The 47146-nt window shown below is 62.5% G+C and carries 53 protein-coding genes; 47 read left to right on the top strand and 6 right to left on the bottom strand.

Annotated features, from left to right (window positions below; genetic code table 11):
- Nucleotides 1-173: 173 nt before the first annotated feature.
- The 23 genes from HX786_RS13080 (at nt 174) to HX786_RS12970 (ending at nt 21790) form a co-directional block, all read left to right on the top strand.
- On the top strand, nt 174-1544 hold the full coding sequence (locus HX786_RS13080; RefSeq protein WP_178912180.1) for a flagellar hook-length control protein FliK: 1371 nt from the start codon (nt 174-176) through the stop codon (nt 1542-1544).
- A gap of 223 nt (nt 1545-1767) precedes the next feature.
- Nucleotides 1768-2268 carry a flagellar basal body-associated protein FliL gene (gene fliL / locus HX786_RS13075; protein ID WP_177019591.1) on the top strand — a complete coding sequence of 167 codons (501 nt, stop codon included), beginning with the start codon at nt 1768-1770 and terminating at the stop codon, nt 2266-2268.
- 9 nt (nt 2269-2277) lie between these two features.
- On the top strand, nt 2278-3246 hold the full coding sequence (gene fliM, locus HX786_RS13070) for a flagellar motor switch protein FliM (protein ID WP_003214559.1): 969 nt from the start codon (nt 2278-2280) through the stop codon (nt 3244-3246).
- Nucleotides 3247-3280: 34 nt separating this feature from the next.
- Entirely contained in the window at nt 3281-3748 is a 468-nt protein-coding gene (gene fliN, locus HX786_RS13065) for a flagellar motor switch protein FliN (protein ID WP_003214557.1), read from the top strand.
- 1 nt (nt 3749) lies between these two features.
- Nucleotides 3750-4184 carry a flagellar biosynthetic protein FliO gene (gene fliO / locus HX786_RS13060; RefSeq protein WP_023659254.1) on the top strand — a complete coding sequence of 145 codons (435 nt, stop codon included), beginning with the start codon at nt 3750-3752 and terminating at the stop codon, nt 4182-4184.
- Nucleotides 4184-4927, top strand: coding sequence for a flagellar type III secretion system pore protein FliP (gene fliP, locus HX786_RS13055; RefSeq protein WP_003214554.1), 744 nt, complete (start codon nt 4184-4186; stop codon nt 4925-4927). The genes fliO and fliP overlap by 1 nt, the downstream gene beginning before the upstream one ends.
- A 3-nt stretch (nt 4928-4930) precedes the next feature.
- Nucleotides 4931-5200 (top strand): flagellar biosynthesis protein FliQ, encoded by a 270-nt coding sequence (gene fliQ / locus HX786_RS13050; protein WP_003214552.1) that lies wholly within the window; start codon nt 4931-4933, stop codon nt 5198-5200.
- A 13-nt stretch (nt 5201-5213) separates the two neighbouring features.
- Nucleotides 5214-5990 carry a flagellar biosynthetic protein FliR gene (gene fliR / locus HX786_RS13045; protein ID WP_003214551.1) on the top strand — a complete coding sequence of 259 codons (777 nt, stop codon included), beginning with the start codon at nt 5214-5216 and terminating at the stop codon, nt 5988-5990.
- A 3-nt stretch (nt 5991-5993) separates the two neighbouring features.
- Nucleotides 5994-7130: a flagellar biosynthesis protein FlhB gene (gene flhB / locus HX786_RS13040; RefSeq protein ID WP_178912179.1), complete on the top strand. Its 1137-nt coding sequence runs from the start codon at nt 5994-5996 to the stop codon at nt 7128-7130.
- Nucleotides 7131-7518: 388 nt separating this feature from the next.
- Nucleotides 7519-9633, top strand: a complete 2115-nt coding sequence (gene flhA / locus HX786_RS13035) for a flagellar biosynthesis protein FlhA (protein ID WP_023659255.1) — start codon at nt 7519-7521, stop codon at nt 9631-9633.
- Nucleotides 9634-9644: 11 nt separating this feature from the next.
- A complete protein-coding gene (gene flhF, locus HX786_RS13030) occupies nt 9645-10961 on the top strand; it encodes a flagellar biosynthesis protein FlhF (RefSeq protein WP_003214543.1) in 1317 nt (438 codons plus the stop codon).
- 120 nt (nt 10962-11081) lie between these two features.
- A complete protein-coding gene (fleN, locus tag HX786_RS13025) occupies nt 11082-11915 on the top strand; it encodes a flagellar synthesis regulator FleN (protein WP_003192912.1) in 834 nt (277 codons plus the stop codon).
- Nucleotides 11912-12652, top strand: coding sequence for an RNA polymerase sigma factor FliA (gene fliA / locus HX786_RS13020; protein ID WP_008434817.1), 741 nt, complete (start codon nt 11912-11914; stop codon nt 12650-12652). The genes fleN and fliA overlap by 4 nt, the downstream gene beginning before the upstream one ends.
- Nucleotides 12653-12822: 170 nt before the next feature.
- Nucleotides 12823-13197 carry a chemotaxis response regulator CheY gene (locus HX786_RS13015; RefSeq protein WP_005790040.1) on the top strand — a complete coding sequence of 125 codons (375 nt, stop codon included), beginning with the start codon at nt 12823-12825 and terminating at the stop codon, nt 13195-13197.
- Between the two features lie 18 nt (nt 13198-13215).
- On the top strand, nt 13216-14004 hold the full coding sequence (locus tag HX786_RS13010) for a protein phosphatase CheZ (RefSeq protein ID WP_003214538.1): 789 nt from the start codon (nt 13216-13218) through the stop codon (nt 14002-14004).
- 11 nt (nt 14005-14015) lie between these two features.
- The gene (locus HX786_RS13005; protein ID WP_102604689.1) at nt 14016-16226 is read left to right on the top strand and encodes a chemotaxis protein CheA; all 2211 of its coding nucleotides are present in this window, start codon (nt 14016-14018) and stop codon (nt 16224-16226) included.
- Nucleotides 16227-16275: 49 nt separating this feature from the next.
- Nucleotides 16276-17397 carry a chemotaxis response regulator protein-glutamate methylesterase gene (locus HX786_RS13000; protein ID WP_008434810.1) on the top strand — a complete coding sequence of 374 codons (1122 nt, stop codon included), beginning with the start codon at nt 16276-16278 and terminating at the stop codon, nt 17395-17397.
- Complete coding sequence (locus HX786_RS12995; RefSeq protein ID WP_003210645.1) at nt 17397-18137, top strand: flagellar motor protein; 741 nt, start codon at nt 17397-17399, stop codon at nt 18135-18137. Before HX786_RS13000 ends, HX786_RS12995 begins: the two co-directional genes overlap by 1 nt.
- Before the next feature lie 15 nt (nt 18138-18152).
- Entirely contained in the window at nt 18153-19040 is an 888-nt protein-coding gene (motD, locus tag HX786_RS12990) for a flagellar motor protein MotD (RefSeq protein ID WP_003210644.1), read from the top strand.
- 51 nt (nt 19041-19091) lie between these two features.
- Nucleotides 19092-19880, top strand: a complete 789-nt coding sequence (locus tag HX786_RS12985; protein ID WP_003210643.1) for a ParA family protein — start codon at nt 19092-19094, stop codon at nt 19878-19880.
- A gap of 151 nt (nt 19881-20031) precedes the next feature.
- The gene (locus tag HX786_RS12980) at nt 20032-20835 is read left to right on the top strand and encodes a CheW domain-containing protein (RefSeq protein ID WP_003210642.1); all 804 of its coding nucleotides are present in this window, start codon (nt 20032-20034) and stop codon (nt 20833-20835) included.
- Nucleotides 20836-20908: 73 nt separating this feature from the next.
- Complete coding sequence (locus HX786_RS12975; RefSeq protein ID WP_003210641.1) at nt 20909-21394, top strand: chemotaxis protein CheW; 486 nt, start codon at nt 20909-20911, stop codon at nt 21392-21394.
- The gene (locus HX786_RS12970) at nt 21395-21790 is read left to right on the top strand and encodes a DUF2802 domain-containing protein (protein ID WP_008434800.1); all 396 of its coding nucleotides are present in this window, start codon (nt 21395-21397) and stop codon (nt 21788-21790) included.
- A 33-nt stretch (nt 21791-21823) separates the two neighbouring features.
- Here HX786_RS12970 and HX786_RS12965 read toward each other — a convergent pair whose 3' ends face one another.
- From HX786_RS12965 to HX786_RS12955, 3 genes are all read right to left on the bottom strand, one after another.
- Nucleotides 21824-22987: a hypothetical protein gene (locus tag HX786_RS12965; RefSeq protein ID WP_178912178.1), complete on the bottom strand. Its 1164-nt coding sequence runs from the start codon at nt 22985-22987 to the stop codon at nt 21824-21826.
- A 227-nt stretch (nt 22988-23214) separates the two neighbouring features.
- Nucleotides 23215-23544, bottom strand: a complete 330-nt coding sequence (locus HX786_RS12960) for an EscU/YscU/HrcU family type III secretion system export apparatus switch protein (RefSeq protein WP_177035122.1) — start codon at nt 23542-23544, stop codon at nt 23215-23217.
- Entirely contained in the window at nt 23541-25124 is a 1584-nt protein-coding gene (locus HX786_RS12955) for a flagellar hook-length control protein FliK (RefSeq protein ID WP_032899324.1), read from the bottom strand. The genes HX786_RS12960 and HX786_RS12955 overlap by 4 nt, the downstream gene beginning before the upstream one ends.
- 252 nt (nt 25125-25376) lie before the next feature.
- Between HX786_RS12955 and ccmA the strand changes: the two genes are divergently transcribed.
- The 10 genes from ccmA to HX786_RS12905 all read left to right on the top strand — a co-directional run bounded on the left by ccmA (nt 25377) and on the right by HX786_RS12905 (nt 32678).
- Nucleotides 25377-25958, top strand: a complete 582-nt coding sequence (gene ccmA, locus HX786_RS12950; RefSeq protein ID WP_003210636.1) for a cytochrome c biogenesis heme-transporting ATPase CcmA — start codon at nt 25377-25379, stop codon at nt 25956-25958.
- Nucleotides 25955-26623, top strand: a complete 669-nt coding sequence (gene ccmB, locus HX786_RS12945; RefSeq protein ID WP_003210635.1) for a heme exporter protein CcmB — start codon at nt 25955-25957, stop codon at nt 26621-26623. Before ccmA ends, ccmB begins: the two co-directional genes overlap by 4 nt.
- 85 nt (nt 26624-26708) lie before the next feature.
- Nucleotides 26709-27464, top strand: coding sequence for a heme ABC transporter permease (locus HX786_RS12940; protein ID WP_003210634.1), 756 nt, complete (start codon nt 26709-26711; stop codon nt 27462-27464).
- A complete protein-coding gene (gene ccmD / locus HX786_RS12935) occupies nt 27461-27637 on the top strand; it encodes a heme exporter protein CcmD (RefSeq protein WP_008434788.1) in 177 nt (58 codons plus the stop codon). Before HX786_RS12940 ends, ccmD begins: the two co-directional genes overlap by 4 nt.
- Nucleotides 27634-28089: a cytochrome c maturation protein CcmE gene (gene ccmE / locus HX786_RS12930; RefSeq protein ID WP_008434786.1), complete on the top strand. Its 456-nt coding sequence runs from the start codon at nt 27634-27636 to the stop codon at nt 28087-28089. Before ccmD ends, ccmE begins: the two co-directional genes overlap by 4 nt.
- 3 nt (nt 28090-28092) lie before the next feature.
- A complete protein-coding gene (locus HX786_RS12925; protein ID WP_017477482.1) occupies nt 28093-30081 on the top strand; it encodes a heme lyase CcmF/NrfE family subunit in 1989 nt (662 codons plus the stop codon).
- A complete protein-coding gene (locus HX786_RS12920) occupies nt 30078-30614 on the top strand; it encodes a DsbE family thiol:disulfide interchange protein (RefSeq protein ID WP_178912177.1) in 537 nt (178 codons plus the stop codon). The genes HX786_RS12925 and HX786_RS12920 overlap by 4 nt, the downstream gene beginning before the upstream one ends.
- The gene (locus HX786_RS12915; protein ID WP_003210629.1) at nt 30611-31084 is read left to right on the top strand and encodes a cytochrome c-type biogenesis protein; all 474 of its coding nucleotides are present in this window, start codon (nt 30611-30613) and stop codon (nt 31082-31084) included. Before HX786_RS12920 ends, HX786_RS12915 begins: the two co-directional genes overlap by 4 nt.
- On the top strand, nt 31077-32270 hold the full coding sequence (gene ccmI, locus HX786_RS12910) for a c-type cytochrome biogenesis protein CcmI (RefSeq protein ID WP_178912176.1): 1194 nt from the start codon (nt 31077-31079) through the stop codon (nt 32268-32270). Before HX786_RS12915 ends, ccmI begins: the two co-directional genes overlap by 8 nt.
- 15 nt (nt 32271-32285) lie before the next feature.
- Nucleotides 32286-32678, top strand: a complete 393-nt coding sequence (locus tag HX786_RS12905) for a hypothetical protein (RefSeq protein WP_008434777.1) — start codon at nt 32286-32288, stop codon at nt 32676-32678.
- Nucleotides 32679-32863: 185 nt separating this feature from the next.
- Here HX786_RS12905 and HX786_RS12900 read toward each other — a convergent pair whose 3' ends face one another.
- Nucleotides 32864-34063: an MFS transporter gene (locus HX786_RS12900; RefSeq protein WP_102370293.1), complete on the bottom strand. Its 1200-nt coding sequence runs from the start codon at nt 34061-34063 to the stop codon at nt 32864-32866.
- Between the two features lie 135 nt (nt 34064-34198).
- Between HX786_RS12900 and HX786_RS12895 the strand changes: the two genes are divergently transcribed.
- Nucleotides 34199-35095 (top strand): LysR family transcriptional regulator, encoded by an 897-nt coding sequence (locus HX786_RS12895; RefSeq protein WP_177035120.1) that lies wholly within the window; start codon nt 34199-34201, stop codon nt 35093-35095.
- A gap of 158 nt (nt 35096-35253) precedes the next feature.
- On the opposite strand, the gene HX786_RS12890 is transcribed toward HX786_RS12895, so the two are convergent.
- The gene (locus HX786_RS12890) at nt 35254-35607 is read right to left on the bottom strand and encodes a DUF6124 family protein (protein WP_087694315.1); all 354 of its coding nucleotides are present in this window, start codon (nt 35605-35607) and stop codon (nt 35254-35256) included.
- A 298-nt stretch (nt 35608-35905) separates the two neighbouring features.
- Nucleotides 35906-36328 carry an NUDIX domain-containing protein gene (locus tag HX786_RS12885; protein WP_177045169.1) on the bottom strand — a complete coding sequence of 141 codons (423 nt, stop codon included), beginning with the start codon at nt 36326-36328 and terminating at the stop codon, nt 35906-35908.
- Between the two features lie 393 nt (nt 36329-36721).
- On the opposite strand from HX786_RS12885, the gene phnC reads away from it, so the two are divergent.
- The 13 genes from phnC to phnP form a co-directional block, all read left to right on the top strand.
- Nucleotides 36722-37555 carry a phosphonate ABC transporter ATP-binding protein gene (phnC, locus tag HX786_RS12880; protein WP_003210623.1) on the top strand — a complete coding sequence of 278 codons (834 nt, stop codon included), beginning with the start codon at nt 36722-36724 and terminating at the stop codon, nt 37553-37555.
- A 32-nt stretch (nt 37556-37587) separates the two neighbouring features.
- Nucleotides 37588-38589 carry a phosphonate ABC transporter substrate-binding protein gene (phnD, locus tag HX786_RS12875; protein ID WP_003210622.1) on the top strand — a complete coding sequence of 334 codons (1002 nt, stop codon included), beginning with the start codon at nt 37588-37590 and terminating at the stop codon, nt 38587-38589.
- A 148-nt stretch (nt 38590-38737) separates the two neighbouring features.
- Nucleotides 38738-39520: a phosphonate ABC transporter, permease protein PhnE gene (gene phnE / locus HX786_RS12870; RefSeq protein ID WP_003210621.1), complete on the top strand. Its 783-nt coding sequence runs from the start codon at nt 38738-38740 to the stop codon at nt 39518-39520.
- Nucleotides 39521-39555: 35 nt separating this feature from the next.
- Nucleotides 39556-40260, top strand: a complete 705-nt coding sequence (phnF, locus tag HX786_RS12865; RefSeq protein WP_178912175.1) for a phosphonate metabolism transcriptional regulator PhnF — start codon at nt 39556-39558, stop codon at nt 40258-40260.
- 11 nt (nt 40261-40271) lie between these two features.
- The gene (phnG, locus tag HX786_RS12860; protein ID WP_003210619.1) at nt 40272-40709 is read left to right on the top strand and encodes a phosphonate C-P lyase system protein PhnG; all 438 of its coding nucleotides are present in this window, start codon (nt 40272-40274) and stop codon (nt 40707-40709) included.
- Entirely contained in the window at nt 40709-41299 is a 591-nt protein-coding gene (phnH, locus tag HX786_RS12855; protein ID WP_102604694.1) for a phosphonate C-P lyase system protein PhnH, read from the top strand. Before phnG ends, phnH begins: the two co-directional genes overlap by 1 nt.
- Entirely contained in the window at nt 41299-42375 is a 1077-nt protein-coding gene (locus HX786_RS12850) for a carbon-phosphorus lyase complex subunit PhnI (RefSeq protein ID WP_177049320.1), read from the top strand. Before phnH ends, HX786_RS12850 begins: the two co-directional genes overlap by 1 nt.
- Nucleotides 42368-43234 (top strand): alpha-D-ribose 1-methylphosphonate 5-phosphate C-P-lyase PhnJ, encoded by an 867-nt coding sequence (locus HX786_RS12845; protein ID WP_008434764.1) that lies wholly within the window; start codon nt 42368-42370, stop codon nt 43232-43234. The genes HX786_RS12850 and HX786_RS12845 overlap by 8 nt, the downstream gene beginning before the upstream one ends.
- Nucleotides 43195-44004 (top strand): phosphonate C-P lyase system protein PhnK, encoded by an 810-nt coding sequence (phnK, locus tag HX786_RS12840; protein ID WP_085984643.1) that lies wholly within the window; start codon nt 43195-43197, stop codon nt 44002-44004. Before HX786_RS12845 ends, phnK begins: the two co-directional genes overlap by 40 nt.
- Nucleotides 44004-44723, top strand: a complete 720-nt coding sequence (phnL, locus tag HX786_RS12835; RefSeq protein ID WP_008434762.1) for a phosphonate C-P lyase system protein PhnL — start codon at nt 44004-44006, stop codon at nt 44721-44723. Before phnK ends, phnL begins: the two co-directional genes overlap by 1 nt.
- A complete protein-coding gene (locus tag HX786_RS12830) occupies nt 44713-45858 on the top strand; it encodes an alpha-D-ribose 1-methylphosphonate 5-triphosphate diphosphatase (RefSeq protein ID WP_178912174.1) in 1146 nt (381 codons plus the stop codon). The genes phnL and HX786_RS12830 overlap by 11 nt, the downstream gene beginning before the upstream one ends.
- Nucleotides 45858-46421, top strand: a complete 564-nt coding sequence (phnN, locus tag HX786_RS12825) for a phosphonate metabolism protein/1,5-bisphosphokinase (PRPP-forming) PhnN (RefSeq protein ID WP_087694466.1) — start codon at nt 45858-45860, stop codon at nt 46419-46421. Before HX786_RS12830 ends, phnN begins: the two co-directional genes overlap by 1 nt.
- A partial coding sequence (phnP, locus tag HX786_RS12820) for a phosphonate metabolism protein PhnP (RefSeq protein WP_102642750.1) occupies nt 46412-47146 on the top strand: 735 nt, incomplete at its 3' end. The genes phnN and phnP, both read left to right, overlap by 10 nt.

Raw genomic sequence — 47146 nt, 5'->3', positions numbered from 1 at the left:
TGGACCGTGCCCGCTTTTGATTTGGCTGTTGCTTTTGCTCTTCAACACTCAAGACCCCATACAAGCCATCACCCAAATAACGGATATGCACCCTTAAACCAAAACCTGGCCCAACTCTTGCTCTATCTCCTGTTACCGCACCCTCGACCCCTGTGCGGCGGAGACTCTTGACTATGGCAATCACCCCGAATTCGCTCCTTCAGGCAGCCCTTGCGGCCAAGCCTCAAGCGCCCGCCGCCAATCCACCGGCAGTGGCTGCGAACCCACGGGACAAGGCCCCGGGCTTCGCTCAGGTGTTCGCCAACCAGGCCCCTGCGCCTGCGGCAAAACCTGCCGACACCCCCATCAAATCCACCCGCGACAAGCCTGCGGACAATACCCCCAAGCCCGCCGCCAACAACGACAAGCCTGCCGCCGGTACCCCATCGGTTGCCGATAACGGCAAGACTTTGCCTGCCAACCCGCCGGCCAAGGCGGACACCCCGGACACCACCGCCAAGTCAGACGACGATGCCCCGGCAGACGATCCGTCCCTGGCCCAGCAACCTCCGGTCGACCCCGCCGTAGACCCGGCGCTGATAGCCGCGGTAGTCCCTGTCCCCGTCCCCGCTACGCCGGCGCCCGTCGAGACCCCGACGCCGGCCACCGCGAAGGATGACAAAAACCAGCCAGTCGTGGCGCCACCGATGGCCGCGACCGACGACGCCAAGCCCGCCTTCGATCCCGAGGCCGATCCGCTGGATGCAATGCCCGCCGTGCGCCTGGCCATGGAACAGGGCGGACACGTGTCCGCCAGCAGCCAGGCCCCGGCAAAAACCGCCCCGGCCCCGACCCAGGATCAGCCGACCGCCGCGCAAAACTTCGTCACAGGCCTGGCCAATATGGTCGACCAGCAAGCGTCCAAGGACAGCACCGACCAGGGCGGCGACAAAGCCTTTGCCGGTCTGATCGACGGCGGCCTCAAGGATTTGAAGGACGCCAGCAGCGACACCCGTGTCGATGACTTCGCCAACCGCCTCGCCGCGCTGACCCAGGCTGCCACGCCGAAAACTGCGAATGCCCTGCCGCCGGTGGCCAACGCGCCATTGGCCATGCACCAGAGTGGCTGGACCGATGAGGTGGTGAACCGGGTCATGTACCTGTCCAGCGCCAACCTCAAGTCGGCAGAGATCCAGTTGCAGCCCGCTGAACTGGGTCGCCTGGACATCAGCGTGAAGATGTCCGCCGACCAGCAGGCGCAAGTCACCTTCATTAGCGGCCATGCGGTGGTGCGTGAAGCCCTGGAAAGCCAGTCGGGCCGCCTGCGGGAGATGTTTGCCCAGCAGGGCATGGGCCAGGTCGACGTCAACGTGTCGGACCAGTCCCGTGGCTGGCAGGGGCAGCAGGGCCAGGACCAGCAACAGCAGAACCAGGCTCGCGGCGTCAGCGGCAGTGGCGGGCGGGGTGATGGGGTTGATGGCGGCGGTATCGGTGAGGTGGCTGAAGTGGCCGCGCCGGTGGTGCAGTCGGTGATTGGCTCCAGTGCCGTGGACTACTACGCCTGATCCGAGGCCTGGCGATGATCAAAATGTGGGAGCGGGCTTGCTCGCGAATACGGAGTGTCAGTCACCGTTACAGGTGCTGATCCACCGCTTTCGCGAGCAAGCCCGCTCCCACATTGGTTTTGCAGTGTCGGCGAAACCGTGACCGAACTGACAACTCTGGCATAACACTTGCTCTTGCCTTTCCCCAGAACTATGAATCCCAGAATAGTGACGGATTATTGGCATGGCGAAGAGCGACGACGCAGCAAAAGCACCCGCAGGCAAGGGCAAGCTCAAGCTTATCCTGCTGATTGTCCTGGCCTTGTTCCTGGCGATCGGCTTGTCCGTGGGGGCTACCTGGTACTTTATGCACAGTGCCCAGAGCAAACCGGCCGCCACGGCCGAGGTCAACCCCAACGTCAAGCAACCGGCAATCTTCGAGCCGATGCTGCCGGCGTTTGTCGCCAACTTCAATCAGAACGGCCGTCAACGCTACCTGCAGGTGAGCATTACCCTGCTGGCGCGTAACCAGGCAGACCTGGATGCCCTCAAGGTGCACATGCCAGTGATCCGCAACAACCTGGTGATGCTGTTTTCCGCCCAACCCTTCGACACCCTCGCCACCCCGGTGGGCCAGGAAATGCTGCGCCAGAAGGTCACTGCCAGCGTGCAGGAAGTGGCCCAGAAGGAAGTCGGCAAACCTGTGATCGAGCAGGTGCTCTTCACTAATTTCGTATTGCAGTAGGATCACGACATGGCCGTGCAGGACCTGCTGTCCCAGGATGAAATCGATGCGCTGCTCCATGGCGTCGACGATGGTCTGGTACAGACCGAAATGGCTGCCGAGCCCGGCAGCGTCAAAAGCTACGACCTGACCAGCCAGGATCGCATCGTCCGTGGACGCATGCCGACCCTGGAAATGATCAACGAGCGTTTTGCCCGTTACACCCGTATCAGCATGTTCAACATGCTGCGCCGCTCGGCGGACGTGGCGGTGGGCGGCGTGCAGGTGATGAAGTTCGGTGAGTACGTGCACTCGCTGTACGTGCCCACCAGCCTCAACCTGGTGAAGATCAAGCCGCTGCGCGGCACCGCGCTGTTCATCCTCGACGCCAAGCTGGTGTTCAAGCTGGTGGACAACTTCTTCGGCGGCGATGGCCGTCACGCCAAGATCGAAGGCCGTGAATTCACCCCGACCGAGTTGCGGGTGGTGCGCATGGTGCTGGAGCAGGCCTTCATCGACTTGAAGGAAGCCTGGCAGGCGATCATGGAAGTCAATTTCGAGTACATCAACTCGGAAGTGAACCCGGCCATGGCCAACATCGTCGGCCCCAGCGAAGCCATTGTGGTCTCCACCTTCCACATCGAACTCGATGGCGGCGGCGGCGACCTGCACGTGACCATGCCGTACTCGATGATCGAGCCGGTGCGCGAGATGCTCGATGCCGGTTTCCAGTCCGACCTCGACGACCAGGACGAACGCTGGGTGAAAGCCCTGCGCGAAGACCTGCTGGACGTCGACGTACCCCTGAGCGCCACCGTGGCCCGTCGCCAGCTGCGTTTGCGGGATATTTTGCACATGCAGCCGGGGGATGTGATTCCCGTCGACTTGCCGGAAGAACTGATCATGCGCGCCAACGGCGTGCCGTCGTTCAAGGTCAAGCTCGGTTCTCACAAAGGCAACCTGGCGTTGCAAGTGATCGAACCGATCAACCGTCGCTGATCCACCTTAATTTCTGCTCCGCCGAGGACATGTAATGGCTACCGAACACGAAAACACTTCCGCCGAAGACCAGGCCCTGGCTGACGAGTGGGCGGCTGCCCTGGAAGAAACCGGCGATGTCGGCCAGGACGATATCGATGCACTGCTGGCGGCCGATGCGGCCACTGCACCGGTTGGCAACCGCCTTCCCATGGAAGAGTTCGGCAGCGTGCCGAAGAACAATGACCCGGTGACCCTCGACGGTCCGAACCTGGACGTGATCCTCGACATCCCGGTGTCGATCTCCATGGAAGTCGGCAGCACCGAAATCAACATCCGCAACCTGCTGCAGCTCAACCAGGGGTCGGTGATCGAGCTGGACCGCCTGGCCGGCGAGCCGCTGGACGTGCTGGTCAACGGCACGCTGATCGCCCATGGCGAAGTGGTGGTGGTCAACGAGAAGTTCGGCATCCGCCTGACCGACGTGATCAGCCCGAGCGAACGCATCAAGAAGTTGCGTTGATATGAAGCGCTCATTGGTAGGACTGTTATCGACGCTGCCCTTGAGCGTAATGGCAGCAGAACCGGTTGCCCAGGCGGCTGCGCCTGCGCTTGGCAGCGGTGTGGGCGGGCAACTCACCCAGTTGGTGCTGGGGTTGTTGCTGGTGGTGGGGCTGATCTTCGTGCTCGCCTGGGTGCTGCGCCGCGTGCAGCGCATCGGCCCGGGCAATGCCCAGGTCATCGAGCTGGTGGGTTCACGCGCCCTTGGCCCGCGGGACAGGCTGGTGCTGGTGCAGGTCGGCGACGAGCAGATCCTGCTGGGCATCACCCCCGGTCGCATCACCCCGTTGCACGTGCTCAAGTCGCCTGTGGAAGTGGCCCAGACCCAAGCGGCCACGCCGGAATTCGCCCAGCGCCTCATGGAGTTGCTGGGCAAGGATCAGAAGGATAAGAAGTAATGCGCGTTTTATTGACGCTCATGCTGTTGCTGGCAGCGCCGCTGGCGTACGCAGCAGACCCGTTGTCGATCCCGGCGATCACCCTGGGCACTAACGCGGCGGGCGCGCAGGAGTATTCGGTCAGCCTGCAGATCCTGCTGATCATGACCGCGCTGAGCTTCATCCCCGCGTTCGTGATGCTGATGACCAGCTTCACCCGCATCATCATCGTGTTCTCGATCCTGCGTCAGGCTCTCGGCCTGCAACAGACGCCGTCGAACCAGATCCTCACCGGCATGGCGCTGTTCCTGACGCTGTTCATCATGGCGCCGGTGTTCGACAAGGTGAACCAGCAAGCCCTGCAACCGTACCTGGCGGAGAAAATGACCGCCCAGGATGCGATCGACAAGGCCCAGGGCCCGATCAAGGATTTCATGCTGTCGCAGACCCGCTCCAGCGATCTTGAGTTGTTTGTGCGGTTGTCCAAGCGTACCGACATCGCCAGCCCAGACATGGCGCCGCTGACCATCCTGGTGCCGGCGTTCGTGACCTCGGAGTTGAAGACCGCGTTCCAGATCGGCTTCATGATCTTCATTCCGTTCCTGATCATCGACCTCGTCGTGGCGAGTGTGCTGATGGCCATGGGTATGATGATGCTGTCGCCGCTGATCATTTCGCTGCCGTTCAAGATCATGCTGTTTGTGTTGGTGGACGGGTGGGCGCTGATTATCGGCACCCTGGCCGGCAGTTTCGGTGGGGTGTAGGCCATGACGCCAGAAGTAGCAGTCGACCTGTTTCGCGAAGCCCTGTGGCTGACCACCATGATGGTCGCCGTGCTGGTGGTGCCGAGCCTGTTGGTGGGCCTGTTGGTGGCGATGTTCCAGGCCGCGACCCAGATCAACGAACAGACCCTGAGCTTTTTGCCGCGCCTGCTGGTGATGCTGATCACCCTGATCGTTGCCGGCCCGTGGCTGGTGCAAACCTTCATGGAATACATCCTGCAGCTGTACGGCAGTATTCCGCAGTTGATCGGCTGACCCCGTGAATTCGATGCTGGCCTTGACCGACACCCAGATCAGCACCTGGGTGGCCTCGTTCATCCTGCCGTTGTTCCGGGTCACGGCCGTGCTGATGACCATGCCGGTGTTCGGCACCACCCTGGTACCACGGCGCATCCGCCTGTATTTCGCAGTGGCGATCACCGTGGTCATCGTGCCGGGCTTGCCGCCGATGCCACCGGTGAATGCCCTGGACCTCAGTGCAATGATGCTGATCGCCGAGCAAATCATCATCGGCGCCTTGCTGGGCTTCTCCCTGACGCTGTTCTTCCAGGCCTTTGTGATCGCCGGGCAGATCATCTCGATCCAGATGGGCATGGGCTTCGCGTCCATGGTCGACCCTACCAACGGCGTGTCGGTGGCGGTGATCGGGCAATTCCTGACGATGCTGGTGACCTTGCTGTTCCTGGCCATGAACGGCCACCTGGTGGTGTTCGAGGTGATGACCGAAAGCTTCACCACCTTGCCGGTGGGCAGCGGGTTGGTGGTCAATCATTTCTGGGAGCTGGTGGGGCGCTTGAGCTGGGTGCTCGGTGCATCCCTGCTGCTGGTATTGCCGGCGATCACTGCGCTGCTGGTGGTCAACATCGCCTTTGGCGTGATGACCCGGGCGGCGCCGCAGTTGAACATCTTCTCCATCGGTTTCCCGCTGACCCTGGTGCTGGGCATGGGGATTTTCTGGGTCGGCATGGCTGACATTCTCAATCAGTATCAACCGCTGGCAACCGATGCCTTGCAGTTTTTACGTGACTTGGCGCGGGCGCGGTAAGCCATGGCCGAGAGCGAGAGTGGCCAGGATAAGACAGAAGACCCCACGGAGAAACGTAAAAAGGACTCCCGGGAAAAGGGCGAGATTGCCCGCTCCAAAGAGCTCAACACCCTGGCGATCATGCTCGCCGGTTCCGGCGGCCTGCTGATCTATGGCGGTGGCCTGGCCCTGGACCTGATGGAGTTGATGCGCCTGAATTTCTCCCTGCCCCGCGACGTGCTGCTGAGCCCGGGCGCCATGGGCTTGTACCTGCTGCACTCGGGCAAGATCGCGATCCTCGCGGTGCAGCCGATCCTCATCACCTTGTTGCTGGCGGCCCTGATCGGCCCGATTTCCCTCGGCGGCTGGCTGTTTGCCGCCGGCAGCCTGGCGCCCAAATTCAGCCGGATGAACCCGGCGGCCGGGCTCAAGCGGATGTTTTCCACCAAGGCCCTGGTGGAACTGCTCAAGGCCTTGGCCAAGTTCATCCTGATCCTGTTTGTGGCGTTGACGGTGTTGTCGTCCGACATCGACGACCTGCTGCGCATCGCCCATGAGCCGATTGAGCTGGCGATCATCCATAGTGTGCAAGTGGTGGGCTGGAGTTCGCTGTGGATGGCCTGCGGGCTGATCATCATTGCTGCGGTGGATGCGCCGATCCAGCTGTGGGAAAGCCACAAGAAACTGCTGATGACCAAGCAGGAAGTGCGCGACGAGCACAAGGACCAGGAAGGCCGGCCCGAGGTCAAGCAGCGGATTCGCCAGCTGCAGCGCGAGATGTCCCAGCGCAAGATGATGGCCTCGGTGCCCGATGCCGATGTGGTCATCACCAACCCGACCCACTACGCCGTGGCGCTCAAGTACGACCCGGAGAAGGGTGGGGCGCCGATGTTGCTGGCCAAGGGCAGTGATTTCACGGCGTTGAAAATCCGCGAGATTGCGGTAGCCAATGACATCCTGCTGCTGGAATCGCCGGAGTTGGCGCGGTCGATCTACTACTCCACCGACCTGGACCAGGAAATTCCGGCCGGGTTGTATCTGGCGGTGGCTCAGGTGTTGGCGTACGTGTATCAGATCCGCCAGTACCGGGCGGGCAAGGGCAAGCGGCCGGATCCGCTCAAAGACCTGCCGATTCCACCGGATTTGCGTCGGGATTCCTGATTTTGTAGCGTCCCTCCTGGCCTCTTCGCGAGCAAGCCCGCTCCCACATTTGACCGTGTATATCCTGTAGAAACGCGGTCAAATGTGGGAGCGGGCTTGCTCGCGAAGGCGTCCGCCCAAACAACAAAAATCCCCCTGAGCGTTCCCGCAATTGCATCTCGCACCGTGTAAGTCGCGGGCGAGGGCGCTACCTCAATCAGCGTGGCGAGGGAGCAAGCTCCCTCGCCACAGGTGATGTGCACGCGGCGGTATGTCGTTGCTGGCCGCCGGAACGATCTGCTTCCTCAAGCAAAAGTTGGAAGGCTTCTTGCAATACCGCCTCCAGGACGCTTCCCGGCGTCAAAAGTTTGCTTCAAGGAAACGAGGAATACCGGTGGATCGCTCTCAAATGCTCAGCACGGCCCGTGGCACCCTGACTGACCTCTCGCGAGGCAATCTGGGTGTGCCGTTGTTGTTGCTGGTGATGCTGGCAATGATGATGTTGCCGATGCCGCCGTTCCTGCTGGATGTGTTCTTCACCTTCAACATTGCGCTGTCGGTCGTCGTGTTGCTGGTGTGCGTATACGCCCTGCGGCCGCTGGATTTCGCGGTATTCCCGACCATCCTGCTGATCGCCACCCTGCTGCGGCTGGCGCTTAACGTGGCTTCCACCCGGGTGGTGATGCTCCACGGCCAGGACGGCCACGCCGCCGCGGGCAAGGTGATCCAGGCCTTCGGCGAGGTGGTGATCGGCGGTAACTACGTGGTCGGTATCGTGGTTTTTGCGATCTTGATGATCATCAACTTCGTGGTCGTGACCAAGGGCGCCGGGCGGATTTCCGAGGTGAGCGCGCGTTTTACCCTCGACGCGATGCCCGGCAAGCAGATGGCGATCGACGCCGACCTCAACGCCGGCCTGATCGACCAGAACCAGGCCAAGGCCCGTCGCCTTGAAGTCGCCCAGGAAGCCGAGTTCTACGGGTCCATGGACGGTGCCAGCAAATTCGTGCGCGGCGACGCCATCGCCGGCCTGTTGATTCTGTTTATCAACCTGATCGGCGGCATGGCGGTCGGCATCTTCCAGCACGGCATGACCTTCGGCGACGCCGGCAAGGTTTACGCCCTGCTGACCATCGGTGACGGTTTAGTGGCGCAATTGCCATCACTGTTGTTATCTACAGCTGCGGCGATCATGGTGACCCGTGCTTCGGGCTCTGAAGACATGGGCAAGCAGATCAGCCGGCAGATGTTTGCCTCGCCCAAGGCGCTGGCGGTGGCGGCAGGCATCATGGCGATCATGGGCATCGTGCCGGGCATGCCCCATGTCTCGTTCCTGAGCATGGCCGCCATGGCCGCCGGCGGTGCCTACCTGTTCTGGAAAAAACAAAACAACATCAAGGTGATTGCCCAGCAGGAAGTGGCGCGCCAGCAGGAACTGCTGCCATCGCCGGCCCGCGCCCTGGAAACCAAGGAGCTGGGCTGGGACGACGTGACCCCGATCGACATGATCGGCCTGGAAGTCGGCTACCGCCTGATTCCCCTGGTGGATCGCAACCAGGGCGGGCAATTGCTGGCGCGGATCAAGGGTGTGCGCAAGAAGTTGTCCCAGGACCTGGGCTTCCTGATGCCCACCGTGCACATTCGCGACAACCTCGACCTGGCCCCGAGCGCCTACCGCCTGACCCTGATGGGGGTGATTCTGGCCGAGGCCGAGATCTACCCGGACCGCGAACTGGCGATCAACCCGGGCCAGGTGTTTGGCAGCCTCAACGGGATTACCGCCAAAGATCCGGCTTTTGGCCTGGAAGCGGTATGGATCGAAATCAGCCAGCGCAGCCAGGCGCAGTCGCTGGGCTACACCGTGGTCGACGCCAGCACTGTGGTCGCCACCCACCTCAACCAGATTCTGTACAAGCACTCCCACGAGCTGATTGGCCACGAAGAAGTCCAGCAACTCTTGCAATTGCTGGCCAAGGCCTCGCCAAAACTCGCCGAAGAGCTGGTACCGGGTGTGCTGTCCACCTCGCAACTGCTCAAGGTGCTGCAAGCGCTGTTGGCCGAGCAGGTGCCGGTGCGGGACATTCGCAGCATTGCCGAAGCTATCGCCAACAATGCCGCCAAGAGTCAAGATACTGCCGCCCTGGTGGCCGCAGTGCGCGTCGGATTGTCGCGTGCAATCGTCCAAAGCATTGTAGGGCTTGACTCCGAGCTGCCTGTTATCACCTTGGAACCAAGGTTGGAACAAATATTGCTCAATAGTATTCAGAAGGCTGGGCAGGGCGCTGATGAGGGCGTGTTGCTGGAGCCAAGCATGGCAGAGAAGCTGCAGCGTTCGTTGATCGAGGCCGCGCAGCGCCAGGAAATGGAAGGCCATCCGGTGATCCTGCTGGTGGCTGGCCCCGTCCGGGCGATGTTGTCGCGGTTTGGACGCCTGGCTATACCGAATTTGCACGTATTGGCTTACCAGGAAATTCCTGACAATAAGCAAGTGACTATCGTCGCGACAGTAGGGCCCAACGGCTGAGGTAGTGGGATATGCAAGTGAAGCGTTTTTTCGCCGCCGATATGCGTCAGGCCATGAAACTGGTACGTGATGAGTTGGGCGCCGACGCTGCGATTATCGGTAACCGTCGTATTGCCGGCGGTGTGGAGCTGACGGCTGCCCTGGATTACAAACCCTCGGCCCTGGCGCCGCGCGTGCCGAACATGGAACTGGAAGACGAGCTGCGCAAGACCGCTTCGCGCATTGTCTCGGCCCAGGCTGAACTGAGCATGCGTGGCGACAGCGACGCCTCCACCAATCGCCAGCTGTTTGCCGGGCTGCCGTTGACCGCGTCCGAGCCGCTGGTAGAGCCGACTTTTGTTGAACCACCGCGTCCTGCTGCGCCAGCCCCGGCGCCGGCGGTAGACCAGCGGGTGTTCGACTCGATGCGCTTCGAACTCAACGGCCTGCGTGAACTGCTGGAAGTGCAGCTGGGTTCGCTGGCCTGGAACCAGTTGCAGGGCAGCCAGCCACAACAGGCCAACCTGTGGCGTCGCCTGCAACGCATTGGCCTGTCCGGCCCGTTGTCCCGCGACCTGCTGCAACTGACCACGCAAATTGAAGAACCTCGCCAGGCCTGGCGCATGCTCCTGGCCCACCTGGCGCGGATGATCGTCACCCCGGAAATCGAACCCCTGGAAGAAGGCGGTGTGATTGCCATGGTCGGCCCGGCCGGCATGGGCAAGACCACCACCCTGGCCAAGCTGGCCGCACGTTACGTGCTCAAGTACGGCGCCCAGAACATCGCGCTGGTGAGCATGGACAGCTACCGCATCGGCGCCCAGGAACAACTCAAGACCCTGGGCCGCATCCTCAATGTGCCGGTGACCCACGTCGACCCGGGCCAGTCCCTGGCCAACGCCCTCGACCCACTGCTGCGCAAGCGCGTAGTGCTGATCGACACCGCCGGCCTGCAAGCCAGCGACCCGGCCCTGCGCATGCAGCTGGAAAGCCTGGCCGGACGCGGGATCAAATCCAGAAACTATTTGGTGCTTGCCACTACCAGCCAGAAGCAGGTATTGACCGCCGCCTACCACAGCTACAAGCGCTGCGGGCTGGCGGGTTGCATCCTGACTAAACTGGATGAGACGGCAAGCCTGGGCGAAGTATTGAGCCTGGCAATCAGTCATGAATTACCGGTCGCCTACCTGACCGACGGGCCGCGGATCCCGGATGATCTGCATCTGCCGCGCCGTCATCAGTTGGTCAGCCGGGCTGTCAGCGTGCAAATGCAGGAAGAACCCAGTGAGGAAGCGATGGCTGACATGTTTGCTGACCTCTACCACAGCCCGAACAAGCGAGTTGGCTGAGGCATCATGGCTTTCTATTTAAAAATGACAGTGAAAAGTATCTACATCGATGGCCTGCCAGCAGTTCGCGCGGCCAACTTATGTAGCCTGCGTCTAAGCAAGACAAGGTAAAGAAATAAAATGGGCAGCATGCATCCCGTACAGGTGATCGCGGTGACCGGCGGCAAAGGTGGCGTCGGAAAAACTAACGTGTCAGTGAATTTGTCCCTGGCCCTGGCAGAGCTTGGCCGTCGCGTCATGCTGCTGGATGCTGACCTGGGGCTGGCGAACGTCGACGTTCTGCTGGGACTGACGCCCAAACATACCCTGGCCGATGTCATCGAAGGCCGCTGTGAGCTGCGCGACGTACTGTTGCAAGGCCCCGGCGGGATTCGCATCGTGCCGGCGGCTTCCGGCACCCAGAGCATGGTGCACCTGAGTCCGGCGCAACATGCCGGCCTGATTCAGGCGTTCAGCGACATTGGCGACAACCTCGACGTACTGGTGATCGACACCGCCGCCGGGATCGGCGAGTCGGTGGTCAGTTTCGTGCGCGCAGCCCAGGAAGTGTTGCTGGTGGTGTGCGACGAACCCACCTCGATCACCGACGCCTACGCCCTGATCAAACTGCTCAACCGCGACTACGGCATGAACCGCTTCCGCGTGCTGGCCAACATGGCCCAAAGCCCGCAGGAAGGGCGGAATCTGTTCGCCAAGTTGACCAAGGTCACGGATCGCTTCCTCGATGTCGCCTTACAATACGTTGGCGCAGTTCCTTACGACGAGTGTGTGCGCAAGGCCGTGCAAAAGCAGCGTGCGGTCTATGAAGCGTTCCCTCGTTCGAAGTGCGCATTGGCGTTCAAGGCTATTGCCCAGAAGGTCGATACCTGGCCGTTGCCCGCCAATCCCCGGGGGCATCTGGAGTTTTTCGTCGAGCGATTGGTGCATCAGACGAGCGCAGGACCGGTGCTATGACAGCCAGCGGCTACAACCTTTACAAGAAGTCGGCACGTGACAGTCAAGTCGAATTGATCGAGCGCTATGCGCCCCTGGTCAAGCGCATTGCCTATCACCTGCTGGCGCGCTTGCCTGCCAGCGTGCAGGTCGAGGACTTGATCCAGGCCGGGATGATCGGCCTGCTTGAAGTGTCGACCAAGTACGACGCGAGCAAGGGCGCGAGTTTCGAGACATACGCGGGTATCCGTATCCGTGGGGCCATGCTCGATGAAGTGCGTAAAGGTGATTGGGCGCCGCGATCAGTGCACCGCAATACGCGGATGGTGAGTGACGCAATTCGCTCAATTGAAGCAAAAACCGGTCGCGACGCTAAAGATCATGAAGTTGCGGCCGAACTCCAATTGAGTCTCGACGATTACTACGGGATTTTGAACGATACCTTGGGCAGCCGGCTGTTCAGTTTCGACGACCTTTTACAGGATGGCGAACATGAAGGGCTGCACGAGGACGGCGCGAGTGCCCATCTCGAACCGTCACGGGACCTGGAAGATGAACGCTTCCAGAGCGCGCTGGCGGACGCGATAGCCAATTTGCCGGAGCGTGAGCGACTGGTGTTGGCGCTGTACTACGACGAAGAGCTGAACCTCAAGGAAATCGGTGAGGTCCTGGGAGTCAGCGAATCGCGGGTCAGCCAGTTACACAGCCAGTGCGCGGCCCGCTTGCGGGGGCGTTTGGGAGAGTGGCGAGCGCGCTGACAGGCAGTGTGGGGACACTGCGAACGATACCGTCCAGGCCCTGCGCCCGGACGGGCTTGGCCCGTGGTGCGCCCCCGGTAGTCCTTTTTGTGTAACGCCTGTTGATTGATATGGCGCGCCCAGGTGCTGGGCGCGTTTAAGACTGCTTGGAGGTCGAATTGGACAAGAACATGAAAATCCTCATCGTTGATGACTTCTCAACGATGCGGCGGATCATAAAAAACCTGTTGCGTGACCTTGGGTTCACTAACACGGTCGAGGCGGATGACGGTATTACGGCGATTCCGATCCTCAACAGCGGGAGCATCGACTTTCTGGTAACGGACTGGAACATGCCGGGCATGACCGGTATCGATCTGCTGCGCCACGTGCGCGCTGATGAAAAACTGCGCAGCCTGCCTGTGCTGATGGTGACCGCTGAAGCCAAGCGTGAACAGATCATCGAAGCCGCCCAGGCCGGGGTCAACGGCTACGTGGTCAAGCCATTCACTGCACTGGCCTTGAAAGAGAAGATCGAAAAGATCTTCGAACGCATCGGTCATTGATGCTGCCACGGGGGAGCTATGGAGCATAAAGAATCATCGCAGGCCGACTTTGAGTCGACCCTGAAAAAACATGCTCATCAACTCGTCGAAAGCCTTGAAAGAGGCCAGTTCGGCGACGCGGTGCAGTTGATCCATGAGCTCAACCAGACCCGTGACCGCGGCCTGTACCAGGAAGTGGGCAAGCTCACCCGTGAGTTGCACAGTGCGATAGTCAATTTTCAGATTGACCCGCACATGCCCCAGGCCGAGGAAATCTCGCAGATCACGGATGCCACCGAACGCCTGTCCTACGTGGTCAGGCTGACTGAGGCGGCGGCCAACCGCACCATGGACCTGGTGGAAAACGCCACGCCTCTGGTCAACGGTATGGCCAGTGAAGCCAAGGCCCTGAGCACTGACTGGGGCCGGTTCATGCGTCGGGAAGTGGGCGCTGAGGAGTTTCGTGAGCTGGCGCGTCGGGTCGAGGGCTTTTTGTCCCGCAGCGAGCAGGAAAACCGCACGGTTTCCAGCAACCTCAATGACATTCTGCTGGCCCAGGATTACCAGGACCTCACCGGTCAGGTGATCAAGCGTGTGACCCAACTGGTCACCGAAGTGGAAAGCAACCTGCTCAAACTGGTGTTGATGGCGGGCCAGGTCGACCGGTTTGCCGGCATCGAACATGACCGCGCAGCGATCCTTTCTGAAAAAGATCCACAAAAACACCTCGCCAAGGGTGAAGGTCCGCAGATTCATGCCGATAAACGTGAAGACGTTGTATCCGGGCAAGACGACGTAGACGATTTGCTGTCCAGTTTAGGCTTCTAAGGAGCACACCCATGAGCTTCGGCGCCGATGAAGAAATCCTTCAGGATTTCCTTGTAGAGGCCGGCGAAATTTTAGAGCAACTGTCCGAACAACTGGTCGAGCTGGAAAGCCGACCGGATGATGCGAACCTGCTCAATGCAATTTTTCGCGGTTTTCATACTGTAAAAGGGGGCGCCGGCTTCCTCCAGCTCCACGAGCTGGTGGAGTGCTGTCACATCGCCGAGAACGTGTTCGACATCCTGCGCAAGGGTGAGCGGCACGTCGACTCGGAACTGATGGACGTGATCCTGGAAGCACTGGACGCGGTCAACGGCATGTTCAGTGAAGTGCGCGAGCGCGCACCGATCACTGCCGCCACGCCGGAACTGCTGGCCGCCCTGGCGCGCCTGGCGGAACCTGCGGCCAACGCTCCCGTGGTGGAAGCGGTGGCTGAGCCGGTTGCCGAGCCTGCGGGCGACGTGACCGACAGCGAATTTGAACAACTGCTGGACTCGCTGAACGCCGTCAAGGCCGAAGCCGAAGCGCCGGCAGCCAGTGCGCCGGCCATGGTGCCGACCACCGAAGACATTACCGACGCCGAGTTCGAGTCGTTGCTCGACCAGTTGCACGGCAAGGGCCAGTTTGCCCCGGACGCGGTGGCCGCAGCGCCAGCGCCAACGGAAGCCGCGGCGCCCGTCAGCAATGAAATCACCGACGACGAATTTGAAGCGCTGCTGGACCAGTTGCACGGCAAAGGCTCGTTTGCCGCCGAGGCTCTGCCGGAAGTCGCCGCAACGGCCGCCGCGCCTGCGGCACCCGCTGCTGCGCCGGCCGCCGATGGACTGATCTCCGATCACGAATTCGAAGCCCTGCTGGATGAACTGCACGGTAAGGGCAAGTTCACCGAAGTGGTCGGCGCTGCTGCACCGGCTGCTGCCGCGGCTGTCGCAACACCGGCTCCTGCCGCCAAGGCTGCCGCGCCTGTCGCAGCGAAAGCGGCTCCGGCTCCGACTCCAGCACCGGCCCGGGCTGCCACGGCTGCCCCGGCCCCGGACAAGCAACCGGCCAGTGAAGCCGAAACCACCGTGCGGGTTGATACCGCGCGCCTGGACGACATCATGAACATGGTCGGTGAACTGGTGCTGGTGCGTAACCGCCTGGTGCGCCTGGGCCTGAACAGTGGCGACGAGGCCATGCAAAAGGCCGTGTCGAACCTCGACGTGGTCACCGCAGACCTGCAGACCGCCGTCATGAAGACCCGGATGCAGCCGATCAAGAAAGTCTTCGGCCGTTTCCCGCGCCTGGTTCGCGACCTGGCACGCCAGCTCAAGAAAGAGATCAACCTGGAACTGGTGGGTGAAGAAACCGACCTCGACAAAAACCTTGTCGAGGCCCTGGCCGACCCGCTGGTCCACTTGGTGCGCAACGCGGTCGACCACGGTGTCGAGACGCCGGAAGAGCGCGAAGCCTCGGGCAAGAACCGCCAGGGCAAAGTGATCCTGGCGGCCGAACAGGAAGGCGACCATATCCTGCTGTCGATCACCGATGACGGCAAAGGCATGGACCCCACGGTACTGCGCAACATTGCAGTCAAGCGTGGGGTGATGGACAAGGACGCCGCCGACCGCCTCACCGACACCGAGTGCTACAACCTGATCTTCGCCCCGGGCTTCTCCACCAAGACCGAGATTTCCGACGTGTCGGGCCGTGGCGTGGGCATGGATGTGGTGAAGACCAAGATCAGCCAGCTCAACGGCTCGATCAACATCTACTCGACCAAGGGCCAGGGCTCGAAGATCGTCATCAAGGTGCCGTTGACCCTGGCGATCATGCCGACCCTGATGGTGATGCTGGGCAACCAGGCGTTCGCCTTCCCGCTGGTCAACGTCAACGAAATCTTCCACCTCGACCTGTCGCGCACCAACGTGGTGGACGGCCAGGAAGTGGTGATCGTGCGCGACAAGGCGTTGCCGCTGTTCTACCTCAAGCGCTGGCTGGTGGCTTCGGCCAAGCATGAAGAGCAGCGCGAAGGCCATGTGGTGATTCTTTCCGTGGGCACCCAGCGTATCGGCTTCGTGGTCGATCAACTGGTGGGCCAGGAAGAAGTGGTCATCAAGCCTTTGGGCAAAATGCTGCAGGGAACCCCGGGCATGTCGGGTGCGACCATTACCGGTGACGGTCGGATCGCGCTGATTCTGGATGTTCCGAGCATGCTCAAGCGTTACGCCGCACGGCGTATTTGATTCGGCCCGGGCAGGGCGGTTGTCCCTCGCCCGGCCTAACGGAGTGTTTATGGTAGTCAAGGTCCTGGTGGTGGACGATTCGGGTTTCTTCCGCCGCCGCGTCTCGGAAATTCTTTCATCGGATTCCAATATCCAGGTGGTCGGCACGGCCACCAACGGCAAAGAGGCGATCGATCAGGCCCTGGCGCTCAAGCCGGACGTGATCACCATGGACTACGAGATGCCGATGATGGACGGCATCACGGCGGTGCGGCACATCATGCAGCGCTGCCCGACGCCGGTGTTGATGTTCTCCTCGCTGACCCACGAAGGCGCCCGGGTCACCCTGGATGCGCTGGATGCCGGCGCGGTGGACTTCCTGCCGAAGAATTTCGAAGACATCTCGCGCAACCCCGAGAAGGTCAAGCAGATGCTCTGCGAGAAGGTGCACAGCATCTCCCGCAGTAACCGTCGCAGCCTGTTCAGTGCGCCGGCGCCCGCACCCGTTACGCCGCCACCGGCCGCCCCGAGCACCTTTGGTCGCCCGGCGCCGGCACCGGTTGCGCGCCCGGCCGCCGCCCCGGTGCGTACGGCTGCGCCCGCCGCACATTCACCTGCGCCCAAGCGCAAGGCCTACAAGCTGGTGGCCATCGGTACGTCCACCGGCGGCCCGGTGGCCTTGCAGCGGGTGTTGACCCAATTGCCGGCGAACTTCCCGGCGCCGATCGTGTTGATCCAGCACATGCCGGCCGCGTTCACCAAGGCGTTCGCCGAGCGCCTGGACAAGCTGTGCCGCATCAGCGTCAAGGAAGCCGAGGATGGCGACATCCTGCGTCCGGGTCTGGCGCTGCTGGCCCCTGGTGGCAAGCAGATGATGGTCGATGGCCGTGGTGCGATCAAAATCCTGCCGGGTGACGAACGCCTGAACTACAAGCCGTGTGTGGATATCACCTTCGGGTCTGCGGCCAAATCCTACGGCGACAAAGTTTTGGCGGTGGTGTTGACCGGCATGGGCGCCGACGGCCGTGAAGGCGCGCGCCTGCTCAAGCAGGGCGGCAGCGCGATCTGGGCCCAGGATGAAGCCAGCTGCGTGATCTATGGCATGCCCATGGCCATCGTCAAGGCCGACCTGGCCGACGCCGTCTACAGCCTCGACGACATCGGCAAGCACCTGGTGGAGGCTTGCCTCTGATGGATGTATTGAGCCTGATTGGCATCATCATGGCGTTTGTCGCGATTATCGGCGGCAACTACCTCGAAGGCGGCCACCTGGGCGCCCTGGCCAACGGCCCGGCGGCGTTGATCGTGATCGGCGGCACCGTGGGCGCGGCGTTGTTGCAGTCGCCCATGAGTTCGTTCAAGCGCGCGATGCAGATCCTCATCTGGATTATTTTCCCGCCGCGTGTCGACTTGCCGGGCGGCATCGACCGCGTGGTCAACTGGAGCCTCACGGCGCGCAAGGAAGGCCTGCTCGGGCTGGAAGGCGTGGCCGATGCCGAGCCCGACAGCTACGCCCGCAAAGGCCTGCAACTGCTGGTGGACGGCGCCGAGCCGGAAGCGATTCGCAGCATCCTCGAAGTGGACTTCTACACCCAGGAAAGCCGCGACATCAACGCTGCCAAAGTCTTTGAAAGCATGGGCGGCTACGCGCCGACCATCGGCATCATCGGTGCGGTGATGGGCTTGATCCACGTGATGGGCAACCTGGCCGATCCGTCGCAACTGGGCAGCGGGATTGCCGTGGCGTTCGTCGCCACCATCTACGGCGTGGCCAGTGCCAACCTGGTGTTGTTGCCGGTGGCCAGCAAGCTCAAGTCGATCGCCCTGCGCCAGTCGCGTTATCGCGAGATGTTGCTCGAAGGCATCCTCTCGATTGCCGAGGGTGAAAACCCGCGCTCCATCGAATTGAAGCTCCAGGGCTTCATGGATTGATGGGAGGTATTTGTTGTGAGCCGTCGCCGCCGCGAGCCTGAAGAACACGTCAACCATGAACGCTGGCTGGTGTCCTACGCCGACTTCATTACGTTGCTGTTCGCGTTTTTTGTGGTGATGTACTCCATTTCCTCGATCAACGAAGGCAAGTACAAAGTCATTTCCCAGGCGCTGATTGGCGTGTTCAACGACGCTGACCGCGCCCTCAAGCCGATACCCATTGGCGAAGAACGCCCCAAGACCGTGACCCCGGCCAAGCCGCTGGTCAACGACAGCGATGAAACCGCCGCCGGCATCGGTGGCACCAGCGACCCGCTGAAAAGCATCGCCGATAACATCAGCGCGGCCTTTGGCGACCTGATCAGCTCCAACCAGATGACCGTGCGCGGCAATGAGTTGTGGGTCGAGATCGAACTCAATTCCAGCCTGCTGTTCGCCAGTGCCGATGCAATGCCCAGCGACCAGGCGTTTACCATCATCGACAAGGTGGCGGCGATCCTGAAGCCGTTTGAAAACCCGGTCCACGTTGAAGGCTTTACCGATAACCTGCCGATCAGTACCGCGCAGTACCCGACCAACTGGGAGCTGTCTTCGGCCCGGGCGGCGAGTATTGTACGAATGCTCGCGATGCAGGGTGTGAACCCCGGGCGCCTGGCGTCGGTGGGTTACGGCGAGTTCCAGCCGGTGGCCAATAACGCCACGGCGGAAGGCCGTGCGCGCAACCGACGGGTGGTGCTGGTGGTGTCGCGCAACCTGGACGTGCGCCGCAGCCTGACCGGTACCGGCACTGCCAATGCAACACCGGATGCCGCCTTGAAGCGGGCTGGCACACAAACTGCACCAGCGCCCGTAAAGGCGCCGGTTCGCGGGAGTGCCGTCAATTCTCCGTCACCGGCTCTATAACCCCATGCAATTTCTCGGTCGAGCCTGTGCCTGCCGGGAGGAACAATCCGAATGAGAGTCTGGGCAGTTGCCAATCAAAAGGGTGGTGTCGGTAAAACCACCACGTCCATCGCCTTGGCCGGCTTGCTGGCCGAGGCCGGCAAGCGTGTGGTCGTGGTCGACCTGGACCCCCACGGCTCCATGACCAGCTATTTCGGCTATGACCCGGATGCCCTGGAACACAGTTGCTACGACCTGTTCCTGCACAAGGGCAGCGTGCCGGCCGACTTGCCGGGGCAACTGTTGCTGCCTACCAGCAATGAAAAGATCTCGCTGTTGCCGTCCAGCACCGCCCTGGCCACCCTTGAGCGCCAGTCGCCGGGGCAGAGCGGCCTGGGCCTGGTGATCGCCAAGACCCTGGCGCAGCTGTGGCAGGACTTCGACTACGCGATCATCGACAGCCCGCCGTTGCTCGGCGTGCTGATGGTCAACGCCCTGGCCGCCAGCCAACAGCTGGTGATCCCGGTGCAGACCGAGCACCTGGCCGTCAAGGGCCTAGAGCGGATGGTCAGCACCCTGGCGATGATCAACCGCTCGCGCAAGCAAGCGCTGCCGTTCAGCATCGTGCCGACCCTGTTTGACCGCCGTACCCAGGCGTCCCTCGGCACCTTGCGGGTATTGCGCGATGCTTATCCGGACACCATCTGGCAAGGCTACATCCCGGTGGACACGCGCCTGCGGGATGCGAGCCGGGCAGGGCTGACGCCGTCGCAGTTCGACGGCAAGAGCCGTGGGGTGCTGGCGTATCGGGCGTTGCTCAAGCACCTGTTGTCCCAGCAACTTGTGGCGCAGGTGGCATGATGGTCATAAACAGCCCTGTAGGAGCCTGGCTTGCCAGCGATGCAGACGCCGCGGTTTTCCTGACCAAACCGGCTCTCGATTCAAGTCCGGACACTCACAGGCCGATAACCTCTGAATACAGGGTTGATGGGGCTTGCGCGTGGGCATACAGATGAACCGTCCCGTTGATTTCAAGACCCGGCCGCAGCTGGCGCTGGAGTCCTACCTGGACGCCTTGCTCCAGGACGCCACCGAGGACATGCCGGAACCGATTCTGATCCTCGATGAAGTCATCGAGCCTGAACCTGCTGCCCTGGACGAGTTTCAGTTGGCGGTCCTGGAAGAACAGGCCCGTGATGCGTTGGTGGTTCCCGTAGCCGTTCCTGTACCGGTTGCTGTGCCCGTCGAGCCTGTGGTGATTGCGCCTGTAGTGGTGGAGCCGGTGGTTGAGGTTCACCTCCCGCCGAGCATTACGCCGCCGCCGGTACAGGGCGACGGTCGCCCGGTGTGGGCTGCGGAGCCGTTCGAATGTTTGCTGTTCGATGTCGCCGGGTTGACCCTGGCCGTGCCGCTGGTGTGCCTGGGTTCGATCTACTCCCTGGAAGGCCAGGAGTTGACGCCGTTGTTCGGCCAGCCGGATTGGTTCCTCGGGATCCTGCCGAGCCAGCAGGGCAACTTGAAGGTATTGGACACCGCGCGTTGGGTGATGCCCGACCGCTACCGCGATGACTTCCGCCAGGGCCTGCAATACGTTATTTCGGTCCAGGGCTACGAGTGGGGGCTGGCGGTGCATCAGGTCAGCCGCTCATTGCGCCTGGACCCGAACGAAATCAAATGGCGCAGCCACCGGGGCCAGCGGCCATGGCTGGCGGGCACTGTGATCGAACACATGTGCGCGTTGCTGGATGTCGCCGAACTGGCGGAGTTGATTGCCAGCGGCGCGGTAAAAGCCATGCCGCTGAACAAACGCACTTGATAACAAGCAGCAGCGCTACGGCGCTGCCTAAGAACACACACCGTAACCAACGGTATTTGAAGGGGTCTGGAGTATGAACAAGTCAGTGTCCGCACAAGGTCTGGTGGATGATCCAATCCTGCAATGGGTCACCTTCAAGCTGGACAACGAGTCCTACGGCATCAACGTGATGCGTGTGCAGGAAGTGCTGCGCTACACCGAAATCGCTCCGGTTCCGGGTGCCCCAAGCTATGTGCTGGGCATCATCAACCTGCGCGGCAACGTGGTGACCGTGATCGACACCCGCCAGCGTTTTGGCCTGGTGCCGACCGAAGTCAACGACAACACCCGCATCGTGATCATCGAAGCCGACAAGCAAGTGGTCGGGATCATGGTCGACAGCGTGGCGGAAGTGGTTTACCTGCGCCAATCCGAAGTCGAGACTGCGCCGAACGTCGGCAACGAAGAATCGGCCAAGTTCATCCAGGGTGTCTGCAACAAGAACGGCGAACTGCTGATTCTGGTTGAGCTGGACAAGATGATGAGCGAAGAAGAGTGGCAGGACCTGGAGAATATCTGATTGTTTCTTGAGGTAGCGGTGATCGTCCTGGCCATCCTTTGGGCCGGGACCCTGGGCTTCCTGCTGCGTTATGTTCGCCAGCAACGGGAATTGGCCACTCGACAAGTCGAGCGCGACGCTGTGCGCGACCGGCGGATCCTGGAGCTGGCCAAGCGGGTCGACCACTTCCAGCAAAGTGCGGTGCGTGTGGGTGATGAAGTGCACGAGCTGCGTTCGGTGCTGGCGCCGTTGCCGGACAAGCTGTCGGCACTCGAGCAGCGTGACCCGTCGAGCCTCTCATTCGCCCAGGCGGCGAAGCTGGTGGGCATGGGCGCCACGGTGGATGAGCTGACCCAGTCCTGCGGGTTGACCCAGGCTGAAGCGCAGTTGATGAGCCGGTTGCACAAGGACAACTGAAGGTTACGAGCTGCAAGCGGTATTGCTTGCAGCTTATAGCCGGTGCCGGTTGCTCAGCCATTCGGCCATGGTCGAGTCCTCCAGGGCGTATTCACCACGGTTGGCTTTCCAGACCAACTCCTTCTCCCGCAGCACTTCCAGTGCTTTCTGCACGTTTGGCGTGCTGGCGTTCGGCTCGACCTGGGCCTGCTCCAGCTTGCGGTTCACATCTTGGAAGGTTTTCTCCGCAAAAGGCGAGAACGCCTGCTTGCCCAGGGTTCGTTCGCCCATCACTTCGAGTACCGCCTGTTGCAGCGGCGAGAGGTCGTTGTAGGCGCTCTCGTAGTCGCTCCAGATGCCGGCCTGGTGATTGAGTGCTCCCGTCCTCAGCAGTTCGCCAAGATTGCTGGCCTCGCCAAGACCCACGCTCACTTCGGTCAATAGCTTGTTGAGCATTTCCGGGCGCCGGCCGACGAGCTGGAAGGCATAGTCCATGTCCTCCAGGTTGAACTGGTTGGTTGCAGCCAGGCGCTGGTTCCACAGGTCCGTTACGAACTCCACAAAGTCCCGGCTCAACAGCGGGAACGGCGTGATGTGGGCGCCGAAGAACGGTTGTTTGCTCTTGAGTACCAGGTTGGCCAGTTTGTCCCGGCTGGAGCCGGTGAAGACCAGGCGCAGGCCATCTGCCGTGCTGCTGCCGTTGAGATGATCCCGTGCCGCCTTGAGGGCGAACATGGCGTTCACCCCGCCTTCGCTGTTGAGGGCGTGCTGGGCCTCGTCCACGATCAGCACGATCATTTGCCCCGATACCTGGTGCAATACGTCCAGGGCGTGGGTGAGCGTGGTGCCGGCGGGCAGTTGAGGCTTGGTGAAGTCCCAACTCAAGGTGCGCAGCAGGCTGATCTTGTCGATACCGGCTTTCTTGGCCGCTTTGCTCACTGCGCTTTCGAACTCGCCCAGGGCTTTGCCGATGGCGCCGGAGATCAGTTCGGCGGGGTCGACTTCGCGGTTCATCCACAGGTCCACGTACACCGGCAGCCAGCCCCGGGCCTTGCACTCGGGGATAAGGTCGTTGCGCAGGAACGTACTCTTGCCGGTACGGCGCGGAGCCGCGAGGAACATGCCGGAGCTGTAGTCGGCAAATGACTCGCCTGCCAGATCACGGGCGAGCGCTTCGGCGAGTAGCTTTCGACTGAGAATCGGGCGGGTAGGGCTCATGGGTTTATCCTGAACTATCGGGTTCGAGATAATCTATACCTCGAAAGATATAATTGCTATACACCACCCACCGCAACTGATCATTCCCACGCTCTGCGTGGGAATGCATCCCGTGACGCTCCGCGTCACCCCTGCGCAAGACTTGAACGTTGCAGCGCCAGTTGGACGCGGAGCGTCCGAGGCGGCGTTCCCACGCAGAGCGTGGGAACGATCAGCCGGCTCCCACCTTAATAATCGTCGCCTCTTTCCGTCACATCCCGCTCCACCGGCCCCGCGTCCGGGTCGTAGCCCACCGGGAACTTGCCCTTCAGCGTCCAGGCAAACGCGAGGATCTCGGCGACGGTGCGGTACAACTCTTCCGGGATGCTGTCGCCCAACTCCATGCGTGCCAGTAATTTGACCAGCTCGGCATTTTCGTAAATCGGGACTTCGTTCTCCCGGGCCAGCTTGAGGATGGCTTCGGCCAGGGCATCGTCGCCCTTGGCGGTCAGGGTCGGCGCTTGTTGCCCGTCGTATTTGAGGGCGATGGCCTGGCGGGGCGGGTTGGGGTTTTTCATGCGGTTTCATCCACCCAGCGTTGTTCAAGCCCGGTTTTCGGGCCCCGTGGCGGGGTGCCGAGGTGGCAGTCGAGGTCGCCGACGTTGAGTCCCGACGACACCAGGCGCTCGCGCAGGCTGCCCAGGTGGCTTTCGATCAGGCTGGCGGTGAAGGGCCGGGTCGCCCACAACTGGCTCGACAGTTTGCCCTGGCTCAGTTGCGCCTGGACCTGCAACGGGCCGAGCGGCTCCATGTCGAGCGCCATTTCCACGCGCCAGAGCATTTGCTTGGGATCCTTGCTGTCCTTGCGTTCCGGCTGTTCCTTGTCGGGCGCCGGTTCTTCCCGCTGGAACTTGACCTGCAACGGCACGATGTCCTGCAAGGTGCGCATGGGGATTTCCAGCTGCCAGGTGGTCAAGAGCTTGCCGTCGGCGGTGGTACCGGTCTGCTCCAGGCTCGACAGCTGATGGCTTTGCAGGCGGGAGATGGCCCCGGCGGCCAGGCGCAGCAGGTTTTCCAGGTCACTTTCACCTTCCAGGCGTTGCATCAGCCGATCGGGCAGCGGAAAGCCTGCGGGCGCCTGCCTGGCGCCGACCTGGCCGAGGGTGCCCAGCGGGCTGCGTACGAAACTGGGCAGCAACTGCGCCAGGGTGTTGGCAGCGAGGATCGCATTCAGATTGGTGCTGGCGGGCAGGGATGGCAGCAGGTCGGCGACGAAGCGCAGCAGCGCGCCTTTCATGTCCAGCGGCGGTATCTGCGGGTTTTGCCCGGCCAGCAACTTGGCTTCGAGGAAGGTCCCGCTGTTCTGGATCAGTTGCGCCAGCACCTTGGGGTTGCTGGCCTGGGCCAGGTCGGGCAGGCCGGCGAGCAAACGCTCGGCGGCGGCGCGCAGGTCGGCCCCGGTGCTGTCGCTGCTGGTCGCCGGCAGGCTTTGCAGCGCGGTGAACACCACGTCCAGCGAGCCCTGGCGGCTTTGCTGGGTGGAGAGTTGCTGGGCCACGGCCAATTGATCCTGGCGCCCGCTCAGCGGTACAAAGCTCAAGGTCTGCGCACTTTGCACCACGGCGCTGAGCAGGCTGCCGACGCGCAAGGGCTGCGGGCTTTCGACGGTCAGGGTCGCGCCGCTGAGGACGTTATTGAGCACCGACACCAGTGAGCGATACACCACCGGCTGGTTGGCGCCCTGTGGCAGCGCCTGGGTGGTCAGCACCTTGCCTTGCAGCAGGGTGCCCACCGGTAACTGGCTGGTGTCGATACGCGTCAGCGCAGCGACGCTGGAACTCAGGGCCTGCTGCAGGCTGATGGACAAATTGCCCGACGGCGTCTGGCTGACTTCCACCTGGGTACCCAGCGGCAGCGGCTGGCTGCTGCTGGCCTGCACCAGGGTTTGCCGGCCGCCTTCCAGGGTCAGCTTGAGCAGCAACTGAAACGCATCACCGCCTTGTTTCAGTGCCAGCACCTCGGCATTTACGGTTTTTCCGGGGTCGATCAGGCCGGTCTGCGGCTCCAGCAGTTTCAGCAGCTCGCCCGCTGCAGGCGCGGGCGCAGGCCCGGCCGGAAGCGTCGGGGGGAGCGTGGGAAGATTGATCTCACCGGTCATCGTGCGCGCCGTCTCAGGGGAAATTGCCCTCTTTAGAGTAGGGCATCACATGTATAATGCCGCCCGTCTTCAAAGAGAGCGTTAAAAACAACACAACTGATTGATCCAGCTCTCTAAAAACGGTCGCCAAAGCAGTTAATGTGCATCTCTTTAACGGCCGTTCCACCGCCGACTTGAACCGTAAAGGCCCGCGATCTCTTGACCAGCCCTCTTCTAGAAGCCGTAGCGCTCGCCTGTGAACGTGACCTGCGGATGCTGTTCGAACACCTCGAACTGCGTCTGGCGGGCGGCGACATGGTGCAGGTCAGCGGCCCCAACGGCAGCGGCAAGACCAGCCTGTTGCGCCTGCTGGCCGGTCTGATGCAGCCGACGGCGGGGGAAGTGCGGCTCAACGGCAAACCGTTGCACGAGCAGCGCACCGAGCTGGCGCGCAACCTGATCTGGATCGGCCACGCCGCCGGAATCAAGGATGTGCTTACCGCTGAAGAAAACCTCAGTTGGCTCAGCGCCCTGCATCATCCCGCCAGCCGCGAGGCGATCTGGCAGGCGCTGGCCGCGGTTGGCCTCAAGGGTTTCGAAGACGTTCCCTGCCACACCCTGTCCGCCGGCCAGCAGCGCCGCGTGGCCCTGGCCCGTTTGTATCTCGACGGCCCGCCGCTATGGATTCTCGACGAACCCTTCACCGCCCTCGACAAACAAGGCGTTGCCCAATTGGAAGAACACCTTGCCGCGCACTGCGAGCAGGGCGGCATGGTTGTCCTGACCACTCACCACACCTTGACGCGCATGCCTGCCGGTTACCGCGACCTCGACCTGGGCCGGTGGGCGGTATGAGCGTATTTGCCCTGTTGGTCGCCCGCGAAGCGCGGTTACTCTGTCGCCGTCCGGCCGAACTGGCCAACCCGCTGGTGTTCTTCGCGATTGTGATTGCGCTGTTCCCGTTGGCGGTGGGCCCCGAGACTAAACTGTTGCAAACCTTGTCTCCGGGACTGGTCTGGGTGGCGGCGCTTTTGTCAGTCCTGCTCTCGCTGGACGGGCTGTTTCGCAGTGATTTTGAAGACGGTTCCCTCGAACAGTGGGTCCTTTCGTCGCACCCCCTGCCACTTCTGGTATTGGCCAAGGTACTGGCACACTGGGCGTTTTCCGGCCTGGCGCTGGTATTGCTCGCGCCGCTGCTGGCGATGATGCTGGGGTTGCCCACCGAATGCCTGCCGGTGTTGCTCCTTTCCTTGTTGCTTGGCACGCCGGTTCTCAGTCTACTGGGCGCCGTAGGTGCGGCACTGACCGTCGGTTTGAAACGCGGTGGCCTGTTGTTGGCGCTGCTGATCTTGCCTTTGTATATCCCGGTGTTGATCCTGGGCAGCGGCGCGTTGCAAGCCGCGCTCCAGGGCATGCCGGCGACCGGTTACCTCCTGTGGCTTGGCAGCCTGGCCGCCCTGGCGGTAACCCTGACACCCTTTGCTATAGCGGCTGGCCTGAAGATCAGCGTCGGCGAATAATGAGGTCTGGTTAAGCGATAGAACCTTAACCAGTAAAGACCCTAAGCTTCTCGCAACGACGAGAAGCAACCGTGATGGAAACAGCATGAACTGGACCTGGTTTCACAAGCTCGGCTCGCCCAAATGGTTTTACGGCATCAGTGGCAAACTGCTGCCGTGGTTGAGCATCGCCGCGGTATTGCTGATCGGCATCGGCCTGGTCTGGGGCCTGGCCTTCGCGCCGCCGGACTATCAGCAAGGCAACAGCTTTCGCATCATCTACATCCACGTGCCTGCCGCGATGCTGGCCCAGTCCTGCTACGTGATGCTGGCGGTGTGCGGCATCGTCGGCCTGGTGTGGAAGATGAAACTGGCGGACGTCGCCCTGCAATGCGCCGCGCCCATCGGTGCCTGGATGACCGCCGTGGCGCTGGTCACCGGCGCGATCTGGGGCAAGCCGACCTGGGGTTCGTGGTGGGTATGGGATGCGCGACTCACCTCGATGCTGATCCTGCTGTTCCTGTACTTCGGCCTGATTGCCCTGGGCAACGCCATCAGCAACCGTGACAGCGCCGCCAAGGCCTGCGCGGTGCTGGCGATCGTCGGCGTGATCAACATCCCGATCATCAAATACTCGGTGGAGTGGTGGAACACCCTGCACCAGGGCGCCACCTTCACCCTCACCGAAAAGCCGGCAATGCCCGTGGAAATGTGGGCGCCGCTGCTGCTGATGGTGCTGGGGTTCTACTGTTTTTTTGGCGCCGTGCTGCTGCTGCGCATGCGCCTCGAAGTGCTCAAGCGTGAAGCCCGCACCAGTTGGGTCAAGGCCGAAGTGCAAAACAGCCTGGGAGCCCGTGGATGAGCTTCAACTCTTTCAGTGATTTTCTCGCCATGGGCCATCACGCCCTGTACGTCTGGACGGCCTATGGCATTTGCCTGGCGGTGCTGGCCCTCAACGTCGCCGCGCCGATCCTGGCCCGCAAGCGTTACCTGCAACAAGAGGCGCGTCGTTTGCGCCGGGAGACCGAAAAGTGAATCCGCTGCGTAGAAAGCGTCTGTTGATCATCCTGGCCATCATGGCCGGTGTCGGCATTGCCGTGACCCTGGCCCTGAGCGCCCTGCGGGAGAACATCAACCTGTTCTACACCCCGACCCAGATCGCCAACGGCGAAGCGCCGCTGGACACGCGAATCCGTGCCGGTGGCATGGTCGAGAAGGGCTCGCTGCAACGCTCCGGCGACTCCCTGGACGTCAAGTTCATCGTCACCGACTTCAACAAATCCGTGACCATCACCTACCGCGGCATCCTCCCGGACCTGTTCCGCGAAGGGCAGGGCATCGTCGCCCTCGGCAAGCTCAACGCCGACGGCGTGGTAGTGGCCGACGAAGTGCTGGCCAAGCACGATGAAAAATACATGCCGCCGGAAGTCACCAAGGCCCTCAAAGACAGCGGCCAATCCGCCCCGACCCCTGCCAAGGAGGGCTAAGTCATGACGTCCGCATTGTTTATTCCGGAGTTGGGCCAGTTGGCGATGATCCTCGCCCTGTGCTTTGCCATCGTCCAGGCCGTGGTCCCGTTGCTGGGCGCCTGGCGCGGTGACCGCCTGTGGATGAGTCTGGCCCAGCCGGCTGCCTGGGGCCAGTTCGCCTTTCTGGTGTTCGCCTTCGGTTGCCTGACCTACGCCTTCATGACCGACGACTTTTCCGTCGCCTACGTCGCCAACAACTCCAACAGCGCCTTGCCCTGGTACTACAAGTTCAGCGCCGTGTGGGGTGCCCACGAAGGTTCGTTGCTGCTGTGGGCGTTGATTCTCGGTGGCTGGACCTTTGCTGTCTCGATCTTCTCCCGCCAACTGCCGCAAGTGATGCTGGCCCGGGTGCTGGCGGTGATGGGCATGATCAGCATCGGCTTCCTGCTGTTCCTGATCATGACCTCCAACCCGTTCACCCGCATCCTGCCGCAGATCCCGGTCGACGGGCACGACCTCAACCCGCTGCTGCAAGACATCGGCCTTATCGTGCACCCGCCGATGCTCTACATGGGCTACGTCGGTTTCTCGGTCGCCTTCGCCTTCGCCATCGCCGCCTTGCTCGGCGGGCGTCTCGATGCCGCCTGGGCGCGCTGGTCGCGGCCGTGGACCATCGTCGCCTGGGCATTCCTCGGCATCGGCATCACCCTGGGCTCGTGGTGGGCCTACTACGAACTCGGCTGGGGCGGCTGGTGGTTCTGGGACCCGGTGGAAAACGCCTCCTTCATGCCCTGGCTGGTGGGCACCGCGCTGATTCACTCGCTGGCAGTCACGGAAAAACGCGGCGTGTTCAAAAGCTGGACCGTGTTGCTGGCCATCGCCGCGTTTTCCCTGAGCCTGCTGGGTACGTTCCTGGTGCGTTCCGGCGTACTGACCTCGGTGCACGCGTTTGCCTCCGACCCGGAGCGCGGCGTGTTCATCCTGATCTTCCTGCTGTTCGTGGTCGGCGGTTCGCTGACGCTGTTCGCCCTGCGTGCGCCAGTGGTCAAGAGCCACGTGGGCTTCAACCTCTGGTCCCGGGAAACCCTGCTGCTGGGCAATAACCTGGTGCTGGTGGTGGCGGCCTCGATGATTCTGCTCGGTACCCTGTACCCGCTGGTGCTGGATGCCCTGAGCGGCGCCAAGCTGTCCGTCGGCCCGCCGTACTTCAACGCGCTGTTCATCCCGTTGATGGCGCTGCTGATGGTGGTGATGGCGGTCGGCGTACTGGTGCGCTGGAAAGACACCCCGGTGAAATGGCTGGTGGGCATGCTCACCCCGGTACTGCTCGGCAGCGCCGCATTGGCGGTGATCGCCGGGATTGCCTACGGCGACTTCAACTGGGCCGTGCTTGCCACCTTCATGCTCGCGGCCTGGGTATTGCTGGCCGGTGTACGCGACCTGATCGACAAGACCCGCCACAAAGGTTTGATCAAAGGCTTGCCGACCATGACCCGCAGTTACTGGGGCATGCAGGTCGCCCACATCGGCATCGCCGTGTGCGCCCTGGGTGTGGTGTTGTCCAGCCAGAACAGCGCCGAGCGCGACCTGCGCCTGGCCCCCGGCGAGTCCATGGACTTGGCCGGCTATCACTTCATTTTCGAAGGCGCCAAGCACTTCGAAGGCCCGAACTTCACCTCCGACAAAGGCACCGTACGTGTGGTGCGCAATGGCAAGGAAGTGGCGGTGCTGCACCCGGAAAAACGCCTGTACACCGTGCAAAGTTCGATGATGACCGAAGCCGGGATCGACGCCGGTTTCACCCGCGACCTCTACGTCGCCCTGGGTGAACCGTTGGGCGATGGCGCCTGGGCCGTGCGGGTCCACGTCAAACCGTTTGTGCGCTGGATCTGGTTCGGTGGCCTGCTCACCGGCTTCGGTGGTTTGCTGGCAGCGATGGACCGGCGCTACCGGGTCAAGGTCAAGAGCCGGGTGCGTGAAGCCCTCGGTCTGCAAGGAGCGGCGGTATGAAGCGTTGGTTGATGGTGTTACCGCTGGCGGCGTTTCTGGTGGTGGCGGTGTTCCTGTATCGCGGGCTGTACCTGGACCCGGCCGAGCTGCCGTCGGCCATGATCGGCAAGCCATTCCCGGCGTTCTCGCTGCCGACGGTGCAGGGCGACAAGACCCTGACCCAGGCTGATTTGCTGGGCAAACCGGCACTGGTCAACGTGTGGGGCACCTGGTGCATTTCCTGCCGCGTGGAGCATCCGGTGCTGAACAAGCTGGCGGAGAAGGGCGTGGTGATCTACGGCATCAACTACAAGGACGACAATGCTGCCGCCCTGAAGTGGCTGGCGGAATTCCACAACCCGTACCAGCTGGATATCCGCGACGAAGAAGGCAACCTCGGCCTGAACCTCGGCGTATACGGCGCCCCGGAAACCTTCTTCATCGACGCCAAGGGCGTGATCCGCGACAAGTACGTGGGCGTGATCGACGAAGTGGTGTGGCGCGAGCAACTGGCCGCCAAGTACCAGGCGCTGGTGGACGAGGCCAAGCCATGAAGCGTTGGTTAGCCGCCGCGGTATTGGGCTTGAGCATGGTCGGCGTGGCCCACGCCGCCATCGACACTTACGAATTTGCCAAGGACGGAGACCGCGAGCGTTTTCGCGAACTGACCAAGGAGCTGCGCTGCCCCAAGTGCCAGAACCAGGACATCGCCGACTCCAACGCACCGATCGCCGCCGACCTGCGCAAAGAGATTTTCCGCATGCTCGGCGAGGGCAAGGACAATCAGCAGATCATCGACTTCATGGTCGACCGCTACGGTGACTTCGTGCGCTACAAGCCGGCGCTCACCGGCAAGACAGCGCTGCTGTGGTTCGGCCCCGCCGGGTTGTTGCTCACAGGCTTAGTCGTTATGGCGGTGATTGTGCGCCGCCGTCGTGTCGCCCCGGCCGATGGCTCGGACTCGCTTTCCGTCGATGAGCGTCAACGCCTCGACCAACTGCTGGACAAAAAAACTGATGATTGATTTCTGGCTCGCAGCAGGTCTGCTGCTTCTGATTGCCTTGAGTTTCCTGCTGATCCCGGTGTTACGCGGCCGCCGTGCCCAGCGTGAAGAGGATCGCACTGCATTGAACGTGGCGCTGTACCAGGAACGCGTGGCGGAACTGCAAACCCAGCAGACCGAAGGCGTGCTGGATGCGGCCCAGCTGGACAGCGGTCGCGCTGAAGCGGCCCGTGAGTTGCTGGCGGATACCGAGGGTGTAGAAAAGCCCCGGGAATCGCGCCTCGGCAAACCGTTGCCGTTGCTCGCGGCGTTTCTGGTGCCGGTGCTGGGCGTGGCGCTGTACCTGCATTACGGTGCCAGCGACAAGGTCGAACTGACCCGCGAATTCTCCCAGCCGCCGGTGTCCATGGAAGACATGACCCGCCGCCTGGAGCGCGCCGCAGCGGCCCAGCCGGATTCGCCGGAAGGCCTGTACTTCCTCGGTCGCGCCTACATGGCCCAGGACCGTTCCGCCGATGCGGCGAAAATCTTCGAGCGCACCGTGGCCCTGGCCGGTCGCCAGCCCGAGTTGCTCGGCCAGTGGGCCCAGGCCCAGTACTTTGCCGACAACAAACAGTGGTCGCCCAAGGTCCAGGCCCTGACCGACGAAGCACTGAAACTCGATCCGAAAGAAGTCACCAGCCTCGGCCTGCTGGGCATCGCCGCCTTTGAAGGCCAGCGTTACCAGGAAGCGATCGACTACTGGAACCGCCTGCTGGCGCAACTGCCACCGGACGACAATTCCCGTGCCGCGCTGCAAGGCGGGATCGACCGGGCCGCCGAGAAGCTCAAGGAGAGCGGCGGCAGCGTGGCGCCCGTGAAGGCAGAAAAACAGATGCAAGTGCGGGTGGACCTGGCCGCCGATGTGAAGGCCAAGGCCTTGCCGACCGACAGCGTGTTCATCTTCGCCCGCGCCGTCAAAGGCCCGCCGGCGCCATTGGCGGCCAAGCGCGTGACCGTGGCCGACCTGCCGATCACCGTCGAGCTGGGCGACAGCGACGCGATGATGCCGCAGTTGAAACTGTCCAACTTTCCCGAAGTCCAACTGGTTGCGCGCATATCCCGGGCAGGTGTTCCCACAGCTGGCGAGTGGATCGGCCGCAGCCAACCCCTGGCCAGCGGCACCACTGCGCTGCAGCAGCTGACCATCGACAGTCCGGACCAATAATTCGAGGAAATGCCCATGACCGCTATCGCACGTATCACCCTGCTCAGCCTGGTACTGGGGTTGAGTGCTTGTGCGGTCCATCGGCCTCCGTCGCCTACCGGGCCGACTATTCCACCGACAGGGCCGTCGACCCAGCCGAGCACACAGCCCTCGAGCCCGGTGATCAAACCGTCGAAGCCGGTGCCGAGCTCCTCGCCGACCTTCGCACCGCCACCGGGTGCGGCCAGCCACTGGGACGGAAAGATGCAGGTGTACGTGCTGGACGAACAGCCGGATACGTTCTACCGCCAGCGCACCTACTACCGCTGGAGCAACGGCTGGAGCCGCTCCATCAGCCCGAACGGGCCTTGGGAAGAGACCGATGTCCATGGCGTACCGCCGGGGTTGAGCAAGCAGTACGCACAATGAAAAAAGGCGACCTTCGGGTCGCCTTTTTCATGGCTGGTTTGGAATACAGTCCACCCAACAACAAAGCTCAAATGTGGGAGCGGGCTTGCTCGCGAATACGGCGTGTCAGCCAACAAATCGGGCACTGATATACCGTATTCGCGAGCAAGCCCGCTCCCACATTTTGAATCTCGTTTGATTTGAAATTACGCCAGCTCCTCAGTCTGCCTGGGCGCGCTTGTCCAGTGGACCACCCCTGCAATCACCCCCAGCATCACCCCAAACTCCACAATCCCCATCCAGCCCAACCGCGACATCAACCAGCCGCTGACTGTCGCCCCCACCGCACCGCCAAAAAACGTCGCCGTCATGTACAAACTATTGATGCGGCCCTGGGCTTTCGGGTCCACCGCAAACGCCCGGGTCTGGTTGGAAACCAACCCCGACTGCACGCCGATATCCAGCACGATCACCCCCAGCACCAGCAAGATAATCGAAGTTTCGGCACCCGCCAGCAGCAGGAACGCCAAGGTCACAATCCCGATACTCGCCCCAATCACCTTGCGCGAACCCAGCCTGTCGGAAGCCCGCCCACCGAGCGACGCCGCCAACGCACCCGCCGCACCGATAATCCCGAAGCCACCGGCCCAGGCACTGCCCAATTGCCATGGCCCATGAGCCAACAGTGCTGCCAGATTCACCCAAAACGCATTGAAGCAAGCCCACAACAACGCCTGCACCATCATTGATTGGCGAATCGGGCTGTTGTCGCGCATCAGCGGCCACAGCGAAGCCAGCAGGCGAGGGTAGGACAGGTTGGTGCTCGGCACGCCTTGTGGCAGCAGCCTGGCGGCACCGATCCACACCGGGATCATGAAGGCCGCCTCCATCGCGTACACCGCCCGCCAGCCATAAGCCTCACCGACTACGCCGGCGATCGTGCGCCCGAGCAGGATGCCGACCATGATCCCGCTGACCACCGTGCCCACATTGCGCCCGCGTTCGTGGGGCTGCGACATCACCGCCGCGAATGGCACCAGTTGCTGCGGTACACAGCTCACAATCCCCAAGCCGAAAGACGCGCCGATCAGCGCCCAGATGCCCGGTGAAAACGCCGCCGCCAGGGCGAAACAGAACGCCAGGGCGATCTGCCCCAGCACCAGCTTGCGGCGGTCAAAACGGTCGCCCATCGGCAGCAACAACGCCAGCCCGGTAGCAAAACCCAGCAGGGCGGAACCGGCCACCAGATCCACGGTGGTCACGTCTACGCCCATGTCCGAAGCGATCAGCGGCAGGATCGGCTGGGTGCAGTAAATATTGGTAATCACCGCGCCGGCGATCACCGCCATCATGATGATCTTGCCGCGCGGCGCGACCGCAGGCGCTGTGGAAGGTTGGGATGTCATCGGCAGGCCACTCACGGCGCTCTCCTTCAATGCAGATCTCCGGGAAGGAGATGAGTGGCCAACGTTACGCACTCGCGCTTGGCAGGATAATCCCCTAGGATTTGGAATCATCCTTCCAAAATTTGATAGGTTGCCATGAACCGTCTTGAATCCATGTCCATCTTCGTTGCCGTGGTTGATGCAGGCAGCCTGACCGCTGCGGCGCGGCGCCTCGACATGCCGCTGGCCAGCGTCAGCCGCAAGGTGGCTGAACTTGAGACGCACCTGAAAACCCGCCTGCTGCACCGCACCACGCGCCAGCTGTCGTTGACCGATGCCGGCGCCTCTTACCTCGACGCGTGCCGGCGCATTCTTGAAGACATCAGCGAGGCCGAGCGCGCGGCCACTGGCGAATATTCCCAGCCCCGGGGCGAACTGGTGGTTACCGCGCCAGTGGTCTTCGGGCGGCTGCACATCGTGCCGGTGGTGGCGGAATTCCTCGCGCAGTACCCGGAGATCGACATCAACCTGATCCTCACCGACCGCGTCGTGCATCTGATGGAAGAACACTGCGACGTCGCGGTGCGCATTGGCGAGTTGCCCGACAGCTCGCTGAAGGCCATGCAGGTGGGCACGGTGCGGCGGGTGGTGTGCGCCAGCCCGGCATACCTGGCCGCTCGCGGCATACCCGCTGAGCCCCAGGACTTGGCGGGGCATGACTGCATCACCTTCGAAGTGCTGGCGTCCCAAGGGGCGTGGGGATTTGGCGCGGGTAAAACCGGGCTCTCGGTACCGGTGCATTCGCGGTTGTCGGTGAACACCGCAGAAGCAGCGATTGCAGCGGCGACGTTAGGAGTGGGGGTGATTCGGGTGCTGTCGTATCAGGTGGCGGATGCGCTGCGGGAGGAGGCGTTGGCGGTGGTGCTTGAGGCGTTCGAGTCGGCGCCGCTGCCCATCAGTTTGGTGCATAAAGGCCAGTCACCGTTGCCGCTGAAGTTAAGGGCGTTTATGGATTTTGTGATGCCGCGATTGCGCGCCCGCATCGCTCAATAACACCGGGCAGTTTGAACCTGATGAAAATCAAAATGTGGGAGCGGGCTTGCTCGCGAAAGCGGTGGATCAGTCACCCGATGTATTGACTGACCCTCTGCATTCGCGAGCAAGCCCGCTCCCACATTGGATTTATGTTGCCAGTTGGATTTCGGTTTTGATCAGGCCACCGGGCACTCTCGATCCAGCGCTCTATCCACCAACAACAATCCCAACTCCAGCAGTTGTTGCATCGCCAATACCAGGCTGCGGTCTTTGCCATCAATGTTTTCGGAAAGGTCCAACGCCATTGCATTGGCAGACTGGAGTGTTTCGTAGGCGTTGCTCAGCAGTGCTTCCGTTTCAACGTTGGCTGATACGGTGAACAGACTGAAGTGGTTTTTTTCATTGGTGGACGCTTTGGTTTCGGCGGGTTTCAGGTAGTGATCGATGGCCCGCTGGGCAGCGTCCTGAAGCTTGTTTTTTTCAGACTTGGAGCCAGACGTTTCTGGCGGATTGGGCGTGACCTTGTACATGCAATGACTCTCCATTCAGTGGGAGCTCACCACATCTGCGACCAAGCAGGTGGGTGGCGAGCTGTACGCAGGTTGGTCGACCAGGGAATGGAAACCCGGCAGGGCCAGGGCCCTCCCACGCACAGCTCGCCATAAAGCGAACACGATAATGCCGCTTGCGCGGCACTGTGCGCCATTCTAACCCGGGCGACCAAACCCGATCGCTGATGAGCAGCGACTTGGAGAGGCTAGCGGCGAGTTAAGGCTGCTGCAAGCCATAGAGATCGTAGGAAAAATCACCGATTTACCGGGATCTTGATTATTCCTGAAGCGATACTTCGGCAAGGCGCGGCTTTAGAAACTCCAGGGCATCTTTAAAGACCTGATGCCACTCTTCTGACGGTTCGCTCGCCAGCGGGTGCCAGAAGAACTGGAACTCGTGGCCGCCATCATCCTCTGCAAAATGGGTCCAGGTATCTGGCAGGTCTTCAGGGATCAGGCATTGATGAAAGGCCCATGTATGCCCCGTGGACGCTGAGTGCCAAGTGCCCAGGTCACGTATCACCTTGCCGGTTATCCCGGCCTCTTCAAGCAACTCTCTAACTGCCGCAGCCTCGGTACTTTCGCCAGGCTCCACGCTGCCCTTGACCAGTTGAAGACCTGCCAGTGGGTGTTTGAAGGCGAGGATTTCCAGGGATTGGCGGGTTCGCAGGATGACCGGACATGCCTTGTCTTTTCCCATCACGTTGTCCTTTTGCACATATTGGCGGCCAGCTATTGCACCACAGTCCGGCACATTTCCAATGCCGGGCGAAGACCTTGTGGCGAGGGAGCAAGCTCCCTCGCCACAGGTTAGGTATGGATCGTTCCCACGCTCTGCGTGGGAATGCATCCCGTGACGCTCCGCGTCACCACTGCGCAAGACTTCAATGGACGCAGAGCGTCCGAGGCGGCATTCCCACGCAGAGCGTGGGAACGATCAACGTCCTACAGCTACTTCCAACCTTTCATCAAACCTTCATCAAACGGTTTTACTCCAGTCATGTGCAAGTCATAGGGCTGACACAGCCCGCGCCTACTGTCGTTTGAACTCAAACGCAGCCACGGATGGCTGTTCAACCAGACAGAGAAGCCCATGACTCCAGCTATTCATGTCGATCATCTGAACAAGACCTTTGCGAAGAAATCCGCGCTGGTCGACCTCGAGCTCACCGTTGCCACCGGTGAGATGGTCGCGCTGATTGGCGCTTCCGGCTCCGGCAAGTCCACCTTGCTGCGCCACCTCGCGGGCCTGGCCTGTTGCGACAAGAGCAACGGCGGCAGCGTCAAGGTGCTGGGCCGGGAAGTGCAGGCCAGCGGGCGGTTGAATGGCAAGGTGCGGCGCCTGCGCGCCGACATCGGCTACATCTTCCAGCAGTTCAACCTGGTCAACCGCCTGAGCGTGCTCGACAACGTACTGCTCGGTTGCCTGGGCCGCATGCCGCGCTGGCGCGGCAACCTCGGTTTGTTCAATGCCGAGGAAAAACAGTTCGCCATGGAATCCCTGGCCCGCGTCGGCCTGGCAGACCTGGCCAGCCAGCGCGCCTCCACCTTGTCCGGCGGCCAGCAGCAACGCGTGGCAATCGCCCGCGCTTTGACGCAACGCGCCGAAGTGATCCTGGCGGATGAACCCATCGCCTCCCTGGACCCGGAGTCGGCGCGCAAGGTCATGGAGATCCTCGCCGACATCAACGGCCGCGACGGCAAGACCGTGGTGGTCACCCTGCACCAGGTCGATTACGCCATGCGTTATTGCCCGCGAGCCGTGGCGCTCAAGGGCGGGCGGATTCACTTCGATGGCCAGGCCAGCGAGCTGAGCAGCCAGTTCCTCAACGATTTGTACGGTGCCGATGTCGACACCAGCCTGATGTTTTCCGACCAGACCCGCACACCCGTCGTCCCCGCACGGTTGGCCCTGGCCCGCGCTTGAAACCTTACTAACGACCCACAGGAATCCTCTCCATGTTGAACCGTATCGGTCATGTGTTTCTGTCTGCCGTGCTGCTTGCCAGCGTGGCCATGGGCACTGCCCAGGCCGCCGACAAGGCGATCAATTTCGGCATCATGTCCACCGAGTCTTCGCAGAACCTCAAGAGCATCTGGCAGCCCTTCCTGGATGACATGCACAAGAAGACCGGCCTCACCATCAACGCCACCTTCGCTTCCGACTACGCCGGCCTGATCCAGGGCATGCGCTTCAACAAGGTCGACGTGGCCTGGCTGGGCAACAAGGCCGCGATGGAAGCGGTGGACCGTTCCAACGGCGAAATCTTCGCCCAGACCGCCGCCGCCAACGGGGCTGCCGGTTACTGGAGCGTGCTGATCGTGCGCAAGGACAGCCCGATCAACAACGTCGATGACATGCTCAAGAACGCCAAGAACCTGACCTTCGGCAACGGTGACCCGAACTCCACTTCGGGCTACCTGGTGCCCGGCTACTACGTGTTCGCCAAGAACCACGTCGACGCTGCCACCGCCTTCAAGCGAACCCTCAACTCCAGCCATGAAGTCAACGCATTGAGCGTGGCCAAGGGGCAGTTGGACGTCGCCACCTTCAACACCGAAAGCTGGGACCGACTGGAAGTCACCCAGCCGGACAAGGCCGCCATGCTCAAGGTGATCTGGAAGTCGCCGCTGATCCCGGCCGACCCGATGGTGTGGAGCAAGGCCCTGAGCGACAGCGAGAAGACCAAGATCCGCGACTTCTTCGCCAACTACGGTGACACCGACGAAGAGAAGGCCGTGCTGAAGAACATGCAACTGGGCAAGTTCCTCAAGTCCAGCGACGACCAGTTGTTGCCGATCCGCCAACTGGAACTGTTCAAGCAGCGCACCACCATCAGCGCCGACGACAAGCTGGAAGCGGCTGACAAGGCCAGGAAGCTTGCCGACATCGACGCCGACCTGGCCAAGCTGCAAGAGCGCATCACCGAACTGGACAAGAAGACCGCAGCCAACGGCTAACCCCCTGTAGGAATCGGGTTCATGTGGGAGCGGGCTTGCTCGCGAATACGGTGTGTCATTCAACGCATCCGGCGACTGAGTCACCGCATTCGCGAGCAAGCCCGCTCCCACATTAAGCCCAGTTCCAACCCTACACCGAGAGTGACCCATGACTACCTTGCATGCTGAAGCAGTGGGCAAAAGGACTTGGCCGCAATACCTGGGCTGGGGCCTGTTCCTGATCCTGCTGGCCTGGGCCTGGCACGGCGCCGAGATGAACCCGCTGGCGCTGTACCGCGATTCCGGAAACATGGCGACCTTCGCCGCCGACTTCTTCCCGCCGGACTTCCACGAATGGCGCTCCTACCTCAAGGAGATGATCGTCACCGTGCAAATCGCCCTCTGGGGCACGGTGCTGGCGATTGTCTGCTCGGTGCCGCTGGGCATTCTGTGCGCCGACAACATCACGCCGTGGTGGATTCACCAGCCACTGCGCCGGGTGATGGATGCCTTCCGCTCGATCAACGAAATGGTGTTCGCGATGTTGTTCGTGGTCGCCGTCGGCCTCGGTCCTTTTGCCGGTGTCCTGGCCTTGTGGATCAGCACCACCGGGGTCCTCGCCAAGCTGTTTGCCGAAGCCGTCGAAGCCATCGACCCGGGCCCCGTTGAAGGTGTGCGAGCCACCGGTGCCAGTGCCCTGCAAGAGGTGATCTACGGCGTGATCCCGCAAGTGATGCCGCTGTGGGTGTCCTACGCGCTCTACCGCTTCGAGGCCAACGTGCGTTCGGCGACAGTGGTGGGGATGGTCGGTGCCGGCGGGATCGGCGTGATCCTCTGGGAGAACATCCGCGCGTTCCAGTTCGTGCAGACCTGCGCGGTGCTGCTGGTGATCATCGTGGTGGTGAGCTGTATCGACGTGCTGTCCCAACGCCTGCGCAAGCAGTTCATCTGACGTCGGAGGGGGGCCCCAGGGCGCTTTTTTTAAGTATGCAGTTGTCTAGACAAGATGAGCCGGTGTACCGCGAACTCGCTGACATCCTGCGCCGCGAACTGAGCAGCTACCAGGCCGGTGAATTCCTGCCGGGCGAGGTGCAACTGGCTGAACGCTTCGGCGTCAACCGCCACACCCTGCGCCGCGCCATCGACGAGCTGGTGTTCGAAGGCAGCCTCTTGCGCCGCCAAGGCAAAGGCACCCAGGTGCTGGACCGCCCGCTGATTTACCCGATGGGCGCCGAGACCTCCTACAGCCAGTCCTTGTCGGCCCAAGGCGTGGGCGTGGAAGCGATGCTGCTCAAGCGCCGCTACTGCTTTGCCAGCCGCGAAGAGGCCCAGCAACTGGGCATCGCCGAGATGGCGCCGATGATCGAGCTGCAAACCCTGCGCAAGCTCGACCACCAGCCGGTCAGCCTGATCCGCCACCGTTACTGCGCCAGCAATGCGCCGCTGCTGGCGGACTACAACGGCGGCTCGCTGCGCCACTACCTGCGTGAGCGCGACATGCCGTTGACCCGTACCCAAAGCCTGATCGGCGCGCGTTTGCCCAACCGCGACGAAGCCGCACTGCTGATGATGCCCCGGCACTTGCCGGCGCTCACCGTATTCACCCTTTCCCGCGATCGCGACGGCCGCCCGGTGGAGCTGGCGCAGTCCACCAGCCGTTCGGATCGCTTCCAGTACCAAGTGGTGACCTGATGGAGACCCCGATGAACCTGTCCCCGCGTCAACACTGGATCGGCGTGCTCGCCCGCGCCTTTCGCAGTGAATTGCTGCCCCATGAAGACGCCTTGCGCGACGTGGATTACCAACTGATCCGCGCCCCGGAAATCGGCATGACCCTGGTGCGTGGCCGCATGGGCGGCAATGGCGCGCCGTTCAACCTCGGCGAAATGAGCGTGACCCGCTGCGTGGTGCGCCTGGCAGACGGGCGCACCGGCTACAGCTACCTGGCCGGGCGCGACAAGGTCCACGCCGAACTGGCGGCCCTGGCGGATGCGCATTTGCAGGGCGCACACCCGAGCCCCTGGCTCAGCGACCTGATCGGCGCACTGGCCAACGCCCAGGCCGAGCGACGGGCGCAAAAAGAGGCCGACACCGCCGCCACCAAGGTCGAGTTCTTCACCCTGGTTCGAGGAGAAAACTGATGAATGCTCAACGCTTGCAACCGGCCTTTGCAGACCCGGTGCTGGACGCCCAGCGCGGTTTTCGCGGGGCCCTCAAGGCCCTCGCCGAGCCCGGCCTGATCCAGTCCTTGCCCGCGGCCCCCAGCCTTGAAGGCCTGGCGCCGGCTACCTATGCGCTGTGCCTGGCGCTGCTGGATATGGACACACCGCTGTGGCTGGCGCCGTGCTTCGACACGCCGCTGATCCGCGCCAACCTGGCCTTTCACTGCGGCTGCCCGCTGACCGCCAACCGGGAAGAGGCCGCGTTCGCCTTGCTCGGTGAACAGGACTTGCTCGACCTCAGCGGCTTCGACCACGGCAATGACCGCTACCCGGATCAGTCCTGCACCTTGCTGGTCCAGTTGACCGACCTGGAAGCCGGTCGCGCCTTGAACTGGCGCGGTCCGGGGATCAAGACCCAGCGTCAGGTCAACCTGCCCGTACCCCAGGCGTTCTGGCTGGAACGCCAGCGCCGGGAAACCTTTCCCCGTGGCCTGGACGTGTTGTTCGCCGCCGGCCATCACCTGATCGGCCTGCCACGCAGCACCCGAATTGCACAGGAGCATGCCTGATGTACGTAGCCGTCAAGGGTGGCGAACAGGCCATCGACAATGCCCACCGCCTGCTGGCGAAAAAACGCCGGGGCGATACTTCCATTGCGGAACTGAGCGTGGAGCAGATCCGCGAGCAACTGCCGCTGGCGGTCGCGCGAGTGATGAGCGAAGGCTCGCTGTACGACACGGAGTTGGCTGCACTGGCGATCAAGCAAGCGGCGGGGGATCTGGTGGAAGCGATCTTCCTGCTGCGGGCCTACCGCACCACGTTGCCGCGCTTCAGCCCGAGCCTGCCGATCGATACCGCGCAGATGTCACTGAGTCGGCGTTTGTCGGCCACCTTCAAGGACGTGCCGGGCGGGCAACTGCTGGGCCCGACCTTCGATTACACCCACCGCCTGCTGGACTTTGCGCTGCTGGCCGAAGGTGAATACCCCGGCCCGCAAACCACGCCGGATGCGACTCTGGAAGCGTGCCCGCGGGTACTCGGCCTGCTGGCCAAGGAAGGGCTGATCAAGAACGAATCCGACGACACCGGCAGCGTCGCCGACATCACCCGCGACCCGCTGGAATACCCGGCCAACCGCGCCCAGCGCCTGCAAGCCCTGGCCCGTGGCGATGAAGGTTTCCTGCTGGCACTGGGTTACTCGACCCAGCGCGGCTACGGTCGCAACCACCCGTTTGCCGGTGAGATTCGCATCGGCGACGTCGAGGTGTGGATCGACCCGGAAGAGCTGGGTTTCCCGGTCTGCCTGGGCAGCATCGAAGTCACCGAGTGCGAGATGGTCAACCAATTCGTCGGCTCGGCCACCGAGCTGGCGCAGTTCACCCGGGGCTACGGCCTGGCATTCGGGCATGCCGAACGCAAGGCGATGGGCATGGCCCTGGTGGACCGCTCGCTGCGGGCCAATGAGTTCAACGAAGAGATCGTCTCGCCGGCCCAGCAGGAAGAATTCGTGCTGTCCCACTGCGACAACGTCGAGGCGGCGGGCTTCGTTTCCCACCTCAAATTGCCTCACTACGTGGACTTCCAGTCCGAGCTGGAACTGATCCGCAAACTGCGCCAACCGGCCGAGGGCACCCGCCATGAATGACCTGACTCAAGCGCCTGCGCGTGACCCTGCGTACAACTTCGCCTACCTCGACGAGCAGACCAAACGCATGATCCGCCGCGCCTTGCTCAAGGCCGTGGCGATCCCCGGTTACCAGGTGCCGTTCGGTGGCCGCGAGATGCCGCTGCCTTACGGTTGGGGCACCGGCGGCATGCAACTGACCGCCGCGATCCTGGGGGCTGACGACGTGCTCAAGGTGATCGACCAGGGCGCCGACGACACCACCAACGCCGTGTCGATCCGCCGCTTCTTCGCCCGTACGGCGGGCGTCGCCACCACCGAAAGCACCCCGGACGCGACGGTGATCCAGACCCGCCACCGCATCCCGGAAACCCCGTTGCAGGCCGATCAGATCATGGTCTACCAGGTGCCGATCCCGGAGCCGCTGCGTTTTATCGAACCGTCGGAAACCGAGACCCGCACCATGCACGCCCTGAATGACTACGGGGTAATGCACGTAAAGCTCTACGAGGACATCGCCACCTTCGGCCATATCGCCACCAGCTACGCCTACCCGGTGATGGTGGATGAGCGCTACGTGATGGACCCCTCGCCAATCCCGAAATTCGACAACCCGAAACTCGACATGAGCCCGGCGCTGATGCTGTTCGGTGCCGGTCGCGAAAAGCGCCTGTACGCGGTGCCGCCGTACACCCAGGTCACCAGCCTCGACTTTGAAGACCATCCGTTCGAAGTGCAGAAGTGGGAACACACCTGCGCGATCTGCGGCAGCCATGAATCGTTCCTCGATGAGCTGATTCTCGACGACGCCGGTACCCAGAGTTTTGTGTGTTCCGACACCTGGTACTGCGCCCAACGGGTCAAGGAGAACAACCAGTGAGCCAGCCTCTTTTGCAAGTGCGTGACCTGTCGTTGTTGTACGGAGAAGAGAAGGGCTGCCAGGACGTCAGCTTCGATTTGTACCCCGGCGAAGTGTTGGGGATTGTCGGTGAGTCGGGCTCGGGCAAGTCCACCTTGCTCTCGCTGCTCAGCGGGCGTCTGCCGCCGCAGGCCGGCCACATCGGCTATCGCGGCAAGGACGGTGAATGGCTGGATCTGTACAGCGCCAGCGAAGCCGAACGCCGCACCTTGCTGCGCACCGAATGGGGCTTTGTCGAGCAAAACCCTCGGGACGGTTTGCGCATGGGCGTGTCTGCCGGCGCCAATATCGGCGAGCGCCTGATGGCCCAGGGCGTGCGCAACTATGAGCAACTGCGTGGCGCCGGCCTCGACTGGCTGGGCCAGGTGGAAATCGACCCGCAGCGTATCGACGACTTGCCCCGGACCTTCTCCGGCGGCATGCAACAACGCCTGCAAATCGCCCGCAACCTGGTCTCCAGCCCGCGCCTTGTGTTTATGGACGAACCCACCGGCGGCCTGGACGTGTCGGTACAGGCGCGCTTGCTCGACCTGCTGCGCGGCCTCGTTCGCGAGCTGGATCTGGCGGTGGTGATCGTGACCCACGACCTCGCCGTGGCGCGCCTGCTGGCCGACCGCCTGATGGTGATGCGCCGCTCGCGCGTGGTGGAAACCGGGCTGACGGACCAGATCCTCGACGATCCACAGCACCCTTACTCTCAACTGCTGGTGTCTTCGGTATTGCAGCCATGATGAATGCCTTGATCGAGGTCCGTGACCTCTCGAAAACCTTCACCTTGCACCAGCAGAACGGCGTGGTGCTGAACGTGCTGCGCGGGGTGGAGTTCAGTGTGAAAGGCGGTGAGTGCCTGGTGCTGCATGGCCAGTCCGGCGCCGGTAAAAGCACGTTGCTGCGCACCCTGTACGGTAACTATCTGCCGGCGGGCGGCAGCATCCGGGTACAGCACCTTGGCGAATGGCTGGAGCTGGTCGGTGCCGAACCGCGGGAGGTGTTGCAGGTGCGCCAGCAGACCCTCGGCTACGTCAGCCAGTTTCTGCGGGTGATCCCGCGGGTGGCCTGCCTGGATGTGGTGATGGAGCCCGCCCTGGCCCGTGGCTGGTCGAAGGCCAATGCACAGTCGCGCGCCGAGCATCTGCTGACCCGCCTGAATATCCCACAACGCCTGTGGCAGCTGGCGCCCGGTACGTTCTCCGGCGGCGAGCAACAGCGGGTCAACATCGCCCGCGGCTTCATGGTGGATTGGCCGGTGATGCTGCTGGACGAACCCACCGCGTCCCTCGATGACAGCAATCGCCAGGTGGTGCTGGAATTGATGAACGAAGCCAAGGCTGCCGGCGCGGCCTTGATCGGCATCTTCCACGACCGCGCCGCCCGTGAAGCGGTCGCCGACCGCCATTTCGACATGACCCCCGCGCCTGTTGCCCAAGAGGAATACGCCCATGCCCGCTGAACAGATCCTCAGTAATGCCCGGCTGGTGACGGCTGACCGTATGTTCCTTGGCAGCGTCGTGCTGCGTGACGGGCTGATCGTCGACATCGCCGAAGGCCGCAGCCAACTGCCCCAGGCCCAGGACCTTGAAGGGGATTTCCTGTTGCCGGGCCTGGTGGAACTGCACACCGACAACCTGGAAAAACACATGATCCCGCGCCCCGGCGTGGACTGGCCGTCGACCTCGGCGGTGCTCAGCCATGATGCGCAGATCATCGCGGCCGGCATCACCACGGTGTTCGACGCGGTGTCCATCGGCGATGTGAATCCCAAGGGCAACCGCATGCAGAAACTGCCGGCGATGCTCAACGCCATCGCGGCAGCAGAAAGCGCCGGCCTGACCCGCGCCGAACACCACCTGCACCTGCGCTGCGAGCTGTGCCACCCCGACACCTTGAGCGTGTTCCGCGACCTGGTGGAAAACCCGTTGGTGCAGTTGGTGTCAGTGATGGACCACTCGCCGGGCCAGCGCCAGTTCGTGCTTGAATCCAAGTACCGTGAGTACTACATGGGCAAGTACCACCTGAACGACGAGACCATGGACGCGTTCATCAAGCTGCAAATGGCCAACTCCAGGGAGTACAGCGACCGCTACCGCGCCGCGATCGTCGAGCATTGCCTGGAACGCGGCCTGTCGGTGGCCAGCCATGACGATGCGACGTTGGCGCATGTGGAGGAGTCGGCGCGCTATGGCATGACCATCGCCGAATTCCCCACCACCCTGGAAGCGGCGCGTGGCTGCCGGCAACTGAACATGAAAGTTCTGATGGGCGCGCCGAACGTGGTGCGTGGCGGGTCCCACTCGGGTAATGTGGCCGCCGCCGGCCTGGCCGCCGAAGGATTGCTGGATATACTTTCCAGTGACTACTACCCGGCCAGCCTGTTGCAGGCGGCGTTCGTGCTGGCCAATCAACAGGACGGCGGCGACCTTTCTCGGGCGGTCAGGATGATCAGCCTGGCGCCCGCACACGCGGCGGGCCTGAGTGATCGCGGCGAAATCGCCACGGGTCTGCGGGCCGACCTGGTGCAAGCCAGGAGCCGCGACGGACTGCCCGTGGTCCAACAAGTGTGGCGACAAGCGAAGAGGGTGTTTTGATGGCAGGCAGGTTGATCTATCTCATCGGACCATCGGGTTCGGGCAAGGACAGCCTGCTGGATGCCGCACGACCGCGTCTGGCCGAGCGTGGCTGCCGCATTGTGCGGCGGGTCATCACCCGCTCGGCGGAAGCGGTGGGCGAAGCGGCGCAGGGGGTGAGCCCGGCGCAGTTTGCCGCAATGGAGGCCGAGGGCGCATTTGCCCTCAGCTGGCACGCCAACGGGTTGTCCTATGGCATCCCGCGGGAAATCGATGAGTGGCTGGCGGCGGGGCACGATGTGCTGGTCAACGGCTCCCGCGGCCATCTGGCGCAAACCCGGCTGCGTTACCCGAACCTGCTGGTGGTGCTGCTGACGGTAGACCAAGGGGTGTTGCGCCAGCGCTTGCTGGCGCGGGGTCGCGAATCCCTGGCGGATATTGATCTGCGCCTGGCGCGCAATGCGCGATTCGCCGAGGGTTTGAGCGCTGCTGCAGATGTGTTCCTGCTCGACAATTCCGGCCAACTGGAACACACGGTCGAGCGCTTGCTGGGCTGCCTCGACGGGCAACCTGCATGCGCCTGACACTGCTGGGCACCGGCGATGCGCGGCAAGTCCCGGTGTATGGCTGTGAGTGCGCCGCCTGTGGCCTGGCCCGCCATGACCAGAGCCTGCGCCGCCGCCCATGCAGCGCATTGATCGAGTGTGGCGACCAGCGCTGGTTGATCGACAGCGGGTTGCCCGACCTCACCGAGCGCTTCCCGCCGCGCAGCTTCAACGGGATTCTCCAGACCCATTACCATGCCGATCATGCCCAGGGTCTGCTGCATCTGCGCTGGGGCCAGGGGCTGGTGATTCCGGTGCATGGGCCGGTGGATCCGGAAGGGTTGTCCGACCTGTACAAGCACCCCGGCATCCTCGATTTCAGCCAGCCGTTTGCCGAGTTTGAAACCCGCCGGTTGGGTGAACTGAGCGTCACCGCGTTACCGCTGCTGCATTCCAAGCCCACCCTGGGGTATCTGCTGGAAGGTGAAGGGCGGCGCATTGCCTACCTTACCGACACCGTCGGCCTGCCACCCGCCACCCGCGATTGGCTGCAACGCGAGCCGCTGGATGTGCTGGTACTCGATTGCTCCATGCCGCCGCAACCGCAGGCACCGCGCAATCACAATGACCTGACGCTGGCGTTGCAATGTATTGAAGAGGTGGGTGCGCAGTTGGGGGTGCTGACCCATGTGGGGCACACGCTGGATGCGTGGTTGTTGCAGCATCGGCGGGAGCTGCCGCGGCATGTGACGGTGGGCTGGGAT

Source organism: Pseudomonas sp. 21615526 (assembly GCF_013386245.1).
In the GTDB taxonomy this organism is placed as follows: domain Bacteria; phylum Pseudomonadota; class Gammaproteobacteria; order Pseudomonadales; family Pseudomonadaceae; genus Aquipseudomonas.
This window is presented reverse-complemented; position numbering and strand designations above follow the sequence as displayed.

Coding starts and splice junctions, on each gene's coding strand:
- HX786_RS13080 (WP_178912180.1), top strand. CDS start 174: ATGGCAATCACCCCGAATTCGCTCCTTCAGGCAGCCCTTGCGGCCAAG.
- fliL (WP_177019591.1), top strand. CDS start 1,768: ATGGCGAAGAGCGACGACGCAGCAAAAGCACCCGCAGGCAAGGGCAAG.
- fliM (WP_003214559.1), top strand. CDS start 2,278: ATGGCCGTGCAGGACCTGCTGTCCCAGGATGAAATCGATGCGCTGCTC.
- fliN (WP_003214557.1), top strand. CDS start 3,281: ATGGCTACCGAACACGAAAACACTTCCGCCGAAGACCAGGCCCTGGCT.
- fliO (WP_023659254.1), top strand. CDS start 3,750: ATGAAGCGCTCATTGGTAGGACTGTTATCGACGCTGCCCTTGAGCGTA.
- fliP (WP_003214554.1), top strand. CDS start 4,184: ATGCGCGTTTTATTGACGCTCATGCTGTTGCTGGCAGCGCCGCTGGCG.
- fliQ (WP_003214552.1), top strand. CDS start 4,931: ATGACGCCAGAAGTAGCAGTCGACCTGTTTCGCGAAGCCCTGTGGCTG.
- fliR (WP_003214551.1), top strand. CDS start 5,214: ATGCTGGCCTTGACCGACACCCAGATCAGCACCTGGGTGGCCTCGTTC.
- flhB (WP_178912179.1), top strand. CDS start 5,994: ATGGCCGAGAGCGAGAGTGGCCAGGATAAGACAGAAGACCCCACGGAG.
- flhA (WP_023659255.1), top strand. CDS start 7,519: ATGCTCAGCACGGCCCGTGGCACCCTGACTGACCTCTCGCGAGGCAAT.
- flhF (WP_003214543.1), top strand. CDS start 9,645: ATGCAAGTGAAGCGTTTTTTCGCCGCCGATATGCGTCAGGCCATGAAA.
- fleN (WP_003192912.1), top strand. CDS start 11,082: ATGGGCAGCATGCATCCCGTACAGGTGATCGCGGTGACCGGCGGCAAA.
- fliA (WP_008434817.1), top strand. CDS start 11,912: ATGACAGCCAGCGGCTACAACCTTTACAAGAAGTCGGCACGTGACAGT.
- HX786_RS13015 (WP_005790040.1), top strand. CDS start 12,823: ATGAAAATCCTCATCGTTGATGACTTCTCAACGATGCGGCGGATCATA.
- HX786_RS13010 (WP_003214538.1), top strand. CDS start 13,216: ATGGAGCATAAAGAATCATCGCAGGCCGACTTTGAGTCGACCCTGAAA.
- HX786_RS13005 (WP_102604689.1), top strand. CDS start 14,016: ATGAGCTTCGGCGCCGATGAAGAAATCCTTCAGGATTTCCTTGTAGAG.
- HX786_RS13000 (WP_008434810.1), top strand. CDS start 16,276: ATGGTAGTCAAGGTCCTGGTGGTGGACGATTCGGGTTTCTTCCGCCGC.
- HX786_RS12995 (WP_003210645.1), top strand. CDS start 17,397: ATGGATGTATTGAGCCTGATTGGCATCATCATGGCGTTTGTCGCGATT.
- HX786_RS12985 (WP_003210643.1), top strand. CDS start 19,092: ATGAGAGTCTGGGCAGTTGCCAATCAAAAGGGTGGTGTCGGTAAAACC.
- HX786_RS12980 (WP_003210642.1), top strand. CDS start 20,032: ATGAACCGTCCCGTTGATTTCAAGACCCGGCCGCAGCTGGCGCTGGAG.
- HX786_RS12975 (WP_003210641.1), top strand. CDS start 20,909: ATGAACAAGTCAGTGTCCGCACAAGGTCTGGTGGATGATCCAATCCTG.
- HX786_RS12965 (WP_178912178.1), bottom strand. CDS start 22,987: ATGAGCCCTACCCGCCCGATTCTCAGTCGAAAGCTACTCGCCGAAGCG.
- HX786_RS12960 (WP_177035122.1), bottom strand. CDS start 23,544: ATGAAAAACCCCAACCCGCCCCGCCAGGCCATCGCCCTCAAATACGAC.
- HX786_RS12955 (WP_032899324.1), bottom strand. CDS start 25,124: ATGACCGGTGAGATCAATCTTCCCACGCTCCCCCCGACGCTTCCGGCC.
- ccmA (WP_003210636.1), top strand. CDS start 25,377: ATGCTGTTCGAACACCTCGAACTGCGTCTGGCGGGCGGCGACATGGTG.
- ccmB (WP_003210635.1), top strand. CDS start 25,955: ATGAGCGTATTTGCCCTGTTGGTCGCCCGCGAAGCGCGGTTACTCTGT.
- HX786_RS12940 (WP_003210634.1), top strand. CDS start 26,709: ATGAACTGGACCTGGTTTCACAAGCTCGGCTCGCCCAAATGGTTTTAC.
- ccmD (WP_008434788.1), top strand. CDS start 27,461: ATGAGCTTCAACTCTTTCAGTGATTTTCTCGCCATGGGCCATCACGCC.
- HX786_RS12925 (WP_017477482.1), top strand. CDS start 28,093: ATGACGTCCGCATTGTTTATTCCGGAGTTGGGCCAGTTGGCGATGATC.
- HX786_RS12920 (WP_178912177.1), top strand. CDS start 30,078: ATGAAGCGTTGGTTGATGGTGTTACCGCTGGCGGCGTTTCTGGTGGTG.
- HX786_RS12915 (WP_003210629.1), top strand. CDS start 30,611: ATGAAGCGTTGGTTAGCCGCCGCGGTATTGGGCTTGAGCATGGTCGGC.
- ccmI (WP_178912176.1), top strand. CDS start 31,077: ATGATTGATTTCTGGCTCGCAGCAGGTCTGCTGCTTCTGATTGCCTTG.
- HX786_RS12905 (WP_008434777.1), top strand. CDS start 32,286: ATGACCGCTATCGCACGTATCACCCTGCTCAGCCTGGTACTGGGGTTG.
- HX786_RS12900 (WP_102370293.1), bottom strand. CDS start 34,063: ATGACATCCCAACCTTCCACAGCGCCTGCGGTCGCGCCGCGCGGCAAG.
- HX786_RS12895 (WP_177035120.1), top strand. CDS start 34,199: ATGAACCGTCTTGAATCCATGTCCATCTTCGTTGCCGTGGTTGATGCA.
- HX786_RS12890 (WP_087694315.1), bottom strand. CDS start 35,607: ATGTACAAGGTCACGCCCAATCCGCCAGAAACGTCTGGCTCCAAGTCT.
- HX786_RS12885 (WP_177045169.1), bottom strand. CDS start 36,328: ATGGGAAAAGACAAGGCATGTCCGGTCATCCTGCGAACCCGCCAATCC.
- phnC (WP_003210623.1), top strand. CDS start 36,722: ATGACTCCAGCTATTCATGTCGATCATCTGAACAAGACCTTTGCGAAG.
- phnD (WP_003210622.1), top strand. CDS start 37,588: ATGTTGAACCGTATCGGTCATGTGTTTCTGTCTGCCGTGCTGCTTGCC.
- phnE (WP_003210621.1), top strand. CDS start 38,738: ATGACTACCTTGCATGCTGAAGCAGTGGGCAAAAGGACTTGGCCGCAA.
- phnF (WP_178912175.1), top strand. CDS start 39,556: ATGCAGTTGTCTAGACAAGATGAGCCGGTGTACCGCGAACTCGCTGAC.
- phnG (WP_003210619.1), top strand. CDS start 40,272: ATGAACCTGTCCCCGCGTCAACACTGGATCGGCGTGCTCGCCCGCGCC.
- phnH (WP_102604694.1), top strand. CDS start 40,709: ATGAATGCTCAACGCTTGCAACCGGCCTTTGCAGACCCGGTGCTGGAC.
- HX786_RS12850 (WP_177049320.1), top strand. CDS start 41,299: ATGTACGTAGCCGTCAAGGGTGGCGAACAGGCCATCGACAATGCCCAC.
- HX786_RS12845 (WP_008434764.1), top strand. CDS start 42,368: ATGAATGACCTGACTCAAGCGCCTGCGCGTGACCCTGCGTACAACTTC.
- phnL (WP_008434762.1), top strand. CDS start 44,004: ATGAATGCCTTGATCGAGGTCCGTGACCTCTCGAAAACCTTCACCTTG.
- HX786_RS12830 (WP_178912174.1), top strand. CDS start 44,713: ATGCCCGCTGAACAGATCCTCAGTAATGCCCGGCTGGTGACGGCTGAC.
- phnN (WP_087694466.1), top strand. CDS start 45,858: ATGGCAGGCAGGTTGATCTATCTCATCGGACCATCGGGTTCGGGCAAG.